General features: G+C 46.4%; 52 protein-coding genes and 1 pseudogene (1 of these 53 running past the window's edge). 26 read left to right on the forward strand and 27 right to left on the reverse strand.

What is annotated here, in order from left to right; genetic code table 11:
* Nucleotides 1-183: hypothetical protein (locus tag NDI35_RS22055; RefSeq protein ID WP_445314599.1), on the forward strand; the 183-nt coding region annotated here is incomplete at its 5' end.
* Nucleotides 184-545: 362 nt separating this feature from the next.
* Here the strand turns inward: NDI35_RS22055 and NDI35_RS22060 are convergent.
* Nucleotides 546-2,483 (reverse strand): serine/threonine-protein kinase, encoded by a 1,938-nt coding sequence (locus NDI35_RS22060; RefSeq protein ID WP_445314600.1) that lies wholly within the window; start codon nt 2,481-2,483, stop codon nt 546-548.
* A 503-nt stretch (nt 2,484-2,986) separates the two neighbouring features.
* On the opposite strand from NDI35_RS22060, the gene NDI35_RS22065 reads away from it, so the two are divergent.
* Nucleotides 2,987-3,469: a 2Fe-2S iron-sulfur cluster-binding protein gene (locus NDI35_RS22065; protein WP_006635922.1), complete on the forward strand. Its 483-nt coding sequence runs from the start codon at nt 2,987-2,989 to the stop codon at nt 3,467-3,469.
* Nucleotides 3,470-3,507: 38 nt separating this feature from the next.
* Nucleotides 3,508-3,978 carry a bilin-binding protein gene (locus NDI35_RS22070; protein WP_333084959.1) on the forward strand — a complete coding sequence of 157 codons (471 nt, stop codon included), beginning with the start codon at nt 3,508-3,510 and terminating at the stop codon, nt 3,976-3,978.
* Nucleotides 3,979-3,995: 17 nt separating this feature from the next.
* Here NDI35_RS22070 and NDI35_RS22075 read toward each other — a convergent pair whose 3' ends face one another.
* The 5 genes from NDI35_RS22075 to NDI35_RS22095 all read right to left on the reverse strand — a co-directional run bounded on the left by NDI35_RS22075 (nt 3,996) and on the right by NDI35_RS22095 (nt 7,836).
* Nucleotides 3,996-5,162, reverse strand: coding sequence for a pentapeptide repeat-containing protein (locus NDI35_RS22075; RefSeq protein ID WP_445314601.1), 1,167 nt, complete (start codon nt 5,160-5,162; stop codon nt 3,996-3,998).
* Nucleotides 5,163-5,404: 242 nt separating this feature from the next.
* A complete protein-coding gene (locus NDI35_RS22080; RefSeq protein WP_445314602.1) occupies nt 5,405-6,067 on the reverse strand; it encodes a V4R domain-containing protein in 663 nt (220 codons plus the stop codon).
* A gap of 64 nt (nt 6,068-6,131) precedes the next feature.
* Nucleotides 6,132-6,602 carry a bilin-binding protein gene (locus NDI35_RS22085; protein WP_445314603.1) on the reverse strand — a complete coding sequence of 157 codons (471 nt, stop codon included), beginning with the start codon at nt 6,600-6,602 and terminating at the stop codon, nt 6,132-6,134.
* A gap of 170 nt (nt 6,603-6,772) precedes the next feature.
* Nucleotides 6,773-7,039, reverse strand: a complete 267-nt coding sequence (locus NDI35_RS22090) for a hypothetical protein (protein WP_333042386.1) — start codon at nt 7,037-7,039, stop codon at nt 6,773-6,775.
* Between the two features lie 95 nt (nt 7,040-7,134).
* Nucleotides 7,135-7,836 (reverse strand): V4R domain-containing protein, encoded by a 702-nt coding sequence (locus NDI35_RS22095; protein WP_445314604.1) that lies wholly within the window; start codon nt 7,834-7,836, stop codon nt 7,135-7,137.
* A 282-nt stretch (nt 7,837-8,118) separates the two neighbouring features.
* Here NDI35_RS22095 and NDI35_RS22100 point away from each other — a divergent pair, with 282 nt between their 5' ends.
* From NDI35_RS22100 to NDI35_RS22110, 3 genes are all read left to right on the forward strand, one after another.
* The gene (locus NDI35_RS22100; protein WP_445314605.1) at nt 8,119-9,954 is read left to right on the forward strand and encodes a caspase family protein; all 1,836 of its coding nucleotides are present in this window, start codon (nt 8,119-8,121) and stop codon (nt 9,952-9,954) included.
* 774 nt (nt 9,955-10,728) lie between these two features.
* A complete protein-coding gene (locus tag NDI35_RS22105) occupies nt 10,729-10,884 on the forward strand; it encodes a hypothetical protein (protein ID WP_445314606.1) in 156 nt (51 codons plus the stop codon).
* Nucleotides 10,885-11,449: 565 nt separating this feature from the next.
* Nucleotides 11,450-11,674, forward strand: a complete 225-nt coding sequence (locus tag NDI35_RS22110) for a hypothetical protein (protein WP_006635912.1) — start codon at nt 11,450-11,452, stop codon at nt 11,672-11,674.
* Between the two features lie 352 nt (nt 11,675-12,026).
* Here the strand turns inward: NDI35_RS22110 and NDI35_RS22115 are convergent, their stop codons facing one another.
* Nucleotides 12,027-12,191, reverse strand: a complete 165-nt coding sequence (locus NDI35_RS22115; protein WP_445314607.1) for a hypothetical protein — start codon at nt 12,189-12,191, stop codon at nt 12,027-12,029.
* A 246-nt stretch (nt 12,192-12,437) separates the two neighbouring features.
* Between NDI35_RS22115 and NDI35_RS22120 the strand changes: the two genes are divergently transcribed.
* A complete protein-coding gene (locus tag NDI35_RS22120) occupies nt 12,438-12,689 on the forward strand; it encodes a TIGR02450 family Trp-rich protein (protein WP_242725377.1) in 252 nt (83 codons plus the stop codon).
* Nucleotides 12,690-12,966: 277 nt separating this feature from the next.
* Here the strand turns inward: NDI35_RS22120 and NDI35_RS22125 are convergent, their stop codons facing one another.
* The 5 genes from NDI35_RS22125 to NDI35_RS22145 all read right to left on the reverse strand — a co-directional run bounded on the left by NDI35_RS22125 (nt 12,967) and on the right by NDI35_RS22145 (nt 20,955).
* Nucleotides 12,967-14,079, reverse strand: coding sequence for a M24 family metallopeptidase (locus tag NDI35_RS22125; protein WP_445314608.1), 1,113 nt, complete (start codon nt 14,077-14,079; stop codon nt 12,967-12,969).
* 94 nt (nt 14,080-14,173) lie between these two features.
* Nucleotides 14,174-15,259, reverse strand: a complete 1,086-nt coding sequence (gene galT, locus NDI35_RS22130; RefSeq protein ID WP_445314609.1) for a galactose-1-phosphate uridylyltransferase — start codon at nt 15,257-15,259, stop codon at nt 14,174-14,176.
* Nucleotides 15,260-15,483: 224 nt separating this feature from the next.
* Nucleotides 15,484-17,163 (reverse strand): ABC1 kinase family protein, encoded by a 1,680-nt coding sequence (locus tag NDI35_RS22135; protein ID WP_445314610.1) that lies wholly within the window; start codon nt 17,161-17,163, stop codon nt 15,484-15,486.
* 161 nt (nt 17,164-17,324) lie between these two features.
* The gene (locus NDI35_RS22140; protein WP_445314611.1) at nt 17,325-19,550 is read right to left on the reverse strand and encodes a GAF domain-containing sensor histidine kinase; all 2,226 of its coding nucleotides are present in this window, start codon (nt 19,548-19,550) and stop codon (nt 17,325-17,327) included.
* 529 nt (nt 19,551-20,079) lie between these two features.
* Nucleotides 20,080-20,955, reverse strand: coding sequence for a hypothetical protein (locus tag NDI35_RS22145; protein ID WP_445314612.1), 876 nt, complete (start codon nt 20,953-20,955; stop codon nt 20,080-20,082).
* A gap of 178 nt (nt 20,956-21,133) precedes the next feature.
* Here NDI35_RS22145 and NDI35_RS22150 point away from each other — a divergent pair, with 178 nt between their 5' ends.
* Entirely contained in the window at nt 21,134-21,682 is a 549-nt protein-coding gene (locus tag NDI35_RS22150) for a LeuD/DmdB family oxidoreductase small subunit (RefSeq protein ID WP_445314613.1), read from the forward strand.
* Between the two features lie 197 nt (nt 21,683-21,879).
* On the opposite strand, the gene NDI35_RS22155 is transcribed toward NDI35_RS22150, so the two are convergent.
* Both NDI35_RS22155 and NDI35_RS22160 read right to left on the reverse strand, forming a co-directional pair.
* Nucleotides 21,880-22,302, reverse strand: a complete 423-nt coding sequence (locus NDI35_RS22155) for an NUDIX hydrolase (protein WP_445314614.1) — start codon at nt 22,300-22,302, stop codon at nt 21,880-21,882.
* Nucleotides 22,303-22,602: 300 nt separating this feature from the next.
* On the reverse strand, nt 22,603-23,028 hold the full coding sequence (locus NDI35_RS22160) for a DNA-binding protein (RefSeq protein WP_445314615.1): 426 nt from the start codon (nt 23,026-23,028) through the stop codon (nt 22,603-22,605).
* Nucleotides 23,029-23,172: 144 nt separating this feature from the next.
* On the opposite strand from NDI35_RS22160, the gene folD reads away from it, so the two are divergent.
* The 4 genes and pseudogenes from folD (at nt 23,173) to NDI35_RS22180 (ending at nt 25,702) form a co-directional block, all read left to right on the forward strand.
* Complete coding sequence (gene folD, locus NDI35_RS22165) at nt 23,173-24,051, forward strand: bifunctional methylenetetrahydrofolate dehydrogenase/methenyltetrahydrofolate cyclohydrolase FolD (RefSeq protein WP_445314616.1); 879 nt, start codon at nt 23,173-23,175, stop codon at nt 24,049-24,051.
* 76 nt (nt 24,052-24,127) lie between these two features.
* Complete coding sequence (locus NDI35_RS22170) at nt 24,128-24,928, forward strand: calcium-binding protein (protein ID WP_445314617.1); 801 nt, start codon at nt 24,128-24,130, stop codon at nt 24,926-24,928.
* 483 nt (nt 24,929-25,411) lie between these two features.
* A pseudogene (locus NDI35_RS22175) lies at nt 25,412-25,495 on the forward strand (hypothetical protein); the annotation flags it as partial.
* Nucleotides 25,496-25,507: 12 nt separating this feature from the next.
* Nucleotides 25,508-25,702, forward strand: coding sequence for a hypothetical protein (locus tag NDI35_RS22180; RefSeq protein WP_445314618.1), 195 nt, complete (start codon nt 25,508-25,510; stop codon nt 25,700-25,702).
* A 102-nt stretch (nt 25,703-25,804) separates the two neighbouring features.
* Here the strand turns inward: NDI35_RS22180 and NDI35_RS22185 are convergent, their stop codons facing one another.
* From NDI35_RS22185 to ndhC, 5 genes are all read right to left on the reverse strand, one after another.
* A complete protein-coding gene (locus NDI35_RS22185) occupies nt 25,805-27,268 on the reverse strand; it encodes an SAM-dependent methyltransferase (RefSeq protein ID WP_445314619.1) in 1,464 nt (487 codons plus the stop codon).
* A 1,647-nt stretch (nt 27,269-28,915) separates the two neighbouring features.
* Nucleotides 28,916-29,551, reverse strand: a complete 636-nt coding sequence (locus NDI35_RS22190; protein WP_445314620.1) for a DUF4760 domain-containing protein — start codon at nt 29,549-29,551, stop codon at nt 28,916-28,918.
* 227 nt (nt 29,552-29,778) lie between these two features.
* Nucleotides 29,779-30,282 carry an NAD(P)H-quinone oxidoreductase subunit J gene (locus NDI35_RS22195; protein WP_172190238.1) on the reverse strand — a complete coding sequence of 168 codons (504 nt, stop codon included), beginning with the start codon at nt 30,280-30,282 and terminating at the stop codon, nt 29,779-29,781.
* Nucleotides 30,275-30,997 carry a photosynthetic/respiratory NAD(P)H-quinone oxidoreductase subunit K gene (gene ndhK / locus NDI35_RS22200; protein WP_333070728.1) on the reverse strand — a complete coding sequence of 241 codons (723 nt, stop codon included), beginning with the start codon at nt 30,995-30,997 and terminating at the stop codon, nt 30,275-30,277. Before ndhK ends, NDI35_RS22195 begins: the two co-directional genes overlap by 8 nt.
* Nucleotides 30,988-31,350 carry a photosynthetic/respiratory NAD(P)H-quinone oxidoreductase subunit C gene (ndhC, locus tag NDI35_RS22205; protein WP_006635500.1) on the reverse strand — a complete coding sequence of 121 codons (363 nt, stop codon included), beginning with the start codon at nt 31,348-31,350 and terminating at the stop codon, nt 30,988-30,990. Before ndhC ends, ndhK begins: the two co-directional genes overlap by 10 nt.
* Nucleotides 31,351-31,728: 378 nt before the next feature.
* On the opposite strand from ndhC, the gene NDI35_RS22210 reads away from it, so the two are divergent.
* From NDI35_RS22210 to NDI35_RS22240, 7 genes are all read left to right on the forward strand, one after another.
* A complete protein-coding gene (locus tag NDI35_RS22210) occupies nt 31,729-32,064 on the forward strand; it encodes a rubredoxin (RefSeq protein ID WP_445307490.1) in 336 nt (111 codons plus the stop codon).
* Complete coding sequence (locus NDI35_RS22215; RefSeq protein WP_445314621.1) at nt 32,051-33,064, forward strand: photosynthesis system II assembly factor Ycf48; 1,014 nt, start codon at nt 32,051-32,053, stop codon at nt 33,062-33,064. The genes NDI35_RS22210 and NDI35_RS22215 overlap by 14 nt, the downstream gene beginning before the upstream one ends.
* A 56-nt stretch (nt 33,065-33,120) precedes the next feature.
* Nucleotides 33,121-33,369: a cytochrome b559 subunit alpha gene (gene psbE, locus NDI35_RS22220; RefSeq protein WP_006635503.1), complete on the forward strand. Its 249-nt coding sequence runs from the start codon at nt 33,121-33,123 to the stop codon at nt 33,367-33,369.
* A 20-nt stretch (nt 33,370-33,389) separates the two neighbouring features.
* Complete coding sequence (psbF, locus tag NDI35_RS22225; protein ID WP_006635504.1) at nt 33,390-33,527, forward strand: cytochrome b559 subunit beta; 138 nt, start codon at nt 33,390-33,392, stop codon at nt 33,525-33,527.
* A 9-nt stretch (nt 33,528-33,536) separates the two neighbouring features.
* Nucleotides 33,537-33,659: a photosystem II reaction center protein PsbL gene (psbL, locus tag NDI35_RS22230; protein ID WP_015176850.1), complete on the forward strand. Its 123-nt coding sequence runs from the start codon at nt 33,537-33,539 to the stop codon at nt 33,657-33,659.
* Between the two features lie 73 nt (nt 33,660-33,732).
* A complete protein-coding gene (locus tag NDI35_RS22235; protein ID WP_006635506.1) occupies nt 33,733-33,855 on the forward strand; it encodes a photosystem II reaction center protein J in 123 nt (40 codons plus the stop codon).
* Between the two features lie 337 nt (nt 33,856-34,192).
* Entirely contained in the window at nt 34,193-36,445 is a 2,253-nt protein-coding gene (locus tag NDI35_RS22240; protein ID WP_445314622.1) for a transglycosylase domain-containing protein, read from the forward strand.
* A 302-nt stretch (nt 36,446-36,747) separates the two neighbouring features.
* Here NDI35_RS22240 and NDI35_RS22245 read toward each other — a convergent pair whose 3' ends face one another.
* On the reverse strand, nt 36,748-37,110 hold the full coding sequence (locus tag NDI35_RS22245) for a hypothetical protein (RefSeq protein ID WP_445314623.1): 363 nt from the start codon (nt 37,108-37,110) through the stop codon (nt 36,748-36,750).
* Nucleotides 37,107-40,757, reverse strand: a complete 3,651-nt coding sequence (locus NDI35_RS22250) for a WD40 domain-containing protein (protein ID WP_445314624.1) — start codon at nt 40,755-40,757, stop codon at nt 37,107-37,109. The genes NDI35_RS22245 and NDI35_RS22250 overlap by 4 nt, the downstream gene beginning before the upstream one ends.
* A gap of 258 nt (nt 40,758-41,015) precedes the next feature.
* On the opposite strand from NDI35_RS22250, the gene NDI35_RS22255 reads away from it, so the two are divergent.
* The 3 genes from NDI35_RS22255 (at nt 41,016) to NDI35_RS22265 (ending at nt 45,075) form a co-directional block, all read left to right on the forward strand.
* A complete protein-coding gene (locus NDI35_RS22255) occupies nt 41,016-41,501 on the forward strand; it encodes a hypothetical protein (protein ID WP_445314625.1) in 486 nt (161 codons plus the stop codon).
* Nucleotides 41,502-41,654: 153 nt separating this feature from the next.
* Nucleotides 41,655-43,709 (forward strand): hypothetical protein, encoded by a 2,055-nt coding sequence (locus NDI35_RS22260; protein WP_445314626.1) that lies wholly within the window; start codon nt 41,655-41,657, stop codon nt 43,707-43,709.
* Nucleotides 43,710-43,848: 139 nt separating this feature from the next.
* The gene (locus NDI35_RS22265) at nt 43,849-45,075 is read left to right on the forward strand and encodes a TIGR03032 family protein (protein ID WP_445314627.1); all 1,227 of its coding nucleotides are present in this window, start codon (nt 43,849-43,851) and stop codon (nt 45,073-45,075) included.
* A 200-nt stretch (nt 45,076-45,275) separates the two neighbouring features.
* Here the strand turns inward: NDI35_RS22265 and NDI35_RS22270 are convergent, their stop codons facing one another.
* Entirely contained in the window at nt 45,276-45,593 is a 318-nt protein-coding gene (locus NDI35_RS22270; RefSeq protein ID WP_445314628.1) for a hypothetical protein, read from the reverse strand.
* A 764-nt stretch (nt 45,594-46,357) separates the two neighbouring features.
* On the opposite strand from NDI35_RS22270, the gene NDI35_RS22275 reads away from it, so the two are divergent.
* The 4 genes from NDI35_RS22275 (at nt 46,358) to NDI35_RS22290 (ending at nt 49,219) form a co-directional block, all read left to right on the forward strand.
* Complete coding sequence (locus tag NDI35_RS22275; protein WP_445314629.1) at nt 46,358-47,026, forward strand: hypothetical protein; 669 nt, start codon at nt 46,358-46,360, stop codon at nt 47,024-47,026.
* A 200-nt stretch (nt 47,027-47,226) separates the two neighbouring features.
* A complete protein-coding gene (locus NDI35_RS22280; protein WP_445314630.1) occupies nt 47,227-47,664 on the forward strand; it encodes a nitrogen fixation protein in 438 nt (145 codons plus the stop codon).
* A gap of 369 nt (nt 47,665-48,033) precedes the next feature.
* Nucleotides 48,034-48,306: a hypothetical protein gene (locus NDI35_RS22285; protein WP_445314631.1), complete on the forward strand. Its 273-nt coding sequence runs from the start codon at nt 48,034-48,036 to the stop codon at nt 48,304-48,306.
* A 79-nt stretch (nt 48,307-48,385) separates the two neighbouring features.
* Complete coding sequence (locus NDI35_RS22290; protein WP_445314632.1) at nt 48,386-49,219, forward strand: ADYC domain-containing protein; 834 nt, start codon at nt 48,386-48,388, stop codon at nt 49,217-49,219.
* Nucleotides 49,220-49,316: 97 nt separating this feature from the next.
* Here the strand turns inward: NDI35_RS22290 and cruG are convergent, their stop codons facing one another.
* The 5 genes from cruG to NDI35_RS22315 form a co-directional block, all read right to left on the reverse strand.
* Nucleotides 49,317-50,528, reverse strand: a complete 1,212-nt coding sequence (gene cruG, locus NDI35_RS22295) for a 2'-O-glycosyltransferase CruG (protein ID WP_445314633.1) — start codon at nt 50,526-50,528, stop codon at nt 49,317-49,319.
* A gap of 347 nt (nt 50,529-50,875) precedes the next feature.
* The gene (gene cruF, locus NDI35_RS22300) at nt 50,876-51,817 is read right to left on the reverse strand and encodes a gamma-carotene 1'-hydroxylase CruF (RefSeq protein ID WP_445314634.1); all 942 of its coding nucleotides are present in this window, start codon (nt 51,815-51,817) and stop codon (nt 50,876-50,878) included.
* Nucleotides 51,818-51,898: 81 nt separating this feature from the next.
* On the reverse strand, nt 51,899-52,042 hold the full coding sequence (locus NDI35_RS22305) for a hypothetical protein (RefSeq protein WP_445314635.1): 144 nt from the start codon (nt 52,040-52,042) through the stop codon (nt 51,899-51,901).
* Between the two features lie 13 nt (nt 52,043-52,055).
* The gene (locus NDI35_RS22310) at nt 52,056-54,671 is read right to left on the reverse strand and encodes a CHAT domain-containing protein (protein ID WP_445314636.1); all 2,616 of its coding nucleotides are present in this window, start codon (nt 54,669-54,671) and stop codon (nt 52,056-52,058) included.
* A gap of 118 nt (nt 54,672-54,789) precedes the next feature.
* Nucleotides 54,790-57,671, reverse strand: partial view of a two-partner secretion domain-containing protein gene (locus NDI35_RS22315; RefSeq protein ID WP_445314637.1) — the 3' portion only. The gene runs 37 nt beyond the window's last position; 2,882 of the gene's 2,919 nt are visible here — the last part of the coding sequence; its start codon lies off the right edge, out of view; its stop codon occupies nt 54,790-54,792.

Consider the following 57,671-nt stretch of genomic DNA (forward strand, 5'->3'; position numbering starts at 1 on the left):
TGCGAAAATATTTTTGACTTTTTTTTTAACCTATACACACCAAGGGTTTCGGCTGTCGTTCACGGCTCCGACCTCCGCTGGCTGACTCCTCTTTTAACTATGGGGTCTTTTTTAGGACCAAAATACGGCTTTTGCCCTGACAATTCCCGCGCCTGGGTAGAAGAACTCCGTGGTTCAACATGATGATGGGGCTTACTTCGAGTATAGGTAAGGCAAGGTTATAGTGTAAGGTGTGAGGCTGCATCCTTGTGACGCTGCATCCTTGTGAGGATGCATCGTTGTGACGCTGCATCCTGGGGTTAGGATGACAGAAGCAGGCTGGTGGATGAGTCATATATATCTAAGTCGTGTCTGGATTTCTTGGACTTTACTGAGGGACGTTTGGGTCTCAGATTGAGCCGATCGCCCTTAACAATTCCTCTGATTCTAAATCCAGAAGTTCACACGACACGGTACTCTAACCCAGATCAAACTCCCAGAAGTCGATCGCCGGCAAATACACTCTTCTGAATTACACCCCGAAACTCCTTCAGTTACCCCAGTTATCAGCCTTTGATGATCGAGGGCGAGTTGGTCTCCTCAACATCTACATCTAAAAAGTGCAAGTGACTCTCTTCCTCAGTATTGACAGCAATCACCAAACCTCTATTCCCCCAAGAAGCGATCGCCCGGGGTGAGGCGGGGCTGCTAAAATTTCCTACTTGAATCCCTTGACTGTTTAACACTTCTATATGCCCCCCAACATCTGCCAACACCCATCCCCAATTAGCCACACAAGCAGACACGGGCAAACTTTCAAGGGGAATTCGCGCTACCTTGAGCGGCCACAATTTCATCAACAGCACCGCCGCTTTACCACCTTGGGGAATTCCCAGCAAAGTATAAGGCTCAGGTGTCAACAGCATCTGTCCGACGCTGGCAGACAACCGCACAGAACCCACCGGCGTGCCGCGGCGAGTGTAAACTCTAAAAATAGTTTGGGGATTTTTTGGTTCGTTGTCCGGCCAAACTGCTAAGACGTGTCGCCGATCCAAAAACATTAATTCTGGTAAATAGTGTTCTGGTAACGGCACAGTAGCGATCAGCTTCAAGGCTTTTTTCTGATCGCCAGCAGTGCTGTTTCCAGCTAAAGAATAAAAACGCAGTTCGCCGGGCACCGCTACTGTCAACCAGTTGCCGTGAGAGTCTACAGCAGCTTTAAAAGCATCTGGACCTTGCCTCAAACCCATATCCAGCAAACATTGAGGCTCCCAAGAGCGCTCATTGAGCCAGTAAAGTTTTTGCGGAGTGAGAACGCAGCAGCCGTGGGAAACAGGTAAAATGCCCCGCACGATTTCCGGCATTAATGAAATAGAAGTAGACATTTCTCCTGTAACTAGCTGTTTTCCCGGCTGAGACCAAACCTTCACCTCTGTACCTACAGCAGCATAGAGATACGTTTCAGTGGCAATTAAAGCTGTCAACGGTGCTGGAAGTATCACTGGCTTGGGCTGCGAAAGCGCATAGCGGACAGTCCCAAGTAAATTAATTGCCGACAGTGAGGCTTTTTCCTCTTCAACTTCTAACAAAGACTCAGTTTCAGACTTCAGACTTTTATCACCACTGGTTGTGGGGCTTTCCCAGGGAATAATGCAGTCGCCCAATTGCCTGACAGCGGGGTCGTACATGATCAGCCGCAGAGCTTGAGCCATTTGGGAAGCACTGGCAAAACGGCGGGCTGGCAGCTTTTCTAAAGATTTTTTGACTATTGCTTGCAAAGGTTCGGGGATGGCGTCGGGAAATTGCAAGCGTTGATTCAGGTGTGCCCACCTCAAGTCTCCGGGGGTTCCCCCGAAAGGGCGGTAGCCCATTAGCAATTCAAACAGCAGAATTCCTACTGCATATATATCTGACATCGGGGAAAAAAGACCGTAAAACCGCTCAGGGGCCATGTAAGCGGGGGAACCTACGGTAGCGTCGGGAGAAATTTCTTGGTGGAGGCGAGTGGTACCTATTTCTGGCAGCCGACGCGCGATGCCAAAGTCAGACAACCGGGGCGACCAACCTTTGGCCCCTAAAGTTAGGAGGATATTTTCGGGTTTGATGTCGCAGTGAACTACGCCTCGGCGGTGGGCGTAGTCTAAGCCGGCTAAAACTTCCATGACTAGCTGTAAACCTTCGAGCAGACGCAAGGGGCGGTCTTGTTTGAGCAGGTTGCGGAGGGTTCCTCCCTCGCAGTAATCCATAACCAAGTACCTGCCTGTAGCTGTGTGTTCTAGAGCTCGGCAGGTAACAATATTGGGGTGCTGCAAGGTGATCAGAAACCACAGCTCTCGCAAGAATTCGCTAGTTGGGGCTTTCTGATGACTAAGTTCTTTGAGAGCAACCAGTTGGCTGGTGAGGCGGGAGTCCTGGGCGGGAGCTTCTCGAACGCTGGCACAAAAGACTCGACCAAATTGTCCTTGTCCGACTAGCCCTAAAATGCGGTACTTAGAATGTTGCATCGGTCTAATTATAGAAAAAGCTTGAGCTAGTATTAAAATATGTAAATAATTCTGACAAAAATTCAAATTTTTGAATCGCTCGCCAGGTACAGCCTATGTTATCTCAGGTTCATTCTCAGCCTCCTTGAGAGCGATCGCACACTCGCACCTACTAAAATCATCGTTGAGCTTCGGAATCACTATCAATCTTGCCGAATGCCGGTACCCGATGTGGAACTACCTGTGGCTGCTATTTTAGTCGATCGCGACTATTACAGTTTTTTCAATGCCATCTAGAAAGTATCTAAGGTTTTAGCTTTTCAAGGCTAAGCTGGGGAATCGGGGCGAGGGAACAGCGATGACCAAAACAGAAGTGCGGTTATGCCATAGGGGTTAGAGAGCCAGAAGCCGATGCTGTCGTCAAGGCATCTTAACCTTTTTGAGTGTTAGCCAAATTTTTTTGCGCTTTGAATAAGTTGATCGTAACTTGCTAAATACTGAACTTGACAGGAGCAAACATCAATATGGTTAAAATTATTAAACTAGATCCAATTGCGGAGGAAATAGCAGTCGAAACCCGATCAAATATCCTGTCTGCCTTACTTTCCAAAGACTTAGACGTTCTCAAGGAATGCGGGGGGCGGGGAATGTGCGCTACCTGCCATGTTTACATTAAAGAAGGCATGGAAGGCTTGTCGGACATGAACCGCCGCGAGAGAAGAACTTTGGAAGTCATTACTACGGCTAAAGCCAATTCGCGACTTGCTTGTCAGGCTCAAATTATGGGCGAGGGTGTGGTTGTACAGTTGCCTGCGGGGATGTACATTAATGCTATTGAAAATGTCGAAGCTCTGATCGGTCGCCGGGCCCAGCAAGATTTATTACACCCAATTACGGGTCAAGTAGTTGTAGAATCGGGAAAGTTAATTACTCGTTCTATCGTTACACAGCTTAATGAAACGCGCTTTCAAGTAGGACAGTATTTAGTTCGGACTAAAGAAGCTTAAAACTGATATCTTTGTATTTTAGTAGTAGAGAAAAATCTATGTTGAGCCAACTTGCGCGTTTGAGCACGGAAGCAGACGGACGCTACGCCAGTGCAGAAGAACTCCAATTTTTGAAAGACTACTTTCAGTCTTTGAATCACCGGATGAGTGCTTATAAAAAACTTCAAGCCTCTGAAACAGAAATTATGCGGCAGGTGGAAGCACAAATGCTGTCTCTAGACCCTAGTTTATTTCGGCGCGGGGCTAACGATATGACTGAAAAGTGCCGTGGAGATATTGTGCGGGTGTTGAGGCATTCAGCGGCAGCACTGTTGATTAATGATACTGAACGGTTGCGCGATCGGCTACTACTTTGGTTGCAAACTATTTTAGGCGCTGTTCAAGTTAGAAATAGTGCAACCGTGACTTACGATGTGATGAAAAAGGTCCTTAAACAATATCTCACGGTGGAAGAAAGGAACCTATTTTTTCCGATTCTGGACATCAACCGCACTTTACTAGGCAAATAATCAAGGGGGTTGACAACTTAACGCCGATAAACTGTGCCGTTAGGAAGAGTGGCTCCAATCAACTTCGCTCCCGTCAAATCCGCCTCAGTGAGAATCGCTCCCCGGAGGTTGGCTCCTGTCAAGTCAGCTTTCTGCAAGTTGGCTTGACTTAGGTTAGCTTTGCTCAAGTTAATTTCATGCAGACAAGAATTAGACAGGTCGGCATTGATCAGGTAGGCTAGACTCAAGTTGGCTTTGCTGAGGTTTGCCCCGCTCAAGTTAGCTTCCATCAGATAAGCACCGCTCAAGTTGGCTTCGTTCAACAATGCCTCTGCCATATTAATTCCAGTTAAAAGTTTGCGGCTCAAGTCTACACCGCTGAGGTCGGCCCCGCTGAGGTTAATACCGCTTAAGTGGCTGCCATTCAAAGTAATGTTTCTCAGGTAGGTTTTGCTGAGGTCTGCTTTGCACAAATTGGCTCTATCCAAGCAAGCTTCGCTAAGGTCTGATCCAATCAAGCACGCACCGTTTAAATAGGCTTGAGTGAGGTTAGCTCGCCTGAGATTAGCTTTCAAAAGGTTGGCTTTGCTGAGGTTAGCACGGGTCAAGTTGGCTCCGGCTAGGTTGGCTTTGGATAATTCGGCTCCGGTGAGCTGTGCTTCGGTCAAGTCTGCCTCTTTCAAACTCGCTAGACTTAAGTAAGCATCTTTGAAGTTTGCCCCGTTGAGATTGGCTTTAATCAGATATGCTTTACTGAGATTAGCCTCGGTGAGAACGGCTTTGGTGAGGTTAGCAGCGCTCATATCTGCACCTATGAGATTAGCATTGGGAAGATTTGCTCCGGTCAGGTTTGCCCAATTCAGATGAGAGCCGGCTAGGTTGGCGCCGGTGAGATTGGCGCCGATGAGATTGGCGCCGCTCAGACTGGCTGCCATGAGGTTGGCGCCGGTGAGATTGGCGCCGCTGAGGTCAGCTTTGCTGAGATTGGCTCGGCTCAGATGGGCTTTGGTGAGGTCGGCCCCGCTGAGGTTCGCACCGATTAAGTAGGGTCGTTGCTGGTGTTGGTTGAGGTTTGCCAAAATTAGAGTTGGGGCATCGCTGGAACGGTATAAATCGATCGGACTCAACACAATGCCGCGCAGATTTGCCAGTCTAAAATCTCTTTCGCCGGCTGCATATCGAGTTAGAAGTTCATTGGCGTCCATTAAGTTCTAGCAAAATGTTTGAGGTTTTGATGGCTTTTAAATTTTATGAGTTTCTAGAGTAAGTTATGAAGTTTCTAGCTGCTAGTTCTCATCAGGTTTTATTTGAATTGCTAAAACCTTATTTTTTAACTCACGAGCTTTTTTATAATTTAACTCACAGTTTTGATGATACGGTCGATAATATGGCTGCCCAAAAATCGATTTAACAGCTATTAGCAACAAACTAATAGCTGTTAAATAAGTCAGTTTTTTTGAAAAAGTTGACTGAGAATAGCTTCATGGTCTTTTCCTTCTTCGACCATAGAATCTGCTGGTTGGAGGCGCTCGCGCAGCCCTAAAATAAAGCGGTTGCAGTCCGAGCCCAATGATTCGCAGGATGTTTGCAGGCAGTGAAGTTCTCGACCCGTAAGCTGACTAAAGAACGCACTTAAAATACCTGCTTCTAAAAAACAGGCTGGTCGCTTAGACTTGGGGGCTGTTTTAGCAAAAAGAGAGTTAGCAATTTTTACTATTAAAAATCCCTGTTCGGAATAGCTGGGGTCAAGCTCAAATGTTCCCCATCCATGAGTTTTCCAACACTGCTGCAAGGACTGAAGAAATTCTACCATTTCCATTTCAGAAACTGGCTGACCGTAGTATTCGCTGACTTCTTCGCAAAAACGCACGTAGAAGTTTTTCCCCCACCAGCGACCGCAGTTGAAAAGCACGAGGCGGGAGGCTTGACCTGTTTCTTGTTCTAAGCCAATATAAATGGCTTGAATCAGTGTTTCTGGGAGTGCTAAAAGCCGATCGCCCCGGCGGTTTTCGAGGAGACCGAGTTCGAGGTCGCCTCGGACGTAGGCATCGCTGGCAAAGTAGTTTCCAGGGAGTCGGGGCTGTTTGAGTAAGTCGGCAATATTAATCATCGGAAATTGGGAATTGGGAATCGGGATTTGGAAATTGGAAATTGGAAATTGGAAAGAAAGCAGATTATTTATTATCTTGGTCAATAATAATTGACTGTGCTTGGTCAAAAAATGGTTGCAATATAGTCCGGGCTTGCTCGGAAAGCAATTCTTTTAAACGAGTTTGCAGCAGATTGCAAACAGTTGCTTCGATCTTTTGAGTTTGGTGGGCTTCGACTATGCCGGAAAGCCAGTCTACAAGGCGCTGTTCGAGAAAATTTTGATCGTTTAGCAGCATAGCCATAGCGCAGTACCGCAAGACTAACACCCAATGTTTGAGCGATCTTTCTAAGGTTTCTTGTTTTTCGTCGGGGAACGTTTCTTGTAGCTTGTTGGCTACTGGTTGGAAGATGCTTGCTTCCTTCTCTCGCAAAAATTCGTAAATTTTTAAGCGCTGGACAAGGGTTACAGCTTGACGCTTAAAAGCTATCAGTTCTTCGCCTTTTAAAAAGCGGTTTTCTGCCTGATCCAGCAGCGCCTCAATCTCAGGGTGCATGATTTTAATTAAGTGGTAATCGGTAATTGATAAAAGGAAGGAAGTTCGGCAACGAGCAATGCACGGGATTTAACGGATTTAACTAATGGATTTTGAAGGATGAGGAAAGAGGGGTGAGGGAAGAGGGATGAGGGATTGCCCTATTTTTCATTTTCTATTCCCTACACAGATTAAAACAGATCGAATAGGTCATCAATGGTGACTTCGGCTTGTTCAGAAATAGAAATTACTGGCAAGGGTGGCGGTAGGGGTAGGGCACCTACTTCCGGAATTCCTTCCCAAGAAATAGCTTGAAAAAAGTCTGCTACTGGCTGGGTTAAACTCAGAAGTTGACCGGGGGTCGAGCCATTTGGGGTTTCTAAAGATTTTCCCAGCCAATTATAGTGACCAAAGAATTCTTGGACAGATTGGTCCAACCATGAAGTTTGACTTTTCATCTTTACTTCCTGCCTGGAGAAATCCACCATCGCACTTTCGATCGCGAAATTGGTGGGAGGAAAGGCAGGGCAGGGGATGTGCCTTTCCAGGTTGTTTACCGCAATATTTCACCGTGTTGCAGTCGATTTTGAATATCGCGGGCGTTGGCACCTTCGTTGAGCCAGAATGCTGCTGCATCAATTTTATCTGGGTTGCCAAGCAGGAACTTGCAATAGGTTTCTCCCATTGAGTAACATTGGAGTTCTATGCAGCTCAGAGGCTTTTTGACTAGAGAGCCGAAGAAACCGGCGAACAAACCTGCGTATAGGTGACAAACAGGTTTGCCTACGTCGCCCAAAGTGCGAGCAACTGCTGAGTCAAAGAGGTTGATGAAGATGCAGCCGTGTTTGCGATCGCTCATGTCCACTTCCCAGCGACCCCAACCTTGAGCTGTGAAAGGCCACCACCAAGTTTCTAGCAGAAACATGAGATTTGACTGGCGAATGTTCTGGCTGTATTCGGCACTAAACCATTTTTGAAAAAATTCGGAATCTTGAAGTCCCCACTGGCAACCAATAGTATACATGATGACAGAGGACGCGGGGCCGACTTCTTCTTCGAGCCCCTCCACCAAACCGATAATGAAGTCTTCGCTGGTAAAAATGTTGCGCGACTGATTCCAGTCGTCAATTGTACCCATCTGGCGATCGAAGGCAAAAAAATCCTGAAACCTATAGTGGCTGTGAGTTTTAGGATGATTTTGCTTCAGTAGCGATTCGCTGTGGGTGGAGATTTCTTTTTTAGCGGTAGAGACCATTGGCGGGTTATTCCTTTTTGGTGTAGTTTGGTGAAAATTAGAGTCAAATAGACTGGCCTATGTATCCAATTTAACTTTATTTTTCTAAAGGCAGGCACAGGGTATAATTTTTCACTGCAATATAAGAATTAAAAATTCTAGGATGCTAAATTTGGGGGCTTGTTGGGAGTTCTGCCTTCGGACAACTGCTCTCTGAGTGCTGACGAAAGTGGGTATAACCTTAAACGGCTATGTGTTATCGTTTTGTGCAAGCTGTCCACTATATATATAGGGCATATGGGGATGAAAAATCACGCTTGTATTGCAATAGGCATCAATCAATATCAGTTACTCCAGCCTTTGAGTTATGCCCAAGAGGATGCAGAGGCCCTGTACGGTTTTTTGACTGAGGAGGCGGGTTTTGCGCCGGATGGATGTCTGCTGATGACCGATAGCTCGCCGTCGCTGTGGGGTCAATCTACATATCCAAATCGGGAAAATATTCTGAGATTGACCCAAAGCCTCTGCGCCGAACATGTGCAACAGGGAGATTTACTCTGGTGTTTTTTTAGCGGCTACGGTGTCAGCTATGAAGGTAAGGATTATTTGATGCCGGTTGACGGCAATCCGGCTGACATTCAGGGGACGGGGATTCCGGTAGAGTTGCTGTTGAATACTCTCAAAAACGCTCCTACCGAAACGGTGTTGGTGCTGGTTGATATGAACCGCAGCCAGATTGTGAAAGCGGGGGAAACGATCGGCTCTCAAACGGTCGAGCTGGCGCGGGAACTGGAAATCCCAACAGTGCTTTCTTGCCGCCCGAATCAAGTTTCGCGGGAAACTTCGGCTTTGCGTCAGGGGTTTTTTACGACGGCGCTTTTGGAGGGGCTGCGATCGGGACAGTGCATGACGATTAAGGGTTTAGACCGTTTTTTGAGCGATCGACTGCCGGAGCTGTGTGACCACCATTTGCGTCCGAAACAAGAACCTTTGATGGTGGTGAATCCTCCGGGAAAGGCTAATTTGGTGATTTTGCCGGATGCTTCAGGGGTACCAACTGCTGCGTTGGCCGGACGCAACGGCAATATGACGGTTAGTACGGGTGATGGGTTCGATCGCCCGCACATGGCTACGGGTACGGCTCGAATGGATCTGCCTCCGGCAGTTCGCAATGCTCAGGATTCGCCGGTTGAGATGCCGCCAGTGTCGCAGCCAAATGCTGTGGCCCCTGCCGATCGGGGTGGCGATCGACCGAACTTGCAAAAGCCGGAGGATGAGCATAACGGGGGCTCGGATAAGTCATTTTTGCAGCAGCTAATTTTGTGGAGTTCAGCTACGGCTTTGGTGTTGCTGTTGGGTGTTTTTGTGACGAACAAATCAATTTTTATTGGTCAGCAGGAAGGAGATCCTCGATCGCCTGCTAAAAATGCCGAAAACTCTGGATCTCAAAAATTTACTGGTACTGGGGGATCGCAGAACCAACCGCGGGCGGTGCAAGCGGGGACTGGAACCAAGCAGCCACCATCGAGCCAGCAGGTGTGGGCTGAGGCGAAAACTTTCCTCAAGGATGGTTCGGCTTCTAGTTTTAATAAAGCAGTGGTTAAGGCTCGAACGATTCCGCCTAGCGATCCGCTCTACCCGCAGGCTCAGCAGGATATTGAGCGCTGGAGTTTGACAATTTTGGATATAGCTAACGGGCGGGCTGCTCGGGGCGATTTCCAGGGGGCGATCGGCGCGGCTAAATTGATGCCGGATGTCAATCAGCCTGTTTACAATCAGTCGAAACAGGCGATCGCTCAGTGGGAGGAGCTATCCAAAGACCAGGATGTAAATGCTGCTTTGCTATCGGCTGCTAAGGGTCAAATTAAGCGGGGGGTTGCCTCTTCTTACAGTAGAGGCATCCAGCAAGCTAATAAAATTGAACCCGGTCAGCCGAAGTATGAAGAAGCTCAACAGTTAATTGGAGAGTGGAGCGAAAGTATTCTCAAAATTGCTCAGTTGCGCGGCTCTCAAGGAAAGCTGAAAGAGGCAGTTGAAGCTGCTTCGCTGGTGCCGTCGGGTACTAAGAGTTATCAGCCGGCTCAGAAGGAGATCGCCAATTGGAAAACTAAGCTCCAACGCCAGCCGAAAAAAGATTGATTTAGTTGATAATTTCTCGGTTTCCCACCGGGAAATTATCTTAGCGACTGGCCGAAAGAGGTCGATAGGTCGCTCGATACCTCTTGATACTGCAAAAACAGCTCTACACATCGATAATTTAAAACCAATAATTTTATTCACCATTTCCCCTCCCCAGCTTCTGCGCGAGGGGATTTTATATGCTCCCTGGTCGGTTTGTTTTTGTAGAGTGAAATACATCGTAGGATCTGGTTAATTGGGGCTGCATAATAGTCGGATAATTTTGATTGTTTTTGGGGATGAGCCCATGAGACCAAAGGCGTGTATTCTCAAAGCCTGCGGGACGCCTAACCCTACTCACCACAATAATCCTCATATTGTGCAACGCTGATTCATTAATATCTTTAATTAACGTTCAGAGTTCCCTAAACCGAAGCCTCCACCTTCAAAAACATTTTTTTTAACAAGAATAATTGCTGTCAATATATATTTATTTATAATTAAAGTTTTATGAAGTAATTAATAATTAAATTGGCAAATTAAGAAAGTTAAATTTGGTATTTAATCAAGTATAATTGTCAGCTTAATCTATATTTGATTTCAACAAACTGAGTGTCCACCAAATAGGGCTATATCAAAATATAAGGCAATGGCTAAGGCAAAATCGCCTTAAAAAAGCGGGTAGGCCAAGTTAATTTTTTTTATCCCTCTTTGTGGGCGATTAGGAGCGATCGACGGATAGAAGAGAGTTTAAACTTGGGCTGTTTTTAAATTATTAGCAGTGACAGATCTGTTATGAATTATACAAAATTAACGGTTACTGGCAATTCTCGCGGAGGAGCGATCGCGCCCAATGAATTCAGGAAACAGAGTCACCGCCACACAGCACAAAATATCTGGATTCGCAAGCTGCGAGTCTTCGTTGGCTCGGAGATCACAAACCTGCCTTAATTAACACAAATAAGGGCTTTGCAAGAAAATCCAAAAAATATTTCCTTGAGAAAGAAGAATAAAAACTTGCTCGCTTATTGTAGCCCCGGTAACAACACGTATGCCTGAAGTTATAGTCCACAGCCAAGTCTACGGGACGATCTAAATCAATAGGGTGATGTGGCAGTGTCCGGCTGTTAAGAGGGGCGATCGAACAGGAATGTTCCTTGAGCGATCGCTTCCCAATCGGAGAGTCTAAAACCTAAGAAGGGAAGGAGTTGGAGACAATGCTGAACTTTTTGAGTTCAGGAAAGTAGCGTTAGCACTAAACTCTGCCGTATTGTGGAAATTGAGCCAAATTTGTAACAGTTCTTAACTATAAATAATTCTGCCAAAACTGCTAGCATAGTGACACTTTTGCTAGCAAAAACAGATAAAGTAAATAAAGTTGGCTAACTCTAGACGCCCCGATCCCCAGGATGGGGATGTTGAATCAATTTGATTCATACCAACTGGTTTTAGAGTTACAATCAGAACCAAAGCATCGCTATTTAACTGAGTTCTTTACTTACTTTTACTTTCAGCTATGAACGTGGATTTTATCAAAGCCCAAGTCAGGTTGCTACAGGGTGCAAGTTCATCGGAGCGAGAAACCCTTATTAAAAACATCGGCGTCTGTGCTGGCGTGATCCGACCCGGAGAGTACGTGACTCCCCAACGGAAGCACGCCATCACTCTTTGGCTGCAAACAAATGCTGTTCGCCTCCGGCTTCCTCAACTTCCTCTGGACTTATCCGGCCAAAAGCCTTAACAGGGAAGTAATCAAGAGGTAGCGACAGAATCAAAGAAATTAGTCAATCTTACCTAAAAGTGCGTTTTTATTGAGCTGTACAGGATCAATGAAACACGATCAAGATTGAAAAAATGTTTGTAGGGAAAGTTGGGCTCAAAAACACGCCTGTGGACAAGAAGCGGCCGACCGCCTTGGTAGAAGCAGGAAGTGAACGTCAAACCTGCTCTAAAAGTAGATTTGACTAAGTTTCACAGAACGGATTATTGTGCACAACTATAACCTGGGTTATTTGCTTTTAGATTTGAGATTCACGATTTAGCTCGTATTGGATAAATAGGCTATTTGTGGATCGCCTGAAAAATTATCCTATTCAATAGGTATAACTAATTACAGGGGCAGTCATTGAACTGCCCTTACTTTTGGGGAGCATCTCATATTTGTAAAAACACTTCTTCTGGCTTTTTCCTTCTTCCTTCTGACTCTTTCCTCCTGGCTCCTGGCTCCTAACTTTAATTTTGGGCTTGGCTGCTTTCATTGAGATGCTTCCTACTTTTGAGTCCCCATGCGAAACTGCTGCAAGTTACAATAAACGCATCTACTTCCAGATAGAGTTTAGGTGAACTCTCCTGTAAGCTGCCGCGGCTCTATATTATCTGTTATGTTCGAGAGAAGGGGAGATGGGGAGAGGATTTGACGAGCTTTGATAGGGAATTAATATCGTCAAACAGAACGAGTTATTACAATTCACTTGCTTTCTAATATATTTTTCTACAAAAATACTGTGAGCAAAAAACAAAAATTTCCTTATTTAGTTGGTTCCCGGTGGACTTCACACCAAAAAACTTGGGGGTGGCGACACTTTCAAGTGGTCAACCGAAAAAACGAAGGTAAATGGGTATTTGCAGAAATGGTGGCGGCTTGCGATCCAAATGTGCGTTTTTGGCTGAACGCCGCACAGCTCAAAGACCGATCGCTCTGGCAAGCTGGATGGCAGTCTACGCAAGAATTAGAGGAATTAGAAACTGCAGACTAAAAGACAGGGCTGTGAGGTAGAGTGAGCGGAACTTCCGCCACCTGCTGCTATCGTTCCGATTCAAACCAATACGGAGTGAGACTTTCCCGGTTGTGAAAAATCTTTTACATGACTACAAGTCCTGGAAACCTTTATGTAGCAGCGTTTTTGCTTAACTAAGTCAATGGCAAAAATCCTCAGTATGTAACAAAACATTAAGTACGGCGTTCCGAACTCAATTTAATGCGTTTTGTAGGGTAGTGTACTTTTTTTCTCTAAAGCGATAAGTTAAATATGACTACGGTCGATCGTCCCATATTTCCAATGGCACAGGGCGCAACCTTCCCGCTACTTCTACACTCGGCCAATTCGGATCAAAAGTCAAATTTTCCAACGTTCCATCGCTGTGAATTAAAAACGTATCCTCAATTTTTGCTCCCGACAAACTCGGATTCCAAGCCACAGCCATATTTTCCGCCAAAATATCTGAAGTAGCCGGATTCGCCACAATTTCGCGCGCCAAATATCCGGTAGTTCCGCCTTGATGGTGTTCCGCAATTGCTTGAGGATATCCGTGCTCTTCGTAAGCAGTTTTAAGCGTATCATAAACCGCATTCAGCGTTACTCCCGGTCGGCAAAAATTTAGCGCCACTGCTTCAATTTCTCTGACTTGTCGGTGCAACTCTGAATGCTTTTCGCCCAGAAAATCGAAACAGACAAATCTAGTTAAATTTGCATACAAACCCCATCCCCTCGCGCAAAATACTAACATTGCTTGTCGTCCAATTTGTTCGGCGGTTGCTGTGGCGTGGCGGTACAGCGGCAAACGTCTTTCTCCAGCAACTAAGGTAAGTGCTGGATGCAAACCTCTCGCCCACAAAGCCTCTGCACCGGCTCCCGCTAGCTGATATTCTGTCCATGTTGGTTTTGCTGCGGAAAGTACCTCTGTCATCGCTTCGCTGGCTAAACGCCCGACTCGCCGGTATCGCTCTAATTCACTTGACATCATTGTCTGTTTGCGGGATTGTAAAGATGCGATTATTGGCATTTCTTGGGAAGTTGGCCGATCGCTCATGACGTTACCGCCACCAGTAATTTCTTTGACGAAAGCTTCGCGCTGTGCAACATCAGCCCAAGGATAGATGTGCATTTGAAAGTTGGCTGGCAATTCTTCATCTTGCAAGCGTTGGGCTTCGATTTCATCGGTAAGAACCCAAGCTGTTTCGGCAGTGATTAAAAGTTCTGCCACTCCGGTTTCTGCCGTTAGCAATACTGTATGAGAACCGCCGGCTGTGGCCCAGGCAAACCAATCAGTGCCTCGCAAGCGAAGGGCGATCGCTTTTGTTTCGGTTAAGGCTTTGCGGATGAATTCGAGTTTGAGATCTACTTCTTGATTTAATGAGTTTATCATTAGCTTTCTTGCATATAAATTGTATTTTTTGGGCGGGCGGGAGGCCCACCCCACAATAATTGAATCAAACTTTACTTGAAAATTTAAATGGGTTTCAGCTTATATTGACAGATACGGCTTGCAGTTCTTTAGCTTTTTCTTCGGGTAAAGCGTCGTTGGCAAACATTCCGGCGGCGAGTTCGGTTCCTGCTAGGTATTTTAGCCGATCGCTCGATCGATAGGGCGGATAAAATTGGGCGTGCAAATGCGCTTCTGGATGGGGTTTCCCATCTGTGGGTCCTTGAAACCAAGCCATCAAATAAGGGAATGGGCGATGCCACAAACCGTCATATTTGAGGGTGACTGTTTTTAAAGCCTTAGCGAGTGATTGCCGCTGTTTTTGGGTCAAATCGATAAATGTAGCAGCGGGGGCGATCGGGGCAATCCACACTTCGTAAGGGTAGCGGGCACAAGCGGGGACAAAGGCGATCGCCTCTTCGTCTAAATAAATAATTCGCTGTTTGTCGGAAATCTCTTTTTGAATCAAATCTTGCAGCAAACCGCTACTGTTTTTTTGATAGTAAACCGATTGACATTCTAACATCCGTGCCGGCACCGGTGGCACGAACGGATAAGCGTAAATTTGACCGTGGGGATGGTGCAAAGTTACTCCGACTTCGACGCCGCGATTTTCAAAGGGCAAGACGTATTCAATTTCTGGATTGCTGCCAATAACTGAAGTGCGATCTGCCCATACTTCTAACAATAATTCCAAGTGAGATAACTCCAAAGAACCGAGGGAAGCCAGCGGATCTTGAGTGAAAACAACGACTTCGCAAATGCCCTTAGCAGGCAAAGTTTCTACAATATTTGCAGGTGCGTTTTTTGCTTGCAAAGTCAACGAGGGAAAGCGGTTGTCAAAAACTGCTACATCGTAATCTCCCGGCGGCAATTCTGTCGGAAACTTAGGGTTAATTGTAGCTGCCAGCGGGTTGTATTCCGGCGGTGGCATGAAAGTTCTTCCCTGACGGTGGCTGGCGTATGCTACCCATTCCCCGCGCAAAGGATGCCAGCGAAAGTGGGGGTTTGCCTCTACGGGTTCATTGCTGGGACTTACGGCCGCGATACCTTCTGGGATTGGATAGCGACTGTACAGTGTGAGTGGGCGGCCGTCTGGTTTTAGCAATTTTTGGGAGTGCATTTTTTGTAGGGGCGGGCGATCGCGTTTAATATATGTTAGGAGTATAACTTCGTGCTTGGAGAATCCGCCCCTATCTAAAGTCGCAAATTATGTTAACAAGTTTAGTTTGCAGTACCAATGTCAGCCTACCGTGTGCTATTGTCGAACCGGCCGGAGAGCCAGGATCTGGATTCAATTTAAATGCGTAGCAGCTTACGATCGCAATTCCCAACTACCCAGTATATTTATCGATCGACCATTCGATCGAGCTTTTCCTTAACCAACAAGTCTAACAACGATCGCAACACAAACAAGCCACCGAATCCCGAAACCGCAAAAGCTGCGATCGCCCCGGTTTGATATCCGCCCACTAGCAGCACTGCACCCGACAAAAACACAAAACCAGTCAAACAAGCGAAAATTAGAGTTTTCAGGGCTAAATTAATGCGTTTCAAGGCTCTTTCGCTCTCGATATTTCGCACTCTAATTTGCAGTTCGCCCTCTTCAATTCGCTGCTCCAAACGCTTGAGAAAAACTTGCGATTTGTTTGGCTGCCGTAACTTATACGTAATAAAACTTCGCGCTTGCCTTGCCAATTCTCCGATCGCATTTCCCCGTCCCTTGCTCACCGCAATACTCTTGACAAAAGGCTGAGCGGATGCTATGAAATTGTAGTTAGGGTCGAGAGTTCTAGCTATGCCGTCGAGAGTGGTTACCGACTTGACAATAAACATCATTTCTGCAGGCAAGCGAAACGGTTGCTGCTCGAACATGATGTAAAGTTCGTTCTTAATTTCATTAAAAGCTTGAAGGTCGATCGGCTTATCAATAAACTTATCCAAGAGAAAAGCAATCAGCCGACGTACCGGCATCATATCCGGCATCGGCTCAATCAAGCCGATCGAAATTAAAGTATTGAGTACCTCGTCAGTATCCTTTCTCATCACAGCAAAAAAAGTCTTGACCATTTGGTCTTTAGCCAGAGACTTTATCTCAGCCATCATCCCAAAATCGTAAAAAATCAAGCTACCATCTTCTGTCACCGCCAAATTTCCCGGATGCGGGTCAGCTTGAAAAAAACCGTCTATTAACAACTGTTTTAAATAACAGCAAATTCCGAGTTGATTGAGCTTCACAATATCCACTCCAATCGCCTCTAAACTAATGCGGTCGTCCACCTTAATGCCTGGTGCGTATTCGAGAGTCAGGACTTTTTTAGTCGTGTATTGCCAGTAGACTTTCGGGACAATAACTTGAGGATATTCTCGAAAATTATGGCTAAAGCGATCGGAATTTTTACCTTCTTGCACGTAGTCTATTTCTTGATATAAAATCTTAAAAAACTCGTGATAAATAGATTCCAGGTCATATTTGCGCGTCCCAGGCAAATAGCGATCGCAAAAACGCATCACTTGGCGCACCGCCTTCACATCCAAATCAAATAAACTTTCCAAACCCGGACGCTGCACCTTTACAATCACATCTTCTCCGGTGTGCAGCCTTGCTTTGTGCACCTGTCCCAGACTCGCAGCAGCAATTGGCGACTGGTCAAAATCGCGGTACAAAGCATAAATATCCTTCCCTAACTCTGATTCTACAAGAGCGATCGCCTCTTCGGAACTAAACGGAGGAACCCGATCCTGCAACTGTTCTAGTTCCTTCACATACTCAAGCGGCAGCAAATCCGCCCGAGTCGAGAGAGACTGCCCGATTTTAATAAAAGTCGGGCCTAAATTTAGCAAAGTATTGACCAACCAATGAGCGCGAATTCTTCTAGTTTGAGGCGAATTATTTTGCAGCAGTGCGTCCCACCACAAAAAAAACATAAACTTTCCTGCCGCTGCAAAAATGTCTATTTGCCGTGCCAGTGGCGAATATTTAGAACGTTGCCAACGCAGGGTTTTAGGTGCAGCTTTTGTGAGCATAATATTGGCGAATGGAGAACCGGCAATTTAGACAGGCAACCAGACAAACCATTCAAAACAGAGGAGTTGGTAGAATTTACGACATTTCCCCATCTCCCTCTTCTGGCAAGTCTTCTAGTTTCGCCTGTTCGCTGCCAATTCCCAGCAGCTTCTCAACCGAACTATTCTTCTAAATTACAGAGTTCCGCTGGAAATTGCGGCAGAGTCAGAGTAAAAGATGTGCGCCACAACTCGTCAGGTTCTGAACTTTCGGCCGGACAGCTAGATACATCAATAGTACCATTCAAGTGCTGCACTAAAGACTTTACCAGAGCCAGACCCAAACCCGTACCGGCGATAGCTTGGTCAGTAATGCCAGTGCCACGCCGGAACTTGTCAAAGATGTGGGGCAAATCAGCCACAGAAATGCCGCGCCCGAAATTAGAAATGCTCAGGACAATATAGCCTGCTGCCTCAGACGCCTCCAAAACTACCGCCGTTCCAGAAGCAGAGTATTTTCCAGCATTCGTCAGCAGTTCCAGCAGTACCCGATTGAGAATGTCCGGGTCAGTTTCCCAGCAAGGGGTCAACTTGGGCAAATCCACCTTAAGAGTCAATTGCTTATCCACCCACTGTTTTTCAAAATCCCTAACTAAATCTTGAAATAAACGGTTGAGATCGATTTTGATTAGAGAAATCGGGAATTGCTGAGGCTCAAACTGCTTGAGGGCCAGCAAATCGCTAACCAGAGCAGTTTCCTTAGAACACTGCTGTTCTAGAATTTCGAGATACTTAGTCCGACTCGCTGACGGCAGTTCAGCTTGTTTGAGCATCAGAATCGCCAGTTTCATGATTGTTAAAGGGGTACGCAACTCGTGACTCAGAGTGCTGAGAAACTCGTCTTTAACCAGCTTCAATTTCCGCATTTGCTCTAGCTGATTGGCAGATTGTTCGTACAGTTTCCCCTGCACGTCGAGACTTTGCTGCAACTGAGAGGTTCTTTCTAAAACTACGGTTTGCAATTCCTTAAGCGTTTGAGTTTGGATCATCATCTTGCTCACTTGAGCGCTGACCGATTCGAGAACTTCTAATTCTTCCGGGTTCCAAGTGCGCGCCTTCGAGTGCTGCAAAACCAAGAAACCCAAAACTGTTTCCTGCCCGCTACCGCCCGTGAGGGGAACCAGCAGCAAGCCGCGAATGCCTTGGAGTTTCAAAATTTCTGTGGCTGCTTCTTGTTCTTTGCCGATTAATGCGCCTGCGTCAGCGAGGGCTAAGGGTTTGGGTGCGCTGTGGAATGCTTGGTGGCACAAATTAGATTCTGACAGCCAAAAAGCGGGAGAGTTATTTGGTTTTGAGTTGGGGATTTTGGATTGGGAATTAGCAATTTTTTCCTTATTTTTTGTTTTAGATGTTGAGCTTTTTTTTCCTGCCCCGCTTTGTGCTATTTCCTGTTTGTTTGCCTCTTTTTTTACCAGTGATTCGCAAACTAATTCGACTTTCGCTTTGGGAGTTTGATTGGGGGAGCGAGTTGTAAATAGAGTATCTGTATATTTCAATAGCAGGATTTGGCCTCTCTCTACTTCTAGGGTATCGACGGTATTTTCAATAACTTGCTGCAATATTCTATCGACTTCTGAATTTGTGTCGATCGATGCACCAACTGACATGAGTAGATTTTTGTATTTAGCTTGTCGCTGTAACTGTTCGTTTAAGCTGGCAATTTCTTCAGTTTTTTGAATGTGAGAAATCGCGCTGCCGATCGCGTCTGATGCTGCTTCAAGGCGCTGCCGATCGGCTACCGACCACTCGTGAGGTTGCGACTTACTAACAATCATCATGCCATTTACAGCCCCTCCAAATCGCGCAGGCCCTGCCAAAATTGCCCGAAAAGGCAGCGCAGTCACAGGGGAATTGGGCGATGAAGCTGCCGGAATATCAAGATAGTCGGATATCGCCACTATCTCGCCGTCTGCTAGGACGTTTGCCCAAACGGGATGTTCGAGTGATATGCTAGGGGGTTTTAATCTTGTGGTTTGGGGGTGTTCCGGTGTTTCAGTGGAATCGGCAACACCGGCAACATAGGGGAAATCGCTGCTATTTTGCCAGCAAGCATTCGGATTTACTGCTTTGTGGTCAACCACAGCAGTAACTAAACAGAAATCTGCCCCCCATGCAACCCCCAAAGTATTGGCTATTTGCAGCAGCAGGAGTTCTCGATCAAAGCTGGTGGCGAGAATTTGGCAAATTTGTCGCCCAAGAAGGGCAGGATCGACCTGGAACTGCATAAGACGATCCAGAAATTTTTGGACTGATACTGGTTCTGCGATTTGCGGAAAATACAAAGTGCAAGACTCTGACGGCGATCGGTCGATCGAAGTAAAGTCTTGATTTCCCTGGCGATCGATCATGGCAACCAAGCCTTTATTCTAAGATGTTTGAGCCGGCTCCTGCTGCCAATCTAGAACCTTTCCATAACTGTCGGCTTGACAGTTATGAGCCTGCTTTCTGTGTTTGTGCAGCCGGTCGGCGGGTCGCTCGATATGTAAAAATATACCCAGATCTGACCGAGTTCTATTTTCCTGTTTTCTACCCTTCTATCTGTACGGGAGGAACTTTACCATCCTTTACCGGATGATTATCAATCCCATTCCCGCTAATTTTGACGGCTATTAGTAGTATGAAGGTTTTCTAGAGACCGCTTAGTGACACCCCTCTTCTTACTGTGTGATGTTTCCTATTTAAGTTTGTGATCCTAACAAATTTTTATTGTGATACAAATCCGCCGATCGAGTAACGCCGATCGCAAAAATTCAAAATCCCCAAATTATCACTCATAACATAGCTAAGAGTTTTCGAGTTTTTGCTCAAAAACTCATTTTTCACCACACCTAGAGCAGCGCAGCGAACTCTAGGCTTAAATTTATCCGACTTACCTGCTTACTTATTTTGTGCTTCCTGTTGGGCTTTATCGCTATTTTGGCGGTAAAGTGCCGTCCGGTTCTGAGCCGTTGTGTAGCGGGGATGCTTGGAAGGCACGGCGGCCATCAAATCGGAAGCTTGCTGCCACTTAGCAGCTACGACTAACCAATCCTGGCGAGATTGAGCGGTTTTGCCCTGGGTGGCTGCTTGTTCGGCTACTCGCACTGCTTGGGCAAAAGAGTCAACAGCAGAATTAACAGTCTCCTTAGAAATTTTCAAAGCAGGTTTTGCCTCCGAGGAAGGGGCAGTTGCTACGGCTTGGGTGGTGGCTTGTGTGCTGTTTGGCACTTGGGAATTAAGTCCTTTGTGGATGGCGGCCGCTGCTGCAAGCAACAGCACGGTCAAGCTGATGCCGCCGACGATACCGCGCTGAAATTGCCGCGGTTGCTGCATCGATCGAGGTATAGCAATTCTCGGCAAAGCCCGCTTGCCTGCCACAGCTTGTCGTTCGTGATGGGCGGTGGCTAAACGCTTGAACAAATTGGGCTTTCGGAGTTTAATTTCTTGAGACCACAACAGTTGATTATCGGGATCGCGACTAATTTCTTCGAGCCACAGCAGTTGGTGTTCTCGGACAAGGCGGCTGTTGATGTTGACTCGGCGAATATTGCGGGGCGAAATGCGTTCCAAAATTTCTCGGACTCTATCGACCAAACTAGACTCTTCGAGGAGTTGGGGCGTTGCAGCTTCGCACAGCAGTTGCAGCACCCCGTCTGCAAACACAGCTCGAGCCCTGACCCCTACCTGTGCCAGTTCGTCATTAAGGATTTGAATAATCGATGCAACCGAGCCCTCGCGAGCTTGTCGAGCAATGTCATCTATTGGATTTGCCATAAAACTATCTTGACGCTTAGCAATCTGTTAATTGTTAACCCAAAGTCTCGGATCTAATTTTTACTCATACAGGTTATCACTGACACTGCCAGGTTAAAATAAACAGATGCAAATCTTGCATACCGATCCACTTAAAATTATCACCACAGCATCGAGCGAGGCTAACAGGAAATAAACTATGGGTAAAGTAATTAGCGGTCAAATTTTTGTTGTAGACGACAACATTGATACAGATCAAATTATCCCGGCCGAATACCTGACCCTGGTTCCCTCGAAGCCGGATGAGTACGAGAAACTAGGCAGTTACGCTATGATTGGCTTGCCCGATCGCTACGGTAAGTTTATCGAATCCGGTGAACAGAAAACCCGGTATCCGATTATCATAGCTGGCGAAAATTTTGGCTGCGGTTCTTCGCGGGAGCACGCTCCGATAGCTCTGGGGGCCGCCGGTGTCACAGCAGTGGTGGCTTTGTCTTACGCCCGCATTTTCTTTCGCAATTGCTCGGCTACTGGCGAATTGTACCCAATCGAATCAGTCGATCGGCTCTGCGACTTGTTTGTAACCGGTCAAGAAGCGACGATCGATTTTACAGCAGAGGTAATTGTCAACCACACTCTCGATCGAACTTTCTCGCTCAAACCTTTAGGAGAAGTAGGGCCTGTAATAGATGCCGGAGGGCTGTTTGACTACGCGCGCCAAACGGGAATGATTGCGGCTCGCTCTTAACTTTTAAAACCCCTGTAATGTAGGGTGTACCACCGGGCGCACCTTACGAATAAGCTGTTACGCATCTAAATTGTATTTTGGGGCGGGCGGGACGCCCACCCCAAAAGAATTTCCTCGAATTTGATTGTCAAATTTAGATGCGCCTCAGCTTATCTCGTAGCTCAAACCGCTCCCATCTAGGGTGCGGAGAAATTTTTTCAAATCGACTCAATAAAATTCAATAAAATACGCTGGTGAGCAATGCCAAAAGGTCGCACATCTCCTGACTGCTCAGAAAAGCATTTTCCCGCCCGAATCTGCTCCGGTGTCAACAACTTCATATCCCACCCCTCAAGCAAAACTAAATCCTTGACATCCGCACTAAGTGGTGCATGAAAAACGTGGCGAACGACATCTTTTTCGACATCACAACAGAAAAAAGAAACACTTGCAGGAGCATAGCCAATTTCCTCTGATAATTCCCGCACTACAGCAACTTCCGGCGTTTCCCCCGGTTCCAAGTGTCCGCCAAACAAAGCCCATTGTCCGGGATACCTGATATGAGGAATATCGTCCCGCAACTGACAGAGAAACTTGCCGTCTTGGTACAAAATTGCGATCGCAACGTGAATTTTAGTCATAAGAAAGTTCTACAACGAGCCATGTACGGGATTAACGGATTTAACAGAGGGATATTGAGGAGAGAAGGAAGAGGGAATAAGTTATTTAGGAGATACGGAAGAAGTTGGTATAGGGGCAGGTTAACCGTAATCTGTAATATAAACAAAAGAGCTGATAAACTCGCTCCGACGAAGCTATTATAGTCGAGCGACTTTCAGCATAAATAAACCTACCCACAGCGTTTGGGCGCCACTACAAACCTTTGATTTTTATGAAATTGAGGTACTTAATTATTGAACGAAATTAGTATCTTCATATTTTTATTTATTTGCCGCTGGAGTGCGCTTTAATTGTTCCATTTCCTCAACATAAACTTCACCTAAATCTTTTCCAGCCAATTCCTTCAGAGTAATACTCTTGTAACGGACTTCTCCCTTGAGTAACACCTCATCGCCAAGCTGGGGCAAATCTTGCTTGGTTAAAATCCAAATACTGCCAGTACCATCCTCAAGTTGATAAGCCGCCTTCCCTACAAACGGAGCGCGATTTTCTACCTTTCCCCGAAGATAAACTTCAGCATCCACTTGCCGCTTTTGTTGAACGTCGCCAATGCTAGCAACATTAAAACCAAGATTAAGTTGAGACATGGGTAAATTGCCGCAACTGAAAAAACCGCTGGCGAGGATTAGCGACAAAGAGCTAGTGCAGAATCTTTGAACCCAAACTTGCTTAATTGCAGTAGTCATTGGTCAACTGATTTGAGATGTGAGATACGACTTACTTTAACAGAATCCCCAGAATCGATCGCAAGTAAGAAATTTCTCTAGTGTAGTCCTTGGCGGGGATTAAGCTAAAATCTAAAATCGTCAGCCCCTAACCCCGAGTCTACAATGGATGCCAAAACTGCTCAAATACTAGATGGTAAAGCTTTAGCCCAAAAGATTCAAACCGAGCTGAGCGATCGAGTCCGCGCCCTACAACCCCAAAAAGGTCGTCCTCCGGGACTTGCGGTGCTGATGGTGGGCGACAACCCAGCTAGCGCAGCCTATGTCCGCAACAAAGAGCGAGCCTGCGCTAAAGTTGGTATAGCTTCCTTCGGCAAGCATTACCCCGCAAACGCTACTCAAGCCGAACTAGAACTTGCAATTCGTGCACTCAACGAGGACGATCGAGTAGATGGCATTTTAGTTCAATTACCGCTACCAGATCACTTAGACGCAATTTCGCTGCTGTACCAAATTGCCCCCGACAAGGATGCTGACGGACTTCACCCTGTAAATTTAGGCCGTCTCGTGCGCGGGGAGCAAGGTTTGCGGAGTTGTACTCCCGCCGGAGTGATGCGGTTATTGCAAGAATACCAGATTGATTTGAAAGGAAAAAATGCTGTAGTTTTGGGACGGAGTATTTTGGTGGGTAAACCGATGGCGCTGATGCTATTAGAAGCCGACTGCACTGTTACTGTAGCTCATTCGCGATCGCAAAACTTAGAATCTATTACCAATCAAGCCGATATTTTAATAGCCGCAGTCGGCCGCACAGAAATGATTACAGCTAATATGGTCAAACCTGGGGCAGTAGTAATTGATGTCGGTATTAACCGCGTTGTCAATCCAGACGGTACGAGCCGTTTGGCCGGAGATGTGAACTTTGATGCTGTTAAAACAGTAGCCGAATTTATCACGCCGGTGCCGGGAGGCATCGGGCCGATGACTGTTGCTATGCTTTTGGAAAATACCGTTTCGAGTTATATTGAATACGGTTCTAATTGAATTATGACCCACTTGTGAGCCAGTATTGGCTCAATTAGTAGGGTAAGTAATCTACGGACACACAAACATTTTAGCTATGGCTTTAAAACCGGATGCGTCAGGGACATTGCGTTTAATTGGCGACAACACCTCGGAATTGATTCAACTTTTTCCTGGAGAGCTAACAAATTTTCCTTTAGGAGCTTGGGCGCTCGATGGCGACGATACAGTAAATGGCTCAGGGGCTAGCGAGTTAATCCTGGGAAATGAAGGGGAAGATATTCTCACAGGTTTTGCAGGCAACGATTCTTTATTTGGGGGAAAGGGAAGAGATGCTTTGTTTGGACAGGAGGGGAATAACTCCCTCAGTGGTGGTCTAGATGCTGATTTTCTTCTTGGAGAGGCTGGCGATGATATTTTATTTGCGGGGAGAGGCAATGATTTATTATCCGGCGGAGAGGGAAATAATACTCTAGTTGGCGGCTTGGGCAGAGACTTCTTAGAGTGTGGGTTGGGGAATAATTTATGCGTTCTGGGAATAGATTCTGCCACTACAGATATCAATTCTAGTGATATAATCGAAAGTTTTGATCCTGATTTGGAGCGCATTGGATTAGCGAGTGACTTAACGGTCAATGATATAGTGTTGGAGCGGGTACAGAATGTGGCATTAACATATACTTTCGATCTGCCGCAAGCTTTACAACCATTACTTCCTCCAGGTCCGGCAGACGCATTTAGCGGATCTGCTTCAGGAACTCAACTCAGAGGTGGAATTAGCGGAGTTTATTCAGGAACTCTAATCAGAGTCAGGAATTCTAACGCGATTTTAGGTTTTGTAGACGATGTAACCCCAAATCAACTTCAAAGCAGGATTGTTTCCGTTCAGGGTTTCTAAATTGAGGACAATCACTCCTGGAGTGAGAAACTTATTATACAGCAGATTCCATGTATATAGGATAAACTCTATAGCAATCCTACATGAGTCGTAATTTTTTTACCCCACCCCAACCCTCCCCGATCTCGCGGGGAGGGAGTAAGAAATTCACAAATGATTTAGGATTGCTATATTTAGTACATAAGCGAAAAAAATGAAACCTTGAAACCTTCTTCGAGCGAGTTGCGTGAGAAAATAGTTAAGCTTTATGGTTTTTGCGTACTTAGTATCCTAAAATGTTATGAAGACAGCCAGCATTTAAGTTAAATGTGAAAAGATTAATGACAAAAATACTGAATCTACCTGGTGTAATAGTAGAGGATAGCTTAGACAAAAGAAACAATTATTTTATCTATTATCGTCAAAAATAAAACACCAGTTTGCCCACGATGCGGACACACAAGCCACGGTATTCATTAAAATACAACGTATCTAGTTAGAGACTTACCAATCACTAACACAGAAGTAATTCTCAAAGTAAATAGCCGACAGTTTAAGTGTGAAGGCTGTAAAAAACCTTTTACCTAAATCTTGGATTTTGTGGAAATTCGCAAAAAATTCACTCAAAGGTACGCCCAAAGTATTACGGAAAAAGTTATTAATAGTGACCTCAATAAGGTTGGCAGAAATAATAAATTAATAACGCAACAAGTTGAATTAATGGTTATGGCAGCAGCTAAAAGTGTGATGAAGGTTGATATTGATCGACTGTGCCGATTAGTAATAAGCTGTTGAGAATTTAAATCATTTATTTCAATTTACTGTCAAGGTTCAGGTGTAAGCGTTGGGTGTTTGGCTCATACCAGTTTAAATGCTTAACAGCTTATCTATCTGCGTTTATCTGTGTGCATCTGCGGTTACAAATTCCGAATCTGCCAGCATGGCTAGATTCAGACAATTTAAAATGCTGGATTTAATCGGGCGCTTTTCATCCCAAAATACGATCGCTGAATAAAAGTTAATTGCCACCGGTGAATTCAAAAGCTCAAAAGTTTGACGTGCAACTCTCTCGCTGTCAAAGCTGAGAAAGTAAACAGTATCATCGAAGATTGCAGGTTTATTAGCTATTTCACCGATCAACCTAAACTCCAATTTTTTATAAAGCCCGCAAATCGCAATTTTCCAAGGCTGGAAGCTATAATCACCTACTCCAAAAATCGAAAATCGAGGGTTATTTTGATAAATTTTGCTTTTGCGATTATCTAGATATTGCCCGCACTTCTCTAGATAACGTCCGGTTTTAGGAGCTATAGTTTTGATATTTTCGGTTGATTCACCGATGAATTTTTGAGTAACTAGGATATATCGATCGGTAGCATTAATGCGATTTTGAGCAACATCAGATCCTTTAAATAGCGGAAATAGATAAGTTTCCTCAATATCGACAGCTTCCCCAAATCCATTGACAAACAAATTATCAATTTTCCGAAACTCCATAACGCCAGAACAGTCGTGCTTTACACCCGATCGCCATTTCGTTCCTGAATTTACAGCATATAAATTACTCAATTTATTGAAAGAATCTATATCTTTAACCAGGAGATTGTTGTGATATCCAATTCGATGACCATCCGAACTTTCTAAACTGCTAAATACATCGCAGAAGTAGTTTTGTGAACTTAAGTCAAACTTGCAGAATAACAGACAGGCATCAACATTTGCATCAAAATATTTTTTAGCATCTATTTTGTAAATTGCACAGCTAGCGAGATTAAGTTTTTTTGAATGAATGTAACTCAATAACTTTCTGGCCACGGAAGTCTTGCAAAGCATTGCCAGAGTGGCGTCACGATTTTGCAACCATTGTATCGCATGGATCAGCATCCATTCTGAGATATCGAAGTTACTTTTACCTGTTAGTGCGTCTAAGCCAGGGTGCTTTTGAAAATTACTTTTTTTCGGCAAGTTTTCACTGCCAATGGTTCCTTGTTGTGAGTTTGTTACCCAAGGAAAGTTGCAAAGTACCAGCACCCTATGATTAAATTGGTTGATTAATGATGTCCAGTCAAACTCAAAAAAATCTCCGTGCTTAACCTCACATCTTTCATCCTGTAACAATTCATGCTTAGCTCTTAATTCTATTAAATAACTTTGATTGATTTCAACGCCGATAATCTTGCTGGCGGATGGAAACGAATTTGCAGCAGCTTTAATGAAATTACCTATCCCGCAAGTTGGCTCAATGATGACTTTGGGGTTAACATCAAGTTCTATCAATTTCCGACACACCATCTCGGCTAATTCCAGCGGTGTCTGAAAATCCCCGTATTCTAGTTTGGTTTTGCGATCGTTGGAACTCATCGGTTAGATTTATAAACTGCGATAACGCCGTCTTGTTGTCCGGCACGCTCAATTCTACTTGTTACCAGGCTGAAGCCTGGTAACGCAGATCCGGAGACTCTACCTCCAATGTTCCCAAGCAAGTGAGGCAAAGCCTCTAGACATCGGTTCCCCGGCTGTGCGTGGGAACCAGTTAAATAGTAGAGTTAATCCGGTTCTGAAATATCGAGTTGGTTTTTTTCAGTAAGATAACTGATGTTAATTATCGGTACACGGTTTATTGTAGATACCGGAAAGGATTTTAATCGGCTCTTCCAGTGATCGATATCACTAAGGATTGGAGATAAAGATCATTAAAATTCATGTCATATATCATCGACAAGCTTGACTTTTATTGCTACTTGCTTTATCTTTGTAGGTGCGACAACTCATAGGCTGATAGCTCAATGCGCTCAGTCTTGTATAATCCGAACACCTCTCTAGAACTCGTTAACGAAAAAGTTGACAGAGAGAAGCTCTTTGGTGTATTATTTTTTTAAGCCAGTATGATTGCCTAAACTCTTAAAAATAGAGTTCAGTCTATGATTTGTCGCAAAGTAAATCGGGACTTCTCCATGTTTGAGTTAGTTTATCAGGCATTATAACTTAGCTGAATTAGGAAAAAATAATAAGTCTTAGGGTGTTGCACCAATCTATGTTTGGTGTTTGGCAGATTGAGTTTACCTGGAATTATTCTGGTGTGGCTAACTCTCAGAGTATTCAAAGGCTTAGATGATTTCCCAACCCAAAGGTATTGGGATAAAAGTGTTTCCCCCATTCTCAAGCTAGATTTTCTGGCGTTGCTGAATACAGGTAGGAATTCAGATTTCCCAATTGCTATAAGACAAGTCGGGTGAGTTTTGTAACATCAAGCGAAAAGTTGATTCATACCGTAAATCAGCAACACCGATTTTCTCATCTACACTCTGGAGAAAGCAGAAAATGAAGAACTTTAACAAGAAAGATAACGATCGAGTGGCATCGGTTTCCTTGATTTCCCTGTTAAGTAATGCTGAGAATCAACAAATGGGAGCGCCTTCATATTTTGAGGGAGATCTATAAACTTGGATATGTGAGGGTGGAGAAATATAGAGATACTCATCAACCTAACTCTCTAGATGGAAATTAGGTTGATGAGTTCTAGGGAATTAGGTAACAGTCAAGTGCAGAAAGTGAGTTGCCCCTCACTCTCTGCAAAAATTAGCGGTTCTGTCGAGTATGAAAATGTTAGCTTTCGTGACAAGTGTCACGGTTGGATGCGATTTTAAAGATAGGTGACTTTCTATCGCATCTGCTACACTAATAATCATTAATGACAGACAAAAGCCAACAGGTTTTAGAAGCCTGTATCACCTTCAAAAAGTAAGTCGATTGAGTAACAAGTAAATCGTTTCATCATTTCTCCTTTTATTACACAAAAAGCACAACTATGTCCTTGTCTCCAGAGTAGTAAAGACCTTCCAGGAGACGGATGCACCTTTTATGGCTCAGTTTACACTTCATTTAATTGACTATTCTATTTGTCGAGAAACAATCCGGAAATATTTCCCGATTGTTTTCTTCGTTTGAGTGAGTTCGATCCTGAATCCGCTAGGTACAACCTTTTACCAACAATAAAAAGTCTGGTAATTAATCTTCCCATTGCTCAGATAGCTCTGTTAAGTGGATGTAAAGCTTCGGGTTATTTCTTTCTTTTCGAGATCGGTGAATAAAGAGCGTGAAGGTATCGTAATAAGTACAAACTATATATCTATAAAACTCTTTCAAAGATTTTTCGTCAACGAGACCGAAATGGACACACATAGACATTTCTTCTAAAAAATTAAGAATATTGACTATTTCCTGCTTTTTCTCTGCATCTGCATATATCTGATTCATGTACTCATTACTTTTGGTATCATCATTAGCTAGCGGTTTGAGATCTTTATGAATTTTTGCTGCAATTTGTCGAACACTAAAATAGCTAGGATCGTTCCATATTTGTATGTAACGTAAGGTTCGATCGATTTTTTTGTCCTCTAAATTGATTTCGATTCCCCGCAAAGCATATACGGCACTAGATATTCCTGCGGCAGTAGCTAATGTAGTTACCGCAAAATTTAAAGTGTCTCGGTATTTTGATTGTGAGTCATGAAAATGAACAGCGATTAAAGTTAAGGCTGCAATAAAGGTAGTAATTCCAATTCCCATTGTGAGATTTAGACTGATTTTGAGGAATCCGTCGGGTTCTCTTTTACTGAGTGGAGTTGTCGGTTTGGTTAGCATTTTTAACTCCTTAGTGTTCAATGACTCTCAAATATTAATCATTTTTACAAATCTACTCAGGGTTTTCCGGCATCAATTTAAAATAGTTTTGTCTTGGGCGAGTGCCTTTTCAGAAATACCGTGCAATCGAGGGTTTTCCAGAAAGGAGCAAAAAAATTGCACCCACTCCTCAAAGAAGTGGGTGCAAAACGACCAACTGTATTTTGAGCTAAAAACTCAAAATTTCCTTAATAAGCGTCTTGCAATTCGTAGAAATCAGGGGAAATGTAATCTTTCCGCAGCGGCCAGCCTACCCAATCTTCGTTCATCAAAATCCGTTTCAGATTCGGATGTCCTTCATAGACTATGCCGTACATATCGTAGGATTCGCGCTCTTGAAAGTCGGCTGCTTTCCAAATCCAGTAGACTGATGGCACTCTGGGATCTTCGCGGGGTACGAATACTTTGACGCGGACTTCTTCAGGCTTGGAAGCATTATCTGTCAGTTTGACCAAGTGGTAGACGCTGACTAAATCTTGTCCCGGCCCTTGGTCGTAGGCGCACTGGCACTGCATATAATTAAACCCGTAGGCATACAGTGCTGTTGACATCGGAATTAAGAATTCTCGATCGACCTTTAATATCTCCACGCCCAAATTATCGGCCGCTAAAGCTTCGTGTTCAAACCCATTCTGAGTCAACCACTGGGAAACCTTCCCGGCTTCAACAATTGCAGATTCTGTCTCAGCCACGGTTTACCTCCTGTTTTTGTCCTGCAAGCAGGGCCGGCGGTACTGGCATTCCCATTGCTTCTGTCAATTCCTTCGGCGGCGCGATCCGGCCTGGAACTGACAAGTATTTGCCGTCCAAAATGTCGTCTACTACTTTCATTTTGTGGGGTCTGGTGTAGTAGCGGTGGGTTGGCAGCAAATTGGCCCGTTCTTGCATGGAATTGTTGGCGATTTTTTTCCGCAGTTTGATAATAGCGTCAATAATCGCTTCTGGACGGGGGGGACAGCCGGGGATGTACACGTCTACAGGAATCAGTTTGTCAACGCCTCTGACTGCTGTGGTGGAGTCCATGCTGAACATTCCGCCGGTGATGGTGCAAGCGCCCATCGCGATGACGTATTTGGGTTCCGGCATTTGTTCGTACAGCCGCACCAAGATGGGGGCGTACTTCATGGTAATTGTGCCGGCGGTGATGATCAGGTCGGCTTGCCGGGGGCTCGATCGCGGTACTAAGCCGAATCTGTCGAAGTCAAAGCGCGATCCGATCAAAGCTGCAAATTCAATGAAGCAGCAGGCCGTGCCGAAAAGCAGCGGCCACAGGCTCGAAAGTCTCGCCCAATTGTAGAGGTCATCCACTGTTGTCAGGATGACGTTCTCTGAGAGTTGCGATGTGACTTCGGGGCGCTCGACTGGGTTGATCAGCGCTTTTTGTGATTTGTCAGAACTTAAGACCATTCCAAGGCTCCTTTGCGCCATGCATAGACAAGAGCAATAACGAGGATCGTGATAAAAAACAAGGCTTCGATGAAAGCCAACAGCCCTAGCTGGTTGAAAGCAACCGCCCAAGGATAGAGGAAGACCGTCTCTACGTCGAAGATGACGAAGACCAGGGCGAACATATAATATCGGATGTTGAACTGAATCCAGGCTCCGCCGATCGGCTCGACGCCGGATTCGTAGGTAGTGCGTCGGTCGTAGGGACGACTTTTCGGGCGCAGTACCTTAGACGCCGTGAGGGCGAGGATAGGGACTAGGCTGGAAATTAACAGGAAGCCTAAGAAATACTCGTAGCCGCTGAGTGCAAACACGGTGAATAATTACTGCCTAGGTGAAAGGGTTCTGTAACTTGTCTGTTACATTATATAGATTTTGGGTAGCTAAAATTACGGGTTGGTTGAGATTAATCGTCCATCTTCTGCAATAATTTTTAATGTATATTCTAATATTGTAACTGCCTGTGGAAGACGGGCGGCTGCCTGTGGACGCTAAGTAAGACCATCATCGACTTAAGTGTCGAACACCCTTGTGGTGTCCCTAACGTGGCATCGGCGGTTGAGACGGGAAACCTCGAAGACGAATAAGACCGTCCTAATATGAGTTTTAGTTGGAAGCCCCACCTATAACGAAGTTTAGTTGAGGTACTTCACTGTATATTTTAAGATTAGCTGACCCATGATTTTGGATTTATGAGCGATCGAGCCACTGAGAGTAAGACCCTCGATCGGCACGAGTGCCGCGCCTGCGGCTACGTCTACGATCCGAAAAAGGGGAATCCTAAAAATGACATTGCCCCGGGCACGGCTTTTGAAGATTTGCCCCAAACTTGGGTCTGTCCCGTTTGCGGGGCACGCAAATCGGTGTTTCAAAATCTCGGTCAGATGGAAGGGGTATCGGGATTTAAGGCAAATCAGCGCTACGGTGTCGGTGTCAACGGCATGACCGAAGGTCAGAAAAGTTTGCTGATTTTTGGCGGCTTGGTCGTTGGTTTCTTGTTGTTACTTAGTATGTATGGTTTGCAGTAAAACGATTGTGAGATTTTGGCAACGAATTGTAATGTTATTGGCCGCTGCCCTCATCTGTACGAGTTGCAGCACCATAGGTTCTGTGAGTTACAACCCCTGGCAAGTTATTTCCTTGCCGACGGAAGCTAATTTGCAGGATATTGCCTTTACGGGCAATCCTCAGCACGGCTGGGTTGTGGGTTCTGAGGCGACTCTGCTCGAAACCCTTGACGGTGGCACTAGCTGGAAGCCTATAGCACTGGATATCGATGATCCTAGGTCGCGTTTTGCGTCGGTGAGTTTTTCGGGTTCCGAAGGCTGGATTGTCGGCCAGCCTTCAGTTTTGCTCCACACGAACGATGAGGGCAAGTCTTGGACGCGGATTGCTTTAAGCAGTCAGTTGCCTGGTTCTCCGAGTACGATCGCAGCTTTGGGCCCGAATTCCGCCGAGATGACGACTGATGTCGGGGCGATTTACCGGACTTCCGACGGTGGCAAAAATTGGAAAGCTGTCGTGCAGGATTCTTTTGGGGTAGTTCGCAATATCAACCGTTCTGAAGACGGGCAGTATGTTGCGGTTTCCTCGAAGGGCAATTTCTACTCGGTGTGGAAACCCGGACAACAAGCTTGGGAACCTCACAACCGCAATAGTTCTCGCCGCCTGCAAAATATGGGTTTTACCAAGGACGGGCGTTTGTGGATGCTTGCCCGCGGCGGTCAGATTCAGTTTAGCGACCCGTCCAATCCTGAAGGTTGGGGAAAACCGTTTTTTCCCGATCGCAAGGCGAGTTGGGGTTTGCTGGACATGGCTTACCGGACTGATAATGAAGTTTGGGTAGCTGGCGGCGGCGGCAATTTGCTGTGCAGTTTGGACGGCGGGAAAACTTGGCTAAAAGACCGCGAAGTAGAAGATGTTCCCGCTAATTTTTACAGGATTGTCTTTATGGGGCCCGATCGCGGATTTGTGATCGGCGCGAGCGGTACTCTACTTAAATATCAAGGTTCAGCGCAAGCTGCTTGATAGTAGAATAGTAATAGAGATTGTCTGTCAATTTGTTGTTGAAAGGAGGATTCTAAATGGCTGGTACAACTGGAGAACGTCCGTTTGGGGACATTATTACAAGTATCCGTTATTGGGTAATTCACAGCATCACCATTCCGGCTTTGTTTATTGCTGGATGGCTGTTTGTGCAAACGGGTTTGGCTTACGATGCTTTCGGAACTCCTCGCCCTAACCAGTATTTCACACCGCAGCGGGAAGAAGTGCCGATTATCTCGGATCGCTTTGAAGCTAAGAAACAAGTAGATCAGTTCATTGCCAAGTAATTTAACAAGGATTTGGAAAAATGACGAGCAGAACCCCAAATAATGAGCCAATTTCGTATCCGATTTTTACGGTGCGCTGGTTGGCAGTTCATACTTTAGGTGTCCCAACAATTTTCTTTTTGGGCGCGATCGCAGCAATGCAATTTATTCAACGATAGGAGTTTACAATGCCTGAGCGCGTTCCTAATCCCAACGAGCAGCCTGTTGAGTTAAACCGGACTTCTTTGTATCTGGGTTTGTTGCTGATTTTTGTTTTGGGTATTTTGTTTTCCAGTTATTTCTTTAATTAACTGGTGTTTGAGTTTGCTTTCAATAGTTAGTTCGATCGAATGTGTTTAGCTGTGAATTAGTGAGGTGATAGCTATGTTTAGTGAAAGTGGCAGAATTCCTTTGTGGCTGGTAGCTACTGTCGCAGGTCTCGGTGTTCTGAGCATTGTGAGCCTTTTCTTCTACGGTGCTTATGCCGGTTTGGGTTCTTCGATGTAAGGAGAATCAAACTGATTTTCGGCTTTTAACCCCCCTTGAAAAAGGGGGGTTTTAATTATGCGAATTGTGTTGATAAATTAGGGAGAAATCGGCTCTAAACTGTTGATTTATGGGCAAGTTTATGATATTTTAATTCTCTCGTGATAGCGGGATTTTTTGTGGTTGAGTGGAGATTTGCTCAAGAAACTGCTCGCCCAGCAGGTTCACCAATAACCCCAAAATCGATCGCCACTAGCCGACGATCGCCTCCTTCTATGGGGCAGATCCTGAAATTAGCCAAAAGTTGCGAGTAGAATGGTGCAAGAGCCGATCGCTCGATCGTAGTGCACAGCGAAATATGACCCCACCGCCGCCGCCCCGCAAACCTCAAACCGTCTTGGGTGCAATTACCCAAGCAGTCCAGACTATTGCCAAGGTTAATTTTAACCAGCTAGCGCTGAAACCAAACGCCAAAGTACCCGAACTGTGGGTACAGGATGCGGGTGCAGCTAAAGCTGAGGTTTATCCGCTGTTGGGCGATCGATATTTGTTAGGTCGATCATCCAAATCTTCAGATATAGTAGTTCGCAATCCCGTTGTCAGTCACGTGCACTTATCCCTGTCGCGCGATACTCGGCGACGGACTCCTTTTGTCATCAAAGATGAAGACTCCACAAACGGCATTTACAATGGCAAAAGGCGAGTTAAAAGTATGTCCCTGCGTCACGGAGACGTGTTCACTTTAGGGCCGCCGGAACTAGCCGCCGCTGTTAGAATTCAGTACGTATATCCGCCGCCTTGGTATTTGGAACTGGTGCGTTACAGCTTTTACGGCGTCAGCGGAGTCACCGCTTTGATTGCCGTGTTGGTAGGTATGGAATCGACAAAGTTTCAAGTGCGGCCTCTGCCGAGAAGTATCAATGGCCCCGTGATTGTTTACGCGCGCGACGGGCAAACTCCCCTGCGTCCTCCTCAGAATAACGCTCACTTAGAATTAAAGCAATTGCAGGATTTTTCGCCTTATTTATCCAAGGCGGTACTTGCTTCGGAAGACAGCCGCTACAATTGGCATTTGGGGGTAGATCCGATCGGAGTTTTGCGCGCGCTTTTGACCAATGTTCGCGGGGGAGGAATACGCGAAGGCGGCAGCACTGTGACGCAGCAGTTAGCGAGGAGTTTGTTTCGAGATTATGTGGGAACTCAAGATTCGGCAGGACGCAAGTTGCGGGAAGCTGTAGTTGCCTTGAAATTGGAGAATTATTACAGCAAAGATGAGCTGTTGCTGACTTATTTAAATCGCGTGTTTTTGGGAATTGACCTTTACGGTTTTGAGGATGCGGCTCGGTTTTATTTTGGGAAGTCGGCGAAGGATTTAACTTTGTCAGAGGCGGCAACTTTGGCAGGCATTTTGCCGGCGCCAAACAGTTTTAATCCGATTCAAAATTATCAGTTGGCGGTGCAGTATCGCGATCGGGTAATCGAACGGATGCGGGCACTGGGGACGGTTTCTCAGGAAGAAGCCGATCGCGCGAGGCGATCGCGAATTGAGATCAATCCTAAAGCCCGCCAATACCTCCAAAGTACGATCGCTCCTTATTTCTACAGTTATGTATTTGACGAATTGGAGTTTTTGCTGGGGGAACAGTTAGCCAGAGAAGGTAATTTTATTGTAGAAACAGGTTTGAATCCCGGCCTGCAAAAGTTGGCGGAAAGTTCCCTCAGAAATGCTGTTGAAAATGCGGGAGCTAGTGCAGGTTTTTCTCAAGGAGCCGTGGTTACTCTCAATAGTACAACCGGAGAAGTCTTAGCTTTAGTTGGGGGCGTAGATTATTTAAAAAGTCAGTTTAATCGGGCTACTCAAGCTTTGAGACAGCCCGGTTCTACATTTAAGATTTTCACCTATGCAGCCGCCCTAGAACGGGGAATCTCAGCCGATAAAACTTATTCTTGCGCCCCCCTTTCCTGGGGCGGACAAAGTTATAGTGGTTGCGAAAGAACTAGCGGCAGTGCTGATATGTATCGCGGCTTAGCATTGTCGGAAAATGCAATTGCTTTGAGAATAGCACAGGATGTTGGTTTAGACAATGTGGTGCAAATGGCCAGACGTTTAGGGATTACATCTGAACTGCGTTCTAACCCTGGTTTAGTATTAGGTGAAAGTGAAGTTAATGTGTTGCAATTAACGGGTGCTTTCGGGGTTTTTGCCAATCGGGGTTTGGGAAATCGTCCCCACGTAATTAAGCGAATTATTGACAGCAGCGATTGCAAAGATAGAAATGATTTTAAAAGTTGCCGCGTGATTTATGACTATCAAAAAGATGGCGTTGCCAATCGGCAGTTAGTTTCTGAAGGAGTAGCGGATACGATGACTGATATGCTGCAAGGCGTGGTGCGCGGAGGTACGGGCAGCAGTGCTGCTTTGGGATTGGGAGAAGCTGGAAAAACAGGCACGACTAATGATAATAGAGATTTGTGGTTTGTCGGTTATATTCCGAGTCAGCAACTGGTGACAGGAGTTTGGTTGGGAAATGATGATAATTCTCCGACTGCCGGAGGTAGTGCAAATGCTGCTCAGTTGTGGGGGGAGTATATGCGGCAGGTGGCGCGTTGAGTGGAGGCGGGGATTGGAGGAATTTTGATACGGCATTGAAATATACAATTTAAATGCGGTACAGCTTGTCAACTCAATCTAAGAATCCTAGACGCAGAACCCATGAAAAACAGATGCTGCGATTGCTTTTCTAAGAGGGCGGGCCAGCTAACGATCCCTGCGAGCAATGACATTAATACCTTATTGATTTGCACGCTGATTAAGGTTAACTGAGCGAGGATGTTTTCAGGGCTTGGGTTGTTCGTTTCCAAAGCGATCGCACATATTTTCGTTTTTTAAAATATATAGCCAAAATTTAATCATTATTCATATTTTCGGCCGCGCCACTGAGTAGGCTGATTTAAAGCAGAAATGAGAATTCGCAAAAACGCCAACGGATCGGCTAAAGGTGACAGCCAAAACAGCCATTTACCCGATGCCCCAGTTGTATCGTAAGAAGGTGCGATCGCCAAACACAAAGCCGATCGCACTGCAACCAAAAATACATTCAATCCCAACAGCCAAAAGTGCGGAAAGACACCAACCGCCGGTAGCGAACCAAACAGCAAATAGCACAACACAATCGGCACGGGCAAACCTTGAACCGCCAGCAACAGCCACAAATCGCCCCAAATTTGACCGCCCGAAGCAGCATCTTTCAAATCGAGCGATCGACCCCCACTCATTCCCCATGAGCGATCGCGCCCAGAGCTTTTAGCGTCGCTTTCTGTGCTTCAGTTAAATTTGTAACCCCAGTGATATTCATGCCTTCGTAGAGTCGGGGTGGTTTCAGTATTTTTAGGCACTCACCCGTATTGACATCCCACAGCCTTGCCGTTTCATCAGCACAGCCACTTGCTACAGTTTGACCATCCGGACTAAAACTGACTGCGTAGATTTCACGGGTATGTCCGGTGAGAGTTCTGATACATCTTCCAGTGCTGACATCCCATAGCCTCACCGTTCCATCGCAACTACCACTAACCAAGGTTTTTCCGTCTGGGCTAAAGGCAACTGACCATACCCAATTGGTATGCCCAGTCAATGTTTTGATGCAGTTACCCGTATTGACATCCCACAACTTCAACGTTTGATCGGCACTAGCACTAGCTACGATTTGACCATCCGGACTAAAGGCAACCCAAAGTACTTCATTTGTATGTCCAGTGAAGGTTTTTAAGCAACTGCCAGTGCTGACATCCCAGAGTTTTACACAGTCAAAACTGCTACTGGCTAGGGTTTTACTGCTGGGACTGAAAGTGACGAAAAACATAGAGAGGAAAAATATGGAATTGCTAGGTTCGGTACAAGTTCGGAAACATTGACCCGTTTGACAATCCCAGAACCTGATGCTCTGGTCCCAACCGCTACTGGCTAAAGTTTTGCCATCTGGACTAAAGGCAACTCCATATACCCAATCAGTATGTCCCGCGAACGTTTTTATGCACTTGCCCGTATTGACATTCCATAACTTCAGCGTTTTGTCAGCACCCCCACTAGCGATTGTTTTACCATCGGGACTAAATGCGACTCCTATGACTGGTTTAGTATGTCCCGTGAACGTTCTCACGCAACTGCCAGTATTGACATTCCACAGCCTCAGTGTAGTGTCAGAGTTGCCACTAGCTAAGAGCTTACCGCAGGGACTAAAAGGAACTGCTAATACACAACTGTTATATCCGGTGTGAGTTTTGAAACATTTGCCTGTTTGACAATCCCAAAACCGAATTGTAAGGTCAAAACTACCACTCACTACTATTTGACCATCTGGACTGTTGGCGTAGCCTGCGCTACGCGCATAGGTAACGCACTCTACGCGATCGCTATGTCCGATGAAGGTTCTTGCACAGCTACCCGTGGTAACATCCCACAACTTCACCGTTTTGTCATAACTACCACTCACTACGGTTTGACCATTGGGACTAAAAGCGACTGATGTGACTACACTGCTATGTCCCGTGCAAATTTTAACGCACTGACCATCACGGATATCCCAAAGCCTGACTGTGCAGTCAGCACTGCCACTCGCTAGGGTTTGACAATCCGGACTGAAGGCGACTGCATAGACCGAATTCGTATGTCCGTACAACGTCTTAAAGCACTTGCCTTTGCGTACATCCCAAAACTTTACCGTGCTGTCAGCACTAGCACTCGCTAAAATTTGACCATCCCGACTAAAGGCGACTGAATAGATTTCATTCGTATGTCCGGTGAACGTTCTAACGCAACTATCAGTCGTGACATTCCACAAAATTACTGTGTTATCAGCACTACCACTCGCTAAAATTTGACCATCCGGACTGAAGGCGACTGAGTAGACTATATTACTATGTCCGGTATAAGTTTTTAGACAGATGCCAGTACGAACATCCCAAAGCTTCACCGTGTGGTCATAACTACTACTCGCTAGGGTTTGACTATCTGGACTCCAAGCAACTGATTTTACCCAGTGGGTGTGTCCCTGAAAGGTCAAAAGTTGTTTGCCTTTTTGCACGTCCCACAGGTGAATATTATTGTGTAGATCGGCCGTCGCCGCACATTTGCCATCTGGTGTCAGTGCTAGTGACGTAACATTACCCAATAAGTCAGAAAAAACCGATTGACACAGGTCAGAATTGGCGAAATTGACATTGTACAAGTTTATCCCCTGGAGGTTGGCTTGCCAAACCGTTAGATTTGAAAAGTCATAACCGTTTAGCTCTACCTGTAATTGGCGAAGTACATTGATAATATTTCCACTTACATATCCGGTCTTTAGGGGCGGTTTCCCTCGTAGCATCTCAAGAATTTGAGCTAGACAATTTTCTAGAGTTTTTGAGTGGCTAAAACTCCTAATTAATCCATCAATCACTGGTTGAAGAATGAGGCGGATTTGAGTCTCAATTACATATTCTTTGGCTTGAGCTTTAACCAGAGCGTAACTTCTAAAGAATTGAAGGTGATGGGGTTGAAAGTTAGCAAGTTTATTAGGATTTTCAACCTTTAAACATTCAACCTTTAACCCAATAATTTCTTCACAAATCTGCTCAGTTAATCGAGTAATCACGTACTCCATAACGACAGGTTGTTGTGTAAAACCATCGGCGATTTTTTCAATCAATGACCGACGTTGCAAAGAGGCTAGTGCCTGTAGGAGTTCGCTAGTTAATATCGGGTAGACAAAATCCTCTTGCAATTCCTCTAACAACACTGGTTCGCGATTGATGGCTAACCAGTACATAATCTCTTGTTCTATATCGCTCAGTCGCTGAAACTGCCGCTCTAACAAATCGCGGATATCATCAAAAATAAACGAACCTTGCTTTAAAAATTCTAAAAAGCGAGAAATACTGCTATCAAAAAAATCTGTAACCCCTGAAGCTACTATCTTTAAAGCTAAGGGATTCCCGCCATAGCGTGAAATCACGCTTGTCCATTCATCTTCTGACCCAGTAAAAGACCCCTTCGCAGAGAAAATTTTTCGTCCTTGAACTTCGGGTAAACCTGTCAGTTGCAAGCAGCGAACCGGTTGTGTTTCGCCCTCTAAGGCGGCTAATCCTTGTGGTTTCTCGCGACTGGTTAGTATCAAGCTGCTGTTGTGGTGAGTTTCCCCAACACATTTGAGTAACTCACCGTAACCTTCATATCCTTCTCGAAAGCATCCCGTGCGTGAAGCAAAGCTATGCCGCACTTCATCGCCTGCTTGCAAAACCGATTCAGCATTATCCAAAACTAGCAGACAGCGCGAGGAGCGTAAATAATCGATCGACCGCAAAATTCTGCCGTCTTTGTTGGTTGGCAAGTTTATTTCTTGTTGGTTCGAGAGAAATTGAATCAGTTCTGCCAGTATCTCTTCTACGGGAGGGGCATTGCGGAGACTTCGCCAAATCACAAATTCAAATCCTGATTGTAGTTGTTGGGCAAGCTTGGCAGCCAAAGCTGTTTTACCAATCCCTCCCATCCCCAGCAACACTACTAAACGGCAATTATCCTGCACAATCCATTGTTCTAGAGTTGTCAATTCGTCACTACGACCGTAGAAAACCGAGACATCGGGTGCTTCGCCCCAATCTTGGTGTCTGTTGGCCATCAAGAGGGAGGATTTCACGTCTACAGACTGGGATGGAACCCGATCGCCCAAGTCAGAGATATCTCGCCAATCGAGCGCCAATTTTCCACAAATTTCCACAAAAGTCGCATAATCAACGGTTTTTCCTGTGAGGAACCTGCTGAGAGTGGATAAAGCAATTCCTAATTCTTCAGCAAACGCTCTTTGGCTGGGAAAGCCATTGCGCTTGAGGGCTAATTTGGCGATCTGAATGCAGTCACTGCGAACTTTGAGCGATCGTGACATACCCTATTCCCCCGAAAGTTATGCAGATTTTAGCAAGTTACTCGAAAGTCGGTCACAAATCAGTACGTTCTCAGTCTCGATCTCGGTCAATGGCAAGTTTTGATGAATTTAGTACAGATAAGAAGTCCGATGCGGGTTGTCGATCGAACGTAAGAAGCGGTCACTTAGAACCTCAGAACCAACACAAATGTTATTGGACCCAGGGACGCTTTAACTCACTTGAAACACAAAATTACAAGTAATTAGGAGAAATAAACAATGCCGACGCCAAAAAGTAAGAGGACTATTGTGCTGCAGAGCAGTAACCATGACTCTGAGTTCGACTCTTTGAGAGATGCCGTTGCTGATTCACAGAATGAATCAACTGAGAGCGGGGGTAATGACCTAACTGGGGAGGATTACTCCGAGGCTAGCCCTTACGATACAATTCCCACTGGCAATGGCAACGACGGGTTCCGCTCTACATTGGAAATTATTAATACTGGCAATGGCGACGACTTCCTAACAGAATTCAGTGGTGTCAGTTCAGTTGAGGCCACTCTCCTCCTCCTACCTTCGCTTCAAAAAGTTCGAGAGGCAGCACACTCAAGTGGAGCCAGTTCAAGCGATGGAGCCTGGGCTCTCGGTAGCACTTTCGAGCTAACCAGTGGGGTACCTTTTTCCTCTCAAACAGAAACAAGCGGAGGACCGCTGGTTCGACAATTTCCAGGTGGCAGACAACACTCGGTCTCTCCGCTGGCTTGATGTTTGAGAAATTGGCGATCGTCCCACCCTCTATCTTGACGCATAGGAAATTTAATTTACTCGATCGACCAGTAATACATGGGGAAGCTTTTTTCCGGCTTTCCCTTGATTAGGGGTGCCTCTTAGTAGTTCAACGCAATAATTATTTTTACAATGGCAATTTCATCTTTCAATCTTTCAGATCTCACCGGATCTAACGGCTTTACCATCAACGGCGTTGCCCCTTTTGACACATCAGGTTATAGCGTCAGCGATGCTGGCGACATCAACAACGATGGTATTGCTGACATAGTTATTGGCGCACCTGGATATACTACTAATCTTAGTGGTACTCCTGACCCCACCACCACTCCTGGTACTAGCTACGTAGTGTTCGGATCGCAAGCAGGATTCCCTGCTAACTTAGAGCTCAGTACCCTCAACGGCACTAACGGCTTCGCCCTCAACGGCGTTGCGGCAGATGACTTGACTGGCTTGAGTGTAAGCGGTGCTGGGGACGTTAACGGCGATGGCAAAGATGACCTGATTGTCGGAGCAATTGGGGCTGACCCCAACGGACTAGAGAATGCAGGCTCCAGCTATGTATTGTTCGGCTCCAACAACGGATTCGCTCCCAGCATTGACCTCGCTACCCTCAACGGCATTAACGGCTTCACCATCAACGGCATGGCGGCGGGAGACCAATTGGGATCCTCAGTTAGCGGTGCTGGAGATGTCAACGGTGATGGCTTCGCTGACTTGAGTATCGGCGCACCTTATGCTGACCCCAACGGACTGGAGGATGCGGGTCAAAGCTATGTGGTGTACGGCTCCAACAAGGGATTCCCTACCAGCCTCAACGTCGCTACCCTCAACGGCAATAACGGCTTCACCATCAACGGCATGGCGGCGGGAGACGAATTGGGCGTCTCAGTCAGCGCCGCCGGAGACGTTAACGGTGATGGCTTTGATGACCTGATTGTCGGGGCATTTGGGGCTGACCCCAACGGACTAAAGACTGCGGGTCAGGGCTATGTAGTGTTCGGCTCCAACCAGGGATTCGCTCCCAGCCTCAACGTCAGTGCCCTCAACGGCACTAACGGCTTTGCCATCGACGGCATGGCGGCGGGAGACTTCTCAAGCAGAGTCAGCGCCGCCGGAGACGTTAACGGTGACGGCTTTGATGACCTGATTATCGGGGCATTTGGGGCTGACCCCAATGGCAACTATGCAGGCACCAGCTATGTAGTGTTCGGTTCATCTAAAGCGTTCCCCGCCAACTTTAAGCCCTCTGGACTCAATGGCACTAAGGGCTTTGCCATCAACGGTATTGCCGAGGGAGACCTCTCAGGCTTTAGTGTCAGCAGTGCCGGGGACTTCAACGGCGATGGTATTGATGACCTGATTATCAGCGCACCTGGTGCTGATACCGTTGCGGGTGAAAGCTATCTAGTGTTCGGCTCAAAAGAAGGATTCTCGGCCAGCATTAACCTCTCTTCCCTCGACGGCATCAACGGCTCTGTTCTCAACGGCGTTAATCCAAATAACTACTCCGGCATCTCAGTTAGCGGTGCTGGAGACATCAACGGCGATGGCGTCGATGACCTGATTATCGGTGCCACTTATGCTGACCCGAACGGCAAGACCAACTCTGGCTCTAGCTATGTCGTCTTCGGTAAAGTCCCCACCAAGGGCACGGAAGGCAAGGATGTGCTTAACGGTACATCTGGTGACGATGCACTCTACGGTCGTGGCGGCAACGATACGATCGTTGGCGGTGAGGGCGTCAACACTCTCTTGGGTGAGGATGGCAACGACCAGATTAACGGGGGTTCCCAAACTGATTACATCAATGGTGGCAACGGGAACGATGAGATTTACGCGGGCGGGGGTAACAATACGAGCTATGGCGGTGCTGGTAACGACTTTATCTACTCCGGTTCTGACGATGACCTGATTGTGGGGGGCCCTGGCAACGATCGGATTTTCTTGCGCGGCGGAAAGGACATAGTGGTTCTGCAAATCAACAATGGCGTCGATAGAATCGACAATTTCCAGGTGGGTCAGACGACACTCGGTCTCTCCGGTGGCTTGACGTTTGAGAACTTGGCGATCGCTCAAACGGGGAATGATACTCTAATCAAATTTGCCAACACTGGCGAAAACTTGGCGCGTTTGAATGGGGTACAAGCTAGCAGTATCGGCTCTAGTAGCTTCGTCAATGTTTAGTGCGATCCAACTGCTTTGAGAGTGTTTCACTCTTCGACAACGCACTAAGTTAGGGGAATCCCGCTCGGTTTCCCTAACTTTTCTTTCTTGTACTTCTGTGCACTTTTTAGCACATTTTCTTACGAACAAAAGACTAATCATGACAGATGCAATGCAATCAAACCGTAATGGCTTTGCGGCTAAGGAAGTTCCCCTAACAATCAAAGATGCACCAGACATAGGGGCGCACAGTGGAAATTTCCTCAATTCTGCTACCCCCTCAACTAGCGCCCCCTCCCTGGAAATCACTGCCTCCCGCCAGTTCACCTCCTGGTTAGCCTCGCAAAACCTGAGTCTTGCTTTCACCACCTATCAGGCGGGGAAAGTTTTTTTTATTGGGTTGCAACCGAATGGACAGTTGTCGGTATTCGAGCGCACCTTTGAGCGCTGCATGGGGTTGTATGCAGAGGGTTCAACTCTCTACATGAGTTCTCTGTATCAACTGTGGCGGTTTGAAAATGCTCTGTCAGCGGGACAAGTTCACAATGGCTATGACGGCGTATACGTGCCTCAGGTAGGTTACATCACGGGGGATTTGGACGTGCATGACGTGGTGGTAGAAGTACCCCCCCAGCCCCCCTTATCCAGGGGGGAGCAAGAAAAACAGAATTTTGTCCCCCCCCTTACTAAGGGGGGGTTAGGGGGGGTCATCTTCGTCAATACCCTATTTAGCTGTCTCGCCACAGTCAGTGAAAAGTACAGCTTCCTCCCTCTGTGGCAACCCCCCTTCATCTCCAAGCTAGCGGCAGAAGACCGCTGTCACCTGAACGGCTTGGCACTGCGAGACGGGCTACCCCGTTACGTGACAGCAGTCAGCCAGAGTGATGTGGCGGACGGTTGGCGGGATAGAAGGCGCGATGGTGGCTGCGTTATTGATATCAGCAGCAATGAGATAATTCTGACCGGACTTTCCATGCCCCACTCCCCCCGCTGGTACAGGGATAAGCTGTGGCTGCTCAACTCCGGCACTGGGGAATTTGGCTATGCAGACATCGAACGGGGTGTCTTTGAGCCAGTAGCTTTCTGCCCTGGCTATATGCGCGGCTGTGCCTTCAGCGGTGACTTCGCGATCGTCGGGCTATCCAAACCCCGGCATAACAAGACGTTTTCTGGCTTGTCCTTAGATGACAACCTGCGTGCCAAAGATGCCGAACCCCGCTGCGGATTAGTGGTGATTGACCTGAGAAATGGGGATATCGTCCACTCGTTGCGGATTGAAGGAGTGGTAGAGGAATTGTACGACGTGCAGGTGCTACCTGGAGTGCGTCGCCCGATGGCCATTGGCTTTAAAACCGACGAAATTCGCCGCGTTGTAACAATGGGCTAAGCAGGGAAGTACCCAGGGTGCTGTAAGTTGTGGCTTGGGTTTGAAAAATTAATACTTTGTTGCCCACATTCGGCTCATTCGGCATTTTCTATCGCGCCAAGAGCTTTGAGCGTGGCTTTTTGTGCTTCGGTTAAAACGGATCTGCCAAAACTTTACTTTGCGATCGCCACTACCGCTCACTATTGTTTGACGATGAAAGGTCAAAAGTTGTTTACCCTTTCCCACTTGCCACAGGTGAGTGTCAACATCCATAACACATTTGAGAATTTCACCTCTACAGACTGGGATGGAACCCGATCGCCCAAGTCAGAAATCTCTCGCCAATCGATCGCCAATTTTCCACAAATTCCCACAAAAGTCGCATAATCAACGGTTTTTCCTGTGAGGAACCTGCTGAGAGTTGATAAAGCAAGTCCTAATTCTTCAGCAAGGGCTCTTTGGCTGCCAAAGCCATTGTGCTGGATGGCTAATTTAGCTTGCTTAATGGAGTCGCTGCGAACTTTGAGCGATCGTGACATAGCCTATCCTCCGAAAGTTATGCACATTTTAGCAAGTTACTCGAAAGTCGGTAATAAGTCAGTACATTCTCGGTCTCGATCTCGGTCAATGGCAAGTTTTGATGAATTTAGTAGAGATGAGAAGTCCGATGCGGGTTCTCGATCGAACTTAAGAAGTCAAGTTGGTTAACGACGCCTAGCCGAGCAAGCTTAGTGCGATCGCTCTTGTTCCAAGCATCAAATCCTGAATCAGCATAGGCGTTAACTTGAGACTACTTGGCAAAAAAGTCAACTAAACAAGGAAAAGGATGATGATACTCTCAATCAAATCTATCCCTCTCAAGCGATCAGTACGAATCGTAATATCCCTGATCCTGGTCGTCTTCGTGGGGGCAGCAGTTGCAGTGGGCAGTCCGCCTATTGCGACGGCCCAGGCGCAAGCACAGCAGCCAAATGGGATTGCACAGATTAATAGAGACAACCAGACCCGTCGAACAGGGCGTGTGAACCTTATAGTCAGATTCGATACTCTGGCAGCAACAGCAGGCGGAGTCCAAGCCAAGCCATATGGGTGTGCAGATGTCGAAGGTTTCTATTGCTGGTGCGCCAGTAATAGTTGTAAATCTTCACTTAAGACACTTTGCAATAATCACAATGGCGATTTGTCTAGTGACGGATCAATTTGCGGCTTCCCAGGCTTGTAAATACTCCCACTGAACTGTAGCAAGTTGCGCTCGCAAGGTTGAGTAGATTTCAACGTTTGAAGCAAAGAGGATTACAACACAATGCCAGAATCAACATCCAGTACGTCTCGTGCTGCCAGCATTAAGCCGGAAGAACTTTCTGAAGCCGCAGTAAGGGCAGTTCTAAGAGCGATCGAAGTCCACCCAGTGGGCAAGAAAGATAAGCTTGGACCTTGGACTTTGGGAATTATCTATAACCCCTCGCCGAAACGAATAGGGGAGGCAGTAGATGAGAAACGAACAGGGGAGACAGTAACCATAGGAGTGCCACGAGGATTGAGGGAAGGTCTAACAACGGATGAACTAAGCTCTTTAAAGTCCGGTGGCTCCCTCAACAATGAATCTCTTCGGAAAATAATAGGTAAGCTAACGGGTAATCCCCAGACGGGAATCAAGTTTGCTAATTCCCTGCGGCAAGACTTTTCTGGAACAATGGAGCAACTGTTTGAACTGACTTCCGACGAGCAAGAGAGTGTGTATATCATCTCTCAAGAACGCCCAGATGGTGTAGATCTAATTGCCCAACTTCTCACAGAAACATTCAAGCAGGGTAGTCAACCACAGATCGAGATTTTAAAAGAGGTAGTTTCTGGGTCTGAAGGTGGATCAACTGCTCGAAAGGTTAAGTTCAAGCTTTTTATCAAAGCAGTATGTCCGCCAGCGAATCCCCAAAATTGTAACATTGAAGGTGGATTGGAAATTAATTTCTGATAGGCTCGACGTACCGTGAGGTTGACTGTCAGGACTTATGCAGCTCAATTACTGGAATACCACATTTGAGATTTTACGCTGGTGAGAAGTCTATATATGGTATTCACATTTTTCCAGTTTGTAAGTCCTGACTGTTAAGGGTAACAACTGAGTCTATAGGCTAACTACGGAAGCAGCACGTATTTTAGTAGGAGTTGTTAATGAAAAAAGCTAATACTACTAACGCCCAACCACTGTGTCCGAGTGTCCAACCAGAAATGGCACAAAGCCTCGTGTTCGGCGTTGTAAATGGGACAGTTGAAGAACCACGGGTGGGCTATCTCGCTGAACCTCAGCTTGTCACCGATGAGATATTGGCGCTCTGTGACCCAGTAAAACCTACCGAGGTGTTTAGGTTGGCCGCGCCGTGTGCAGGCAGTGGCTGCAAGCACTTCGATGGCTCTAATTGTCGTTTGGTAGAGCGAACCGTGCAACTATTGCCTGAAGTAGTCGATGTCCTGTCACCTTGTAGTATACGCCCAAGCTGTCGTTGGTGGCAGCAAGAAGGCAAGGCAGCGTGTATGCGATGTCCCCAGATCGTAACGGAGATATATCAGCCAACTGAGCAGCAACGTCAAGTGGCGGCTCCTGCGGATTAGCAATGAGACAAATTCTGACTAGACGATTGTCAAGAGCAATTTTTACCATGCCTTTTTGCTCCAAAATTGCTCTTACGTAATTCATGCAAAATACTCTTGCCAGTATTTTATTTTGATGGAATTTCGAGAGCTTGACCCCTCTCACATAAGCCAAGCAGATTGTCTCAAAGCAAGTTACTCGAAAGTCGGTCACAAGTCAGTACATTCTCAGTCTCGATCTCGGTCATCTGCGTGTTTTGATGAATTTGTAGATGGGATTAGAGGGAAAACAACCTCTAGTAAGCTGCAAGCCATCGGTTGCGAGAATTAGTAGCTCCAACATTGCAGCAAATAGGCAACGTCTTGAAAACACAGTTGAGGATTTTCACCATGAAGAAAAGTGTATTAACGATCGCCCTCGCTACAGCAGCACTCTCTTTAGCTTTCTCTGGGTCGGCTAACGCAGGGCCAGGAATCGTAATCCAGGGCATCCAGTGGAACGGCTGGAGTCTGAACGGCTGGCAGCTCAACGGCGTGAGATTGAAGGCTGTCGTGCTCCCGGGCACGAGTATGCAAGCCACAAAACAGCAAGGCATGGAATTGCAAAGCCTTAAAGTCGAAGGTGGACAGCTTGTAGGCGTAACGCGAGTTGCTGCTGAATAGTTGCTAAAGATAACTGAAAGCCAGATACCCGACTTCTCAAAGAAGCCGGGTATCTGAACCCCTGGCAGAAACTGAAACTATGAAAAAGACATTTATATACAGTTTTGTTGTTGTTTTTCCGGTGTTGCTTGTTAGCTGTGGAGTGTTTGCAAAGAATCAAAACAGCATTTATAAAACCGAACTAGACACCAGCGCGACTCCCCCGAAGACTGAAATTGTTAAAGGCAAAGACTTAAAAGGCGCACAGTTTAACGCAGTTGACGAGCAGGGGAGAAAGCTGAACTTTCAAATCAAAGATGTGGAACTAGACCCAAAAGACCCCGAAAAAGAAACCTATCTTTACACAGTCTTTTATCTAGATTCTGCTGATTCTCAATGGAAGAATTTGTGTACTCCTGATGGCGAGAAGGTCGCCAAGGCAATTCCGCTGACGGGTTCGTGGGATGAGACAGGAAAGCACACAGAATCGAGCGATCTCATGACATTTGGCTGTACCAGTGGAGTTCTAGCTAAGTGCGTTCGTTTCGGCTACAAACCTTGGAAAAATGTCAAAAGAAAGTCACTCCGAGACTATCACCAAGCTTGCACGCGCATGACACGGGCCGATTACTGCGGAAACGGCAAAGGCTACACACGAGAAGGGACTCCGATTGACATCTATGACGACCTTGGTATTCAAGAGAAAACCCCCAACAGCGAGATGGTATTTGAAGCAGCTTGGAGTCCAGATGGTGCGACTTTTATCAATCGACCGAGATGGTATGATACACTATCGGAAATTCGTCAAGAATGTCCTAACAAACTTAAAGAGCGCATTAATGAGAGCGGTGGTTGGACAACTGCTGAAAAAGTGAAACAGAATCAATCAGATTCCTTACTGTTCAATGATTCGCTGGTAAGAAAACGCCCTTAGCGTATCGAAGGATAAAAACTGAGAATTGCTATATTTGTCAAAAATTTGTAGGGACACAACATTGTTGTGTTCTTATATTATGTCCGGTTGCTCCAGCCTAATTATACTTGCGGCCGCGCCACTGAGTAGGCTGATTTAAAGCAGAAATGAGAATTCGCAAAAACGCCAACGGATCGGCTAAAGGTGACAGCCAAAACAGCCATTTACCCGATGCCCCAGTTGTATCGTAGGAAGGAGCGATCGCCAAACACAAAGCCGATCGCACCGCAACCAAAAATACATTCAATCCCAACAGCCAAAAGTGCCCAAATACACCAACCGGCGGCAGCGAACCAAACAGCAAATAGCACAACACAATCGGCACCGGCAAACCTTGAACCGCCAGCAACAGCCACAAATCGCCCCAGATTTGAGCGCCAGAAGCAGCATCTTTCAAATCCAGCGATCGACCCCATTCATTCCAAGTCTCGATCGCCCCCTCATACATCCGCACCTTCAACACCTTAGCCCCATCCAAAAAGCCCACCTTAAAGCCCTTAGCAGCCGCATAGCGAGCCAAAGTCACATCATCGCAAAAAGAACCCCTCGCGACCTCATAGCCCCCCAAAGCCACCAAAACCTCGCGCTTACACAAGAAACACTGACCGTTCGCCATCACCCGTTCCGGCACATCCCCGCCTGTCCCCGTCGGCCCGAAGCGATAAACCAAAGTCATTAACAAAGCAGGTTGCAGCCACAACTCCCCTGGATACTTGAGGATAAACTGCGGCGACAGCGAAATCAAATCGTAATTTCCAGCCGCCGCCGTCTTCAGCAAACTCGCAATCAAGCCCGGATGCGGCACAGTATCGGCATCTATCCCCAAAATCCACTCGCACTTCTCGGAACTTGCCAAAAAACCCGCATTCAGCGCCCACGGACGCCCTACCCAACCCGCCGGCAGCGGATCGTCGTTAATCAAGCGAAACCGGGGGTCTTTTTGTGCTGCTGCTTTGACTAAATCTCCGGTTCCGTCTACCGAATAGCTGTCAACCACGATCGCTTCACGGAGTTCGTAACTTTGGCGGCTCAATCCTTCCAAACAAGGCGAAATTCGATCGGCTTCGTTCAAAGTCGGTACTACCGCAGTACAAGCACCCAACAAATCCAGCGTCGGCGAATCGGGTTCCAAGGGCGGGATGCGCGATGGGCCTTTAATCAAACGCGACATCAGAATGGCTGCGGCGGGCAATTGCAGCAGCAAGAGTGCGACAGGGATGATACTTGTCAGCGATTGGGGGAACAGGTGAGGGGCGATCGGCAAAACCATACTATTGAATAATTGGGAATGACTTACTGGATATGGGTTGGGAGCTTATTTACAGTTCATTTTTTTTGTAACTGGTATCAATTTAAAAAATTTATAGCAACTGCCAAGACGGTTAGGACATTCTTAATCGCTGAAACCATTGCTATTACTGATTCTTCCTTCTTCCTTCTTCCTTCTTCCTTCTTCCTTCTGCGATAATAAAATTTTGACCTCAAACATATTACAGGAATTGGGAATGAAAAAATAGCCACTGAAAAACCCGGTTTCTTGTAGAAACCGGGTTTTTAAACTAGCTCAAAATTTAGTGTAAATTTTTGCTAAATCAGCCGGGGTTGCTCACTAGCAACTCACTTACGCAAAACGCCCACGGGCTCAGGTGGAATTTTAGCCGTGAGAACAGATGTATCCAAAGACGGCATTGTTTCGGTTACGTCACCTGTTGCGGGTTTAGCGATCCAGCTTAACGCGATCGCCGGAACTACACCCAGAAGCACCGCTAGCGATGTCGGGAACCAGAACCGAGAATCCAAGGAAACTACAGTGATAATTGCTCCGAAAGCAAAGTTTACCAAATAAACAATTAAGGGCAAACCCAATTCCGATCGCTCTAATTTAATCGGTGTTTTTCTCCACAAGAAAGCTGCTACAGACATAAATAGCGCCCCCGTACCCATCCAGCCAGCCAAATTGCGGTAAGGCATCCCAAAGAAAGCCCCAAGTTCCTCAAACTCCCAAAAAGGCACAGAAGTTTGACTCATCGCCGGATCTAGTACAAAATCCCAAGCTGTTAGCAGCAAAGCACCAAGGGCGATCGCCCCTATTTGGCGCACCCAGTTGAGCTTACCTTTACCGCCACCTACTCCAGCGCGAGCAATTATGTATGAAACCAGTCCCAGATAAAACCACGAGAGGGGAATTGTAAACGGAACCAGCCCTGCAATTTTGTAGCCCAAACCGCTCAAATAGTGGTAGTGGCCGAAGGGAAAACCCGTACTCGTTCCCAACAACTCGCTACTCAAGGACAAAAACACAGAAGGCACAAAAAAGGCCAGAGTTGCACCCAAACCCAACGTCCGCAAGGAATAGAGAGCAACTGCTGCTGCACCAAAGATGATATAAACTACTCCACCCCCAGCCATCCCCCACTGGAATAGCGTTTGCCCTGCTGGTGGCAAACTCATCACCAATTCGGGACGGGGTAAAATCAGCAGCAACCCTGCCAATCCAAAAGCCATTGAGAAGACGTGGGCAATTAGGCAAAAGCGCTCAGCAATCAAAAGTTGCTTCATGGGACTCCTCGAAAAAATATTAGATGCAAAAAGCACTCTTAACAGTTTACAAACTTTAACAAAAAACCAACTGCATTTGAGTCAGTTGTCTGTTGACTGTTGACTGTTGGCTGTTGACTGTTGACTGTTGACTGCAAGCCCGATGCCCGATGCCCAATGCCCTGTTTGGCCGATGCCCGATGCCCAATGCCCTGTTTGGCCGATGCCCAATTCCCAATTCCCCATTTCCGATCTTAAATTACTGCCAATTGCCCACTAGCACGAAAGGTGCCCAGAAATACGGATTCTGATACTGTTGGTTTTGCAACAGAGTTAATTGAGCGTTGCGGAGGGCTTCAGCTTTGCTGGTTTTAGAAGAAGCCAGTTGCTTGTAAAACTCAGTCATAAAGATAGCTGTAGATTCGTCGTTGACTTGCCAAAGGGTGGCGGCGGTGCTGCGGGCACCCGATCGAATTGCGGCCCCGGCCAAACCCAAAGCCGCGCGGTTATCGCCCGAAGCAGTTTCGCAAGCACTCAAAACCAAAAGTTCGATCGGCTGTTGTTTCTCACCAGTGCGGGCTCGCAGCAGTTGATCGAACTCCTTAACATTCACTTTCTGATCCCAAGTCACAATAAAAGTATCCGCAGCATTCGAGCTAAACTGACCGTGAGTTGCCAAATGGACGATCGGGTAAGACACCGCTTTAATTCGATCGTGCAACCGCCCGCTGAGAAAATCTTCATTCAGCAGCGAACTCGCCGGCATCTCGGCTGCAATTTGTTGAATTTCCTGCTTCACCCCCGGCAAAGCCGAGAAGCCTTGACGCGCTTCGGAGAGGGCAGCGGTAAGCACTTTTAACTTGACTTTGTTCAGCGGTTTCGGTGCCAGCAGTTGCAATCCCGGCGCCAAAGCAATGCTGTATTTTTCTACCAAAAACTTTTCACCGTCGTGCAGCACCGCCATCGGCAGATTCCGCAAGTAACCGTCGAGCACAAATACCAGGGTTTTAATCCCGCTGGCAGTCAAATCCGCCTCTGCAGGGCGGATTAACCAGTCGTAAACCTGTTCAACCGCTTGCCTCCTGTTGCGGGGGAAAGAAGCAGGCCTGATGGTATTTTTGGCTTGTCTGAAGGCAGTTTCCAACTCGGCTTGAGACTTCTGAGTAGCGTAGCGGCGCAGAGGTTTGCCGGGAATTGACAAAATTACCTCCAAACGATCGCTCAAAATAATCGGATAAATCACCGCCGCTGTCGGATCAATTTCCTCGATCGACTTTGGTTTAGCATCAGCGCAAGCATCCCGAAAAAAGTTGTCCAATTCCGCCAACTGCAAAGATTCCACCGTTTGGCGCGCCTGTTTCAATTTAGCTTGACTGGGAGATTCCTCTTGCAAAAGCAGCCCGACTAATTCCCGATAAACCGGTTCGGCACTTTCCCGAAACGAAAATTGCACTTCGGGATTGACTGTCACCAAATCGCCCCGCAGAGAAGACAGTACATTCACAGCTTGACTATATTGAACGATCGCCCCTTCTGTATTCCCCTGAGCTTTCCGAATCCGTCCCAGTTGCCAAAACAATTGGTAAGCAATATCGGGAGATTGAAACGCCGGTGCTAAACTCAAAGCCTCAGTTGTGAGATTTTCCGCTTTCTGATACTGCTGTTGGATTTCCGATAGTTTGCCTTTCGCTGCCAGAATATAAGCTTGTATTCGTTTATCGCCCAAACTGTTTGCTTTTTCGAGAGAGCGATCGAGCATTGTGTCAATTTCGCTTAAACTCAAAGTTTTCGCTGGCGACTGAGCTAATTTAATCAAGCTTTGAGCTAGATTAATTTGAGCGTAAAGTCCGGCGCGGTTCGACCCAAATTGATCGGTTTGAGGTTCGAGAGTACGCCACAAAGCCTCTGCTTCAGACCAATCTTGGCGATCGAGCAACAAACTCAATTGGTTTAACTTTGCTTGAATTTGTAAAAGCGATCGCTCCGGCATCGCCTGGGCCGATCGAGCATAATACTCTAGGGCAAAGCGTTCCCAATCACCCCGCTGTTCGGGTGTCAAACCGGGTTTATTGCTTTTAGCCCGTACCGTATTGCCCAGATTGAGATAAATTGCAGCCTCCTCTGGGCGGGAACCTAATTTTTGGGCTGCTTCGAGTCCAACCGACAGCACATCCTGCGATCGTTCCAGTTGTCCCAAAACCCGCAGCACCCGCCCTAAAGCATGAATTCCCCGGACTTGTTCGAGAGAAACCGACCCATTTTTCAAACTTTCCAAACTCGCTGCCGAAACTTCGCAAGTTGGGTTTTCCAGCTTGAAAGAAGCTAACAGCATTTTGCAAGCTCTGGGGTAAAGTCCGAGAATTTCCCAAGCCCGACTTTGATTAATTTGAACTTGAAAAAGTTGGGCTTTTCTATCAATTTGCTCAAAAATTTTAGCAGCTTGCGTCCAAATCTCAATCGCATCTTGAGGCTGCCCCCGTTCAAGTTGCAACTGTCCTTGAATGTTGAGAGTTTCAGCCAAAATCCGCTGCTGTTCGGGAGTTTTTGCCTGTGTTCGCACAACCGACAAACTCGAATTTACAGCTTTTTCTGCTTCTTCCCAAAGCGCCAACTGGCCGTAGGTTGCAGCTAAATTGCTCAAAGCTGTGGCGCGATCGAGATTTTCCCCTTTTGCCTCAAACTGGGTCGCCGCTTGCTGCAATAGCGGTACAGCTTCCGAAAAACGTTCCTCTTGGTACAGAGTTCGAGCTTGACGGACAAGCTGCACCGCTGGTGGTGGATTAACCTGAGCAACTCCGGGAGGAATCGCAACTGCTAGCAGACAGGAAATCACAAATAACAGAATTACTTGTCGGAGCGATCGGGAAAACTTCATATTTAAGAAATAAAATTACAGCCGCAGACACACACTAATTAACCCTAATCAATCTTATTCTTTATCTGCGTTAATCCGCGTTAATCGGCCTACATCTGCGGTTAAAAAAAAACCAATTTCAACGCGGCACACAACCAGAATTCTGCCGAGGATTGCGAGAGTCAGCAGCATTACCCGGATTATATCCAACAAGAGTTACCTCCCCTTTCGCATTCACCACCCAACCTTGCGCCGGAACAACTTCCCGATCGGGGATTTCCCCTTCTTCCTTATTCCCTCGATCGGCTACATCGGTTAAATCCTCTATATTGCTCGTTGCTGAACTTCCTGCCTCTTCCACCCACGGGAACGGCGCTGCAGCACTGCTGAGGGCATCATTAGGACTCGGTGGCACTCCTCCTTTCCCAGTAGCGGTAAACTCGCTTGCTTGCCCTCTGATGCAGGGATTTGCAGCAATTAACGCAGCCGAATCGACCACATTTTGCGGCAGTTCCACTAAACCTTGAGCAGGATTCACCCCAGAATCACTAAATGTAACAGTACCTTGCAAAGCCGGGCCGCTACTTTGGGAAATCGCGGCGATGTCGCTGGTAGGAATTAAAGATGTCGGACTTACTTGCAACGCTGCAAATTCAGCATCTGTTAATCCTAAACTACTCCTGGCTTGTTCGCGGTTAAGGCTTGTAAAGCCAAATATATTTGGTACATTGACCGTAACTTGTCCGCCCCTAGCTGTGCGAGCATTAGCTGTAATATCACTATTTTCTCGCGGTAAAGCTACCAAAATATCGCTATTAATTCTGATATTACCACCCTCAGAAACACCTGCATCGGTGGTAATTCGGCTACCGCGCCGTAACTGAATATCTTGCGCTTGCAGGTTAATATTAGCACCGGAACCAGTGACCGTTGTGCCATCAATTATACTTTTATTGTCCAGGGCAATGGAGTTCGCTACAACGTTAATATTGCCAGCCCTACCTGTTCCTGAAGATTGAACATTAACCACTGCACTATCCCGAAGAATCAATTGATTAGCATTCAAATTCAACGAGCCTGCATTTCCGCTAGCATTGGAATTGACAGCATTAAACGCCCTACCAGCAGAGGCTTCAATTCCACTCCTCAACCGACTGTTGCTCCCAATACCTTGCACTTCTAAGCGATCGGCATTAATTGTAATATCTCCTGCATCTGCTATACCCAAAGAAGCCGCAGAAATAACGCCGCCATTCTGCACAGTTAGTTTAGGTGTTGACAGGCGGATATCTCCACCTTTACCAGAACTTGCAGTTTGAGTAACAAAAGAACTTGCTACATAGCCCGCATTCTCCAAAAATCGTGACTCACCGCTCACTTCTATAGACTCGGAGGCTCTCACAGTTAAATTTCCTCCCGTCCCCCCACTTGTAGAAAACACGACTTCGCCAAAAATCGCACCAGTCGTTAAACTAATTGTGGCTCCATTAGAAACACTCAACCGCTTAGTGTCGATCGTAATATCCCCACCTTTTCCATTCCCATCAAAAGTATTCGTGCCGAGCCGAGTTTGCCCTAGACCTACAGGAAGACTACCCGATAATTCCACAGATTCACTCGCTTTAATCGCGATATTCCCCGATGCTCCATCACTAAGGCTGAAGCTGGCAAACGCACCGCCCTCGCGCAGTATTAACCGTTGGGCTTCAACAGTGATGTTTCCCCCTTGACCAGTGCTTTCGTTTGTTGTTCCGTTATAGAGCGTTGAACTGACGAGTTCGACCGTGTTGGCGCGGATAGTCAGATTTCCCCCATCCCCAGCACCAAAGGTGGGGGCACCGCCCACTACCCCATTGCTCATCAACAGCCGTCCGGCTTCAATGTTAATATCTCCGGCGGCTCCACTGCCAATAGCGCTAGTAAACAGAACAATTTGCGAAATAAAGGGGTTGCCTGTTCCAGATGTCTGAAAATTTTCTGTAAGCTGCTGATAGCCTTCAATTCCCAACCCTATCATTTCTACTGAGTCAGTAGCGCGGATGTTGATATCGCTTCCCCTCCCCTCTCCCAGTGTGGAGGCGAAAATTTGCGACCCCCCCTCTACTCGCAAGTTTTGGGAATTGATGTCAATGCCTCTACCATTTATATTTCCGAGTGTCAGTCCATAAATTCCTGAACCATTAAGATTAATATTTCCACCTCGAATATCGACTTTCCCACCTCCTAATCCGCTGGTATTTATAAATGCACCGTTCATTTCAATATTGCCGAAGTTCTGAATATTGCGATAGTTTAAATTCAGACCTAAAGCTGTTGGTTCAAGTTGCACTAAACCTGGACTCTTGACGCTACCTAGAAGAATTTGTCCGGTATAAGCCGTTAGATTTCCTCCTTGCAGTTGAATGTCACCGCCAATTAATGCTAAAGTTTGACCGGGATCTACGGCTAAACCGAGTTTTTCAAAAGCAGGAATTTCTATGGGTAGTGGTGGTAAGGCGGATGTAGGAGCCTTTGTTTGGGAAGAGTTGACAATTGTGCCGGGATTTTCTCTAAATCTTAAACCCACAGGAATATTAATCGCTAACAATGGCACTGCATTAGAATTAGCTGCACTAAATTCAAATCCATTATCAAAGAGAATTCCGCTACCAGTTGAGCCGACAAAGGAGCCGCGCAAATCTAACCGAGCGTTGGAACCAAATACTATCCCTTTCGGATTAAGTAAAAACAAGTTGGCATTTCCTTGAACTCCCAAGACACCTAAAATATTAGAAGGATTGCCACCCGTAACGCGGGTGAAGATGTTGGTGATTCCGCTGGGATTGGCAAAATATGCTCCCTGCCCTTCACGGATATTAAATTCGCGCAAGCTGTGAAATAGGTTAACGCCACGAGTTGCACCGCCTTCTATTCTGTCCGATGGTAAGTTATTAATCCTGTCGGGAACTGTCCGCGAACTTTCTGCACCCAAGCTATTATCGGGGATGATTTGGGCGATCGCCGGGAAAGGACACAGCAGTA

Origin of the sequence: Microcoleus vaginatus FACHB-2002 (assembly GCF_040004035.1) — a bacterium.
Taxonomy (GTDB): Bacteria; Cyanobacteriota; Cyanobacteriia; order Cyanobacteriales; family Microcoleaceae; genus Microcoleus; species Microcoleus vaginatus_C.

Bases quoted from the DNA above. Each gene is read 5' to 3' on its own strand.
- NDI35_RS22060 (WP_445314600.1), bottom strand. From the start codon at position 2,483: ATGCAACATTCTAAGTACCGCATTTTAGGGCTAGTCGGACAAGGACAA.
- NDI35_RS22065 (WP_006635922.1), top strand. From the start codon at position 2,987: ATGGTTAAAATTATTAAACTAGATCCAATTGCGGAGGAAATAGCAGTC.
- NDI35_RS22070 (WP_333084959.1), top strand. From the start codon at position 3,508: ATGTTGAGCCAACTTGCGCGTTTGAGCACGGAAGCAGACGGACGCTAC.
- NDI35_RS22075 (WP_445314601.1), bottom strand. From the start codon at position 5,162: ATGGACGCCAATGAACTTCTAACTCGATATGCAGCCGGCGAAAGAGAT.
- NDI35_RS22080 (WP_445314602.1), bottom strand. From the start codon at position 6,067: ATGATTAATATTGCCGACTTACTCAAACAGCCCCGACTCCCTGGAAAC.
- NDI35_RS22085 (WP_445314603.1), bottom strand. From the start codon at position 6,602: ATGCACCCTGAGATTGAGGCGCTGCTGGATCAGGCAGAAAACCGCTTT.
- NDI35_RS22090 (WP_333042386.1), bottom strand. From the start codon at position 7,039: ATGAAAAGTCAAACTTCATGGTTGGACCAATCTGTCCAAGAATTCTTT.
- NDI35_RS22095 (WP_445314604.1), bottom strand. From the start codon at position 7,836: ATGGTCTCTACCGCTAAAAAAGAAATCTCCACCCACAGCGAATCGCTA.
- NDI35_RS22100 (WP_445314605.1), top strand. From the start codon at position 8,119: ATGAAAAATCACGCTTGTATTGCAATAGGCATCAATCAATATCAGTTA.
- NDI35_RS22105 (WP_445314606.1), top strand. From the start codon at position 10,729: ATGAATTATACAAAATTAACGGTTACTGGCAATTCTCGCGGAGGAGCG.
- NDI35_RS22110 (WP_006635912.1), top strand. From the start codon at position 11,450: ATGAACGTGGATTTTATCAAAGCCCAAGTCAGGTTGCTACAGGGTGCA.
- NDI35_RS22115 (WP_445314607.1), bottom strand. From the start codon at position 12,191: ATGAAAGCAGCCAAGCCCAAAATTAAAGTTAGGAGCCAGGAGCCAGGA.
- NDI35_RS22125 (WP_445314608.1), bottom strand. From the start codon at position 14,079: ATGATAAACTCATTAAATCAAGAAGTAGATCTCAAACTCGAATTCATC.
- galT (WP_445314609.1), bottom strand. From the start codon at position 15,259: ATGCACTCCCAAAAATTGCTAAAACCAGACGGCCGCCCACTCACACTG.
- NDI35_RS22135 (WP_445314610.1), bottom strand. From the start codon at position 17,163: ATGCTCACAAAAGCTGCACCTAAAACCCTGCGTTGGCAACGTTCTAAA.
- NDI35_RS22140 (WP_445314611.1), bottom strand. From the start codon at position 19,550: ATGATCGATCGCCAGGGAAATCAAGACTTTACTTCGATCGACCGATCG.
- NDI35_RS22145 (WP_445314612.1), bottom strand. From the start codon at position 20,955: ATGGCAAATCCAATAGATGACATTGCTCGACAAGCTCGCGAGGGCTCG.
- NDI35_RS22150 (WP_445314613.1), top strand. From the start codon at position 21,134: ATGGGTAAAGTAATTAGCGGTCAAATTTTTGTTGTAGACGACAACATT.
- NDI35_RS22155 (WP_445314614.1), bottom strand. From the start codon at position 22,302: ATGACTAAAATTCACGTTGCGATCGCAATTTTGTACCAAGACGGCAAG.
- NDI35_RS22160 (WP_445314615.1), bottom strand. From the start codon at position 23,028: ATGACTACTGCAATTAAGCAAGTTTGGGTTCAAAGATTCTGCACTAGC.
- folD (WP_445314616.1), top strand. From the start codon at position 23,173: ATGGATGCCAAAACTGCTCAAATACTAGATGGTAAAGCTTTAGCCCAA.
- NDI35_RS22170 (WP_445314617.1), top strand. From the start codon at position 24,128: ATGGCTTTAAAACCGGATGCGTCAGGGACATTGCGTTTAATTGGCGAC.
- NDI35_RS22185 (WP_445314619.1), bottom strand. From the start codon at position 27,268: ATGAGTTCCAACGATCGCAAAACCAAACTAGAATACGGGGATTTTCAG.
- NDI35_RS22190 (WP_445314620.1), bottom strand. From the start codon at position 29,551: ATGCTAACCAAACCGACAACTCCACTCAGTAAAAGAGAACCCGACGGA.
- ndhK (WP_333070728.1), bottom strand. From the start codon at position 30,997: ATGGTCTTAAGTTCTGACAAATCACAAAAAGCGCTGATCAACCCAGTC.
- NDI35_RS22210 (WP_445307490.1), top strand. From the start codon at position 31,729: ATGAGCGATCGAGCCACTGAGAGTAAGACCCTCGATCGGCACGAGTGC.
- NDI35_RS22215 (WP_445314621.1), top strand. From the start codon at position 32,051: ATGGTTTGCAGTAAAACGATTGTGAGATTTTGGCAACGAATTGTAATG.
- psbE (WP_006635503.1), top strand. From the start codon at position 33,121: ATGGCTGGTACAACTGGAGAACGTCCGTTTGGGGACATTATTACAAGT.
- psbF (WP_006635504.1), top strand. From the start codon at position 33,390: ATGACGAGCAGAACCCCAAATAATGAGCCAATTTCGTATCCGATTTTT.
- psbL (WP_015176850.1), top strand. From the start codon at position 33,537: ATGCCTGAGCGCGTTCCTAATCCCAACGAGCAGCCTGTTGAGTTAAAC.
- NDI35_RS22235 (WP_006635506.1), top strand. From the start codon at position 33,733: ATGTTTAGTGAAAGTGGCAGAATTCCTTTGTGGCTGGTAGCTACTGTC.
- NDI35_RS22240 (WP_445314622.1), top strand. From the start codon at position 34,193: ATGACCCCACCGCCGCCGCCCCGCAAACCTCAAACCGTCTTGGGTGCA.
- NDI35_RS22245 (WP_445314623.1), bottom strand. From the start codon at position 37,110: ATGAGTGGGGGTCGATCGCTCGATTTGAAAGATGCTGCTTCGGGCGGT.
- NDI35_RS22250 (WP_445314624.1), bottom strand. From the start codon at position 40,757: ATGTCACGATCGCTCAAAGTTCGCAGTGACTGCATTCAGATCGCCAAA.
- NDI35_RS22255 (WP_445314625.1), top strand. From the start codon at position 41,016: ATGCCGACGCCAAAAAGTAAGAGGACTATTGTGCTGCAGAGCAGTAAC.
- NDI35_RS22260 (WP_445314626.1), top strand. From the start codon at position 41,655: ATGGCAATTTCATCTTTCAATCTTTCAGATCTCACCGGATCTAACGGC.
- NDI35_RS22265 (WP_445314627.1), top strand. From the start codon at position 43,849: ATGACAGATGCAATGCAATCAAACCGTAATGGCTTTGCGGCTAAGGAA.
- NDI35_RS22270 (WP_445314628.1), bottom strand. From the start codon at position 45,593: ATGTCACGATCGCTCAAAGTTCGCAGCGACTCCATTAAGCAAGCTAAA.
- NDI35_RS22275 (WP_445314629.1), top strand. From the start codon at position 46,358: ATGCCAGAATCAACATCCAGTACGTCTCGTGCTGCCAGCATTAAGCCG.
- NDI35_RS22280 (WP_445314630.1), top strand. From the start codon at position 47,227: ATGAAAAAAGCTAATACTACTAACGCCCAACCACTGTGTCCGAGTGTC.
- NDI35_RS22285 (WP_445314631.1), top strand. From the start codon at position 48,034: ATGAAGAAAAGTGTATTAACGATCGCCCTCGCTACAGCAGCACTCTCT.
- NDI35_RS22290 (WP_445314632.1), top strand. From the start codon at position 48,386: ATGAAAAAGACATTTATATACAGTTTTGTTGTTGTTTTTCCGGTGTTG.
- cruG (WP_445314633.1), bottom strand. From the start codon at position 50,528: ATGGTTTTGCCGATCGCCCCTCACCTGTTCCCCCAATCGCTGACAAGT.
- cruF (WP_445314634.1), bottom strand. From the start codon at position 51,817: ATGAAGCAACTTTTGATTGCTGAGCGCTTTTGCCTAATTGCCCACGTC.
- NDI35_RS22305 (WP_445314635.1), bottom strand. From the start codon at position 52,042: ATGGGGAATTGGGAATTGGGCATCGGCCAAACAGGGCATTGGGCATCG.
- NDI35_RS22310 (WP_445314636.1), bottom strand. From the start codon at position 54,671: ATGAAGTTTTCCCGATCGCTCCGACAAGTAATTCTGTTATTTGTGATT.